Origin of the sequence: Rhizobium sp. H4 (assembly GCF_003013335.1) — a bacterium.
Lineage (GTDB): Bacteria > Pseudomonadota > Alphaproteobacteria > Rhizobiales > Rhizobiaceae > Rhizobium > Rhizobium sophoriradicis.
Genome location: NZ_PSOW01000011.1, coordinates 166958 through 222941 on the forward strand (window position 1 = coordinate 166958; position 55984 = coordinate 222941).

Consider the following 55984-nt stretch of genomic DNA (forward strand, 5'->3'; position numbering starts at 1 on the left):
CTATTACGGCTACCGCTACAGGATCATCGACAGCCAAGGGCCGAACATCGCGGGCGGAGAGTTCAATTATGTGATCAACGGCAACATGATTGCAGGATTTGCCCTTATCGCCTGGCCCATCCGATATGGCGAAACCGGCGTGCACACTTTCGCAGTGAACGCGAACGGTACGGTTTATCAGGCCAATCTCGGCCGGGAGACCGAGAAAATAGCTGCCGGCATCAGGACATTCAACCCGGACGACAACTGGGAGGTGACGGCCGATTGAACACGTTCAGCGTGCTTGGAACCAAGTCCGCTCCACGTCGTTGCCGCTTCGTAGCTGACAATGACGCAAAGGAGGAAATGATGATTTCCGCAGATCAGATCCGAGAACATATGGAAGTGCGGGCTGCAGACGGCACCCATATGGGGACGGTCGATCATCTCGATGGTCCCACCCGCATCAAGCTGACGAAGGCCGACTCGGAAGACGGCAAGCACCACCTGATCCCAATCGATTGGGTCGATCACGTCGACGCGCATGTTCACCTGTCGAAGAACGCCAGGGATGTCCGCAGCCAGTGGGCCACCATCAACTGACGAGCGGTCGGCTGCGGCTTTCGCCGCAGCCTTCTCCCCGCAAGGGAGGCCACAAAGAGGGCGACGAGAGCTGGATACCAGCTTGGGGGCGGCTGATCCCAAGCAAAAGGAGGTTTCGATATGCCAGCCAAGTCCAAGGCTCAGCAGAAGGCGGCAGGCGCCGCACTCTCGGCCAAGCGCGGTGAGACGCCCAAAAAAGAATTGAAGGGCGCTTCAAAACAGATGGTCGAGTCCATGAGTGAAAAGCAGCTGGAGGAATTCGCCTCGACCAAGAGAAAGGGCAAGCCCGAGCACGTCTCCAAATAGGAAGGCTCCGGGGTATCAGGTGGTCGTTGATTGCATCGAGAACCCTGCGACATCAAGGGCGGAAAGCGCTTTCAGAATCGCCCTCGATGACGCCTCGCGGTCGTCTGCCATCCATCTCAGCTCGTACGTCACGCCTGTGCGGCCATCGCTTGTTGGCCCGTATGCAACAAAGAGGGCACGGCATCCCAAGGGGTTCAGCAGCGCCGACAAGTCCGGTACCTCGACTTCGGAGCTATTGATGACCAGCGTTGCCTTGCGTTCGCAGGTCAGCCAGGCATCCAGGCGCTTCATGGGCGACAGGACGATGTAGGCGACAATCGTCGCCGCCGTCCCGGTGACAATCTGGCCGCCGCCGAAGCAGAGGCCGACCACCGTCATGAACCACAGGGTCGCTGCCGTGGTGACGCCGGTCATCATGTCGCCGCGCCTGAGGATCGCTCCACCGCCGAGGAAGCCGACGCCCGTCAGGACGCCCAGGGGAAAGCGCAATACGTCCATCTGCGTGAAGTAGCTGAAGGTCTTTCCGTATGTCGACAGAAGGAGATTGGCCTGGATCATTGCCAGGCAGGCGGCAAGCGCCACCAGAATCGTCGTCCTGAAGCCGGCCGCGTGGCCGCCGCGCTCGCGATCGAGGCCGATAAGGCCGCCGGCGATCACTGTCAGTACGATCCGCGCGGCGATATCCCACCAGCTCGGGGTCAGCGGCATGCTATCCGTCAGGAACGAAGGCATGTTTTGCTCCAGTCCTTGTCGCAGGCATTTCGCCGTTCGCCGGGCATTCGATCCTCCTCGACGCTATGCGGCGATAAACGCTGTGCGCGGCAGGACGTTCCCGAAGTCGTGACCGGGAAAGCCGCTGCCGATGGGGGAGATTGGCGGTTCGCTCGCAGTCGGTATATTGTATGGTGTCGACGAATACAGGGCGCAGTTGCCATCGGTGATTGGCGCGCACTGCGCCGGACATGGAGTTTTGATTGGCCGTTGCCTTCACCAAGGAAGAGAGTTTCGAAACCGCGTCGGAAACCCTATTGCCCGACCGCCCGGTTTCGCCGCATCCGAATCTCGTTACGGAAGCGGGATTGAAGGCTCTCGAACTGCAGTTCCAGCAGGCGCGCGAGGCCTATGATGCGACGAACACCATTGAAGATGTGAATGAACGGCGGCGGCAGGCTGCCAATCCATTGCGTGATCTTCGCTACTTAGCGGCAAGACTTCGCACCGCCCAGTTGATGCCTTACCCAACGTCAGCCAATGTGGTTGCCTTCGGCAACACGGTGACCTTCCGCCGTGACGACGGGCGCGTGCAAACTTATCGGATCGTCGGAGAGGACGAGGCCGATCCCAAGGCCGGCTCGATCTCCTACGTCTCGCCGGTGGCGCGGCTTTTGATGGGCAAGGCTGTCGGCGATGCCGTCGAGGCGGGCGGCCAGGAGCTGGAGATCATCGCCATCGCATAGAGACGATGCTGGAGGGGCCATCGGGGAAGCGGAAATGACCGTGGTGATAAAATGGGTACTATAACGTACCTTATTTATGGAGCCTTTACTACCGGCGGCTTAGAGGTGACATTTCATCATCGAAAGTCATGTTCATGGTCAGCGCAATTTCGAATTCTGCATCCACACTTTTGAGCTCAGCCGCTTCAGCCTCGCCTTCCAGTTCGTCGGACGACCTTGCCTCTCTCGAGGCGCAGCTTGCCGAAAAGCAGTCGGCGCTGTCGCAGACGCAGGACGAGCAAGAGAAGGCGACAATCGAGAAATCGATCGAGACGCTGGAAGCGAAGATCGCCAAGATCGAAGCGACCGAGAGCGGTAAGGGCCAGGCATCAGCCTCGTCGAAGCCCGCTGCCGCAACTCCTGGAGAATTCTCCGGCGAGAGCGAGCGCATCGGCACGAAGAATTTCGATGAAACCAGCGAATTCGGCAGCCGTACGGCTTACGTGTGATCGCGACGTTTTCTCCGGCGCGATCAAAGGCCCGGAGGATCGGTTTTCGATCTGTCTTTCCCGAGATTGCGCCCTGCTACGCTGATGACTTCGCGCGTCAGGTCCGCCAGCCGATCGGCGGCAAAGCGGTTTATCTGCCAGAACAGGGGAACATCGAGGGGGGTGTCCGGCACCAGCTCCACCAGCCGCCCCGACGCCAGATGCTCGCGGGTCAGTTGAGTCGGGTTCATTCCCCATCCCATGCCTGACAGGGTTGCCTCGACGAAGCTTTGCGGCGAGGGGAGCCAATGGGTGGGATAGTCGAGATCGCGTCCGAAGGTTTGGCGGACCCACGTGCTCTGCAGCCTGTCCTTCTGGCTGAAGGTCAGAGCCGGAGCGTTGCGGATCGCCTCGGCGCTCACACCCTGCGGAAAATTACGGGCGACGAAGTCGGGCGTTGCCGTCGCATGATAGCGCAGAACGCCAAGCGCGAAACGCCGGCAGCCCCTTATCGGCTTTTCCAGGCTGGTGACGGCCGCAATCACGCGGCCGCGCTGCAGCCATTCGGCGGTGTGATCCTGATCGTCGACGGCGATATTCAACAGATAGGAGGAGTTTCTAGCGAAGGTCGACATCGCCTCCACGAACCAGGTGCCGAGACTGTCGGCATTGGTGGCAATCTGAAGCGTCACCCTCTGGCGGGGTTCGTCGGGATCAACGAGCGCCGGCAGCTGGCCGAAGAGCTCGGCTTCGAGCATGCCGACATTTTCCATATGACGGCACAACCATTCTCCCTTTTCGGTTGCCGTGCACGGCGTGCCTCGAACGACGAGCACAACGCCGAGACGCTCCTCGAGCTGCTTGACGCGCTGCGAAACTGCCGAAGGGGTGACGTTCAGCACGGTCGCTGCGCGTTCAAAGCTGCCTGTCTGGACAACAGTCGCGACGGCACGGAGGGCGGGGTAGTCAAGCATGGATTAGCGCAGCTTAATTGAGATTAGGCAGATTAACTAGCCTAATTGCCGTCGCCGCGATAGCGAAGTCTGGTCGAAGCGAAAGGCGTTTGCAGAAGCTATGAATTTTTCAATCTATTTTACCGGCCTGGTGATGGGCCTCAGCCTGATTGTCGCGATCGGCGCTCAAAACGCCTTCATTCTCCGCCAGGGCCTGCGCAACCAGCATGTCTTTGCCGTCTGCCTCGCATGCGCACTGTCAGACGCCGTGCTGATCGTGCTCGGCGTCACCAGCCTGCAGCAGATTGCCCGGGTGATGCCCTGGCTCGATCCGGTCATGCGTTACGGAGGAGCCGCGTTTCTTGCCTGGTATGGAGCAAAAAGCCTCTATTCCGCCTTGCGGTCGAACGCCGCTCTCGCGGCGGCCGAGGCCAAAACGGCAAGCTTCAGGCAGACGCTTGCGACCTGCCTTGCACTCACCTGGCTCAATCCGCATGTGTATCTCGACACGGTGGTACTGCTCGGCACAATATCGACGCGTTATCCTGGGCAGCAGGCTTCGTTTGCCGCAGGCGCGGTGACCGGTTCCTTCCTGTTCTTCTTCTCCCTCGGATATGGCGCGACATGGCTGCGGCCGATCTTCTCGAAGCCATCGTCCTGGCGGATGCTGGAAACGCTAGTCGCTGCGACCATGTGGATCATCGCCTTCAAGCTCATGGGCGGAATGTGAGCGCTGTTCGACGGAACGATCATGCGGATCGCGACATCTCGGCACCAGGGTCAGGTGGGTCAATGGGGGTGGCTAGCTTTTGACGGATGGGCGCTTCCGACCACCGTGACCTTGCGCCAAGATCCGAAAAACTTCAGCTGCGCACATTATGCGCGCGATTCCACGATCCTCAGGTGGCGGGTCGGCCGGGCGGCTACGCTCGGCAAAGGCAACTCCTCCCGCTGACAATCGGCCAGCAGGTGCGATGGGAATCGTTTCAATTCGCGCAGGGCATGTTCGTGATTTGCATCTCTGCGCCGGCGCGACTTGAATGCGGAAAGGGTCTGTAGGATATTCCAGGTGCTTGGTTGCGCCATGTCGAGCCTCCTTTGCTGCATCAGTTCCGATACACAGACTATGCGGAGCGATTGACATTCAATCAAACAAAATGATATTGGGTTATAAATCAGAAAAATTGAAAGATGCGACGATGAGCCTACCCTTTCGCCGTCCCATTCCTTTGCTTGACAACGATGTGTTGCGCACTTTCGTCGCCATCGCCGAGACGGGCAATTTTTCCACTGCCGCCGAGGCTGTCTTCCGCACGCCGTCGGCGGTTTCCATGCAGATCAAGAAGCTCGAGGAGCAACTCGGCGCGACGTTGTTTTTGCGCGACGCCCGCTCGGTGACGCTGACACGTCATGGCGAGATGCTACTCTCCTACGCCCGCAACATACTGGCGCTGTCGAACGAGGCGGTGTCGCGCTTCATCATGCCGGAGCTGACCGGCGTCGTCAGGCTCGGCGCCCCGGAGGATATCGGCGAGCGGCTGCTGCCGAGAATCCTGAAGAGCTTTGCCGAAAGCTATCCTGGCATCATGGTCGATGTGACGATCGACATGAGCGTTGGCCTCAAGAAGCGCATGGAGGAGCAGCGGCTCGACCTGGCGCTGATCAACTGCGCCACGCGGCCGTTCCCGACAGGCGGCGAGGTGGTGTTCCGCGAGCGGCTGGTTTGGGCCGGCGCCCGCTGCGGGTCGGCGCATCGCCGCGATCCCCTGCCGATCTCGATCTGGGAGGACGGCTGCATCTGGCGGCAGGAGGCTCTCGCCCAGCTCGAACGCAACAAGCGGCCTTATCGGGTCGCCTATCTCAGCGGCCACACGATGGCGCAGCGCGCCGCCGTGCTCTCCGATCTCGCCATCGCGCCGCTGCCGCTCTCCTATGTCAGCGAGGACATGGCGATCCTCGGACTTCAGGAGGGGCTGCCGGAGCTCGGCTCCTTCGATATCCGGCTGCTGACCGCCGCGCAGCTGTCAGGCCCGATCGAGACGGTAGCCGATAGCATCCGCGGCGCTTTTGCCGAAAGAGCGAAGGCGGTCGCCGCCTAAGGATGTCTTTCAGCGGTTGAACCTTTTGTTCCCTTGTGCGTTATCGGCGCGAACGGCATGACAGCCGTTCGGGGTTGATTTCAAACAAGGATATTCGAAATGACGACAACGGCCAAAATTGCCGCAGCCTTCATGGTTCTTCTTGCTCTTTCCTCCTGCGGCAACACGATCCGCGGCATAGGGAAGGACACGGCAAACACAGTGAATGCCACGCAGGATGCCGGCCGCTCGGTTGATCGCGCTGCGAAGAAGTAAGCGGTAGGTAGGTTTGCCGGGCTGATGAGGCTGGCTGACGCCTAAAGCCGGACCATTCTGTCAAACGGCCGGGACCGGGCCGGGGTCCGGACCACTTTAACGAGTGGCCGGGGGATGTGCCCTTTCTAGGCCCCCGGATCGGCCGAGCCCGGTCCGGAAGGCTTGATAGGCGGGGTGCTGGCTGGAGCGGGCCGTTTCCATCAGCCGGATTTGCAATCGGTCCGGCGCCTGGGTTCCGAGCCACAATCCGAGATTTTCGAGCTTCAGCGAGTTCAGGAAAGGCGATCCCGCGGCAAGATCGAGGTGGCGGCGCAGGCCGTCAAGCAGATTGTCGTCCTGGGCGGCATTCTCCATGAGAAGCGTCAGGTAGGATTTATCGGGCTCCGACAGCGCGGCGAGCTTCTCCGCAACGGTATCGCGGTCGGGAAAGGGAACGCTGGCTGTCATTCGAATCGTCCGGTCGTTGATCGTCTCCCGCGGTTATAAGCTCGCCTTGATCTTCTCGGCTATATCGGCCGGCACCCATTTCGACCAAAGATTCTCGTAATTGCGCAGGAAGTGGATCGCGGCATCCTCGTTGCTTTCGCGGTTTTCGTCCTGCCAGGCGAGCACTTGGTTGATCGTCGCGTTGTCCCATTTGCGAGCCTTGAGATAGGCCGTGACAGGCCCGGAGCGGGTGGCGAAGGATCTGGTCATAAGCGTGAAAGCGCGCGAGACCGGGTAGGAATTGAGCTGCGGCCTGGTGCAGCCGGCAACGGCGGTGCAGCCGTCCCATTCGCTTTTGTTATGGCCGACGCCGAAGCTCAGACGCGTCATGTCGTATTTGCCGAGGATGGCGGTCGGCGCCCAGCAATAGCCGAGCCAGCCGACCTTGTTCTCGAAGGCGCGGGCGATCGACGCGTCGAGCCGTTCCGGACTGCCGGTCTCGACGAGCTCGAAGCCCTTCTTGTCCGCGGCAAGCGCCCTGAAAAGGTTGGTGGTCGATATGTGGCAGCTCCAGTCGGCCGGGCAATTGTAGATTGCACCCTTGGATGTATCGTCTTCGGCCGGAAAAAGCTCAGGATGTCTTAGCGCGTCCTCGACAGAGCGGATGTCGGGATTGGCGTCGGCAATGAATTTCGGGATGAACCAGCCCTCGACGGCGCCGTCGGCGAGGATCTCGGCGCCTTGCACCAGCCGGCCGGTTTTGACGGCCTGATCGAGCAAGGCCCTGACGGAATTGATCCAGTATTCCGAGGCGATGTCGGGCGTGCCTTTTTCATTCATCGAGGCGAAGGTCGGCAATGTGTCGCCGGCGACGATGGTGACGGAGCAGCCATAGCCCCTTTCCAGAATGATCTTATCGAAATTTGCCGCAATGCCGGCCGAGGCCCATTTCATCTCGGCGATGGACACCTGGCCGCAATCTTCGGCGGCAGCCGGCGCAGCAATGGAAAAAGCCGCGGTAAAGACGGCCGATATCAGAAGCGTCTTCATCGTCATTCCCCGAATTTACTTTGCTGGGACGCGCCGCTGGGTCCCAAAAAAATTATCTGCAAAGCTTTGGTGCGCCCGAAAGGGAGGATGCCTGCCGGCGATGCCGCAACAGGCCATCCTGTTCACGGACGCCGTTCATCCTTGCGGCTTCGGCGGCGGATCGCAGGTCATGTTCAACAATGGCGCATTTTGATCAAGCCTACGCGTTCGCCCGCAGAAATCAACCGCATTTTGCTCATGGTTGCGAGACTAAATGATTGAATTCGAAGAATTTATGTCAAATGGGCCGAAAATGGCGCCGCCGATGGACTCGCGACCGCAGATGGGTTTTCAGAAGAAAATTCGCCGGCACTGCTGAAAAAAGTCAAAATTAACATTTGCGTAAGTCTTCAATAACTCTCCGGTAAGAATGTGCCGCTATCAGTGAGGTCGTAGCGGCAACGACCGCTGCTTCTCCGGTTCAGGTAGTGCGTACCGGAGAAAGCGAGCTTCGCCGTGTAGGGGCGAAGACGCCTGAGTTTTCGGCAAGCCGCGCAGAGCCAAGGCCATGCGCGGTTTTCGCGTTTTGCCTGGGCAGATCACGCCTTGACCCAGGATCGGCCGCCATTGTAGGCCTCGCCGCAACGAAAGGCGATGGCCATGGCAAGAGCGATCATGCTGCAGGGAACCGGCTCGGATGTCGGAAAGACGGTGCTGGTCGCGGGTCTCTGTCGGCTGGCGGCCAATCGCGGACTGGCGGTCCGGCCGTTCAAGCCTCAGAACATGTCGAACAATGCGGCGGTTGCCGACGACGGCGGCGAGATCGGCCGAGCGCAATGGCTGCAGTCATTGGCCGCCCGCACGCCGTCCTCGGTGCATATGAATCCGGTGCTGCTCAAGCCGCAATCGGAAAACGGCAGCCAGATCATCGTGCAGGGCAGCGTGTTCGGACAGGCGAAGGGGCGGGATTATCAGCGGTTGAAGCCGCGCCTGCTCGGCGCCGTGCTCGAGAGCTTCGAAACAGTGGCTGCCGGAGCCGACCTCGTCGTCATCGAGGGCGCCGGCTCGCCGGCCGAAATCAATCTCAGAGCCGGCGATATCGCCAATATGGGCTTTGCGACCAAGGCGGGCGTGCCCGTCGTGCTCGTCGGCGATATCGACCGCGGTGGCGTCATCGCCTCGCTGGTCGGCACGCACGCGATTCTCGATGGCCGCGATCGAGCGATGATCGCCGGCTATATCATCAACAAGTTTCGCGGCGACGTCTCGTTGTTTACCGATGGCATCCACGCCATCCGGGGCTTCACCGGCTGGCCCTGCTTCGGCATCGTGCCGTGGCTGCCGGATGCCGCGCGCCTGCCGGCCGAAGATTCGGTCGTGCTCGAACGGCTGGTGAGGAGCGGGACGGGCGCGCTGAAAATCGCCGTGCCGATGCTGCCGCGCATTGCCAATTTCGACGATCTCGATCCGTTGAGAGCGGAGCCGGATGTCGAACTGGTCTTCGTGCGATCAGGCGAGCGGCTACCTGTCGATGCGAGCCTGATCATTCTTCCCGGCTCGAAATCGACGATTTCGGATCTCGCCGATCTCAGGGTTCAAGGCTGGGACCGCGATCTTGCGGCGCATGTCCGGCGCGGTGGCCGGGTGATCGGCATTTGCGGCGGTTACCAGATGCTCGGTCGCACGGTACGCGATCCGCTCGGCATCGAAGGCGGGACGAGCGAGGCGGCGGGGCTTGCGCTGCTCGACGTCGAGACCGAGATGGCGCCTGAGAAGACGGTGCGCAACAGCCAGGCCCGTTCGACCGAATACGACGTACCGCTCGCCGGCTACCAGATCCATCTCGGCGTCACCCGCGGCCCGGATTGCGTTCGGCCCTCGGCGATCGTCGACGGCGCGCCCGATGGAGCGCTGTCGACCGACGGGCGGATCATGGGCACCTATCTGCATGGGCTCTTCGGCAGCGACGCCTATCGCGCCCGGCTGCTTCAGAGCTTCGGCCTATCCGGCGAGCGGCGGAATTACCGTGACAGCGTCGAGCAGGCGCTCGACGAGATCGCCTTGGCATTGGAGCGTCACCTCGATCCGCACTGGCTGGCGGGGCTGCTCGGTTAGCCGCAGCGGTGCGGCCGAATTGCGCATCACTTTCACTCGACCGGGAGTAGCATCGCGACATCAAGCAGGCTAATGAATAAGAAGCGCGATTTCGCTCTTTCATCGTCTGTCCGGCGAGTTAGGCGCAGCAGGCCCGACGGCGGAAAGATTCCTTCACTTTGTCGCCCTCATTCGGAGATGCAAAAAATTAACGATCATATTCAGTGGCTTATCGAGCAGGGAATCACCTGTGAGCATATTGGCGATCTCGTCGCCGGTTTATGCGACCGGCTGATTGCAGACGGCGTTCCGATCTGGCGTGCGAGCATCAGAATGCCTTCCCTCCATCCCATGTATCGTGGCGTCGCCGCCAATTTCGAGCGGGGCGGTGCAATCGTTCTCGAGAATGCCGAGCATGGCAGTGAGACGGAACGCAGCTTCGAGAAGACGCCGATCTTTCACCTTTTGAGCCGCGACGAAAAAACCGGGCGATGGAACCTGGCGAAAGGCGAGGGGCTTGAGTATGCCGAGCTTCACGAATTCGCGCTTGCCGGCGGCACGGATCACGTCATTAGCATTTTCGAATTCCCGAAGGAGGTCGCGTTACGCGGACTGGGCTTTTCGCTCACCAGCGATGCGCCCGGCGGATTTTCCGACGACCAGCTGGCGATCATCCAGGAGCTGTTGCCGGCTCTGGGGCTGGCGGCCTACCGTGTCGCGGTGTCGAAGACCGCAACCGAAATCCTTGCGGTCTATACCGGCGCCAGAACGAGCGCGCGTATCCTTGCGGGGGAAACCCGCAGGGGAATGGGCGGCTCCATCGATGCAGCGATCCTGATTGCCGACCTGCGCAATTTCACCGCGCTGACCGAGGTATTCCAGCCCGCAGAGATCGTCGGGTTTCTCAACGAGCATTTCGAGCTGATCGACCGGCATGTCGAGGAAAATTCCGGCGAGATCCTCAAATTCATGGGCGACAGCGTGCTGGCGATCTTTCCAACAGAGGCCGAGGACCCGCAAAAGGCCTGCAAGGCGGCGCTAGCTTCGGCTCAGAATCTGCTGAAGGCAAACGAAGAGCTCAATCGGGAGCGCACGCGCCACGGCGGCCCGGATATCGGCATCGATGTCGTCTTGCATCTCGGGGAAGTTTTCTACGGAAATGTCGGCGCTCACGGCAGGCTGGACTTCACGGTGATCGGCAGAGCGGTAAACGAGGCTTCGCGGCTGGAAAAGCTGTGCGGGATGCTTGAGCAGCCCCTGCTGCTGTCAGCGAGCTTCGCGACGACCTGTGCCGTGCCCTGTGACTATCTCGGATCTTTCGAGCTGCGCGGCGTGTCGAAGGCGGCCGACGTTTTCAGGCTTGCCGGCGCCGCCTCATAAGGCACCTAAATCTCGCCCGATACTTCGCGGCGGCGGCGATCGAGTTCTTCGCTGTAACGGCGCAGCGTGTGGCTTTCGCTAAGCTGGCCGACCACCTTGCGCTCGATCAGATTGTTGACGACGGCGAGCGCTTCGCTTTCGCTCTTGTCGAAGATCGCCGCCGCCTGCCTGGCATTCATCTGCGGCTGCAGGAAGTCATTGCGGTAGCGGACGAAATCGGCAAGCGTCTGGCTCTCGTCCTGAACATCGGTCGGGTTGGCGTAGATCTCCGGCACCAGCACGAGCCCGGCATATTTGTCGTTTTCCTCGACGAGAATGACACGCTGGGTCGAGCCGATGGGGAAGGCCTTCTTGAACTCCTCCAAGGAGATGCCCGCCTTTGCGGTCTTGACGTCGGCGCGCATCAGCTTGTCCACCGTCAGGTTGCGGATCCAGCCGACGTCATGGGCGCTGCGGATGCTTTCGCCGCGCAGATGGAAGCGCCATGTGGCGAAGGAATAACCGAAGGTCGAGCGCACGACGAGCGAGGAGGTGATGACGGCGGCAAGCACCAGCGCCGTGATCGGAAAATCGCCGGTGATCTCGAGCGCCAGGAAGGTCATCGTCAGCGGTCCGCCGATGACAGCGACGGCGAGCGAACTCATCCCGACCACGGCGTAGATGACCGGCGTCAGCGTCGCATCGGCGAAATAGGGACCGCAATAGGCAAAGAGCTTGCCGAGCAGGGCGCCCATGAACAGCGAGGCGAAAAACAGGCCGCCCCTGAAGCCGGAACCGATCGAAATTGCCGAGGCCAGCGATTTCAGCAGAAAGAGGCTGATCAGCGACGGCATCGTCACGTCGCGGGAAAGGTTGAGGTGCAGTGCGCCGTGACCGGCCGATAGCACCTGCGGCGAGATCATCGCGAGAAGTCCGACGATGATGCCGCCGAGCGCCGGGCGAAAGGGCGGGGCGATCGAGCTTTTGCGCGCAAGCTCCTCGACGAAGGCCACGCCCTGCATGAGAAGAATGCCAACGCCGGCGCAGAAGACGCCGAGCAGCAGCGCCGGGACATAATCGGCCGGCACGACCGAGCCGAAGCTGCCGATATCGATGGTGAAATCGCCTTCGGCAAGCAATCTCGCGATGAGGGTGGAAACGAGGGCGGAGACGACGACCGGGGTCAGCGAGACGATCGTGTAGGTGCCGATAATCAGTTCGAAGGCGTAGAAGGCGCCGGTCAGCGGCGCGTTGAACGCGGCGGCGATGGCGCCGGCTGCGCCGCAGCCGACGAGAATGCGCAGATCCGAGCGGCGCAGCTGCAGCTTCAGGCCAAACTTGGAGGCAATGCCGGCGGCAAGCTGGGTATAGCCGGCCTCCAGGCCGACTGAGGCGCCGAAGCCGTTGGAGATCAGGTTCTGGACGGCGACGATGATGCTGTCGGTCAGGGAGAGACGGCCGCCATGCAGCGCATTGGCCTCGATGGGGTCGACCATCGGCTTCTTGCGCCGTTTTGCCAGCACGAAAAGAAGCAAGCCGAGCAGGACACCGCCGATCACGGGGGCAGTCAGCAGCAGCATCTTGTCGTCGATCACCGACGAACTCAATCTTTCGCTGTCGGCGATGCCGAAAACCAGCTGGTGCAGTTCGTTGGAGACGAAGCTCATGCCGGTGACGGCGAGCCCGGAGGCGATGCCGACGACGGCGCCCGCCAGCGACAGGCCGACTTCGCTGCGGCGGGTCAGCGCACGCACCCGGCCCGGATCGAAGAAAACACGCAGCGCGCGCAGGCGGCGCCGATCCAATTTCATAAGCATGGCTAGACAACTAGGCGGGGAGAGGCCCGGTCAAGGGCGGCGGTGCCGTCCGCTTGCAACGCAATTGCGGCGAAAAGCCGGCGCGCGGGATAAATTTTTATGACGTAAGTCTCTGATATAAGACGACTTTTTATCTAGGATAAGTCGTTTTTATGCGAGATCCTCCTCCGACCGGCCATCGTCGCCGTCACACCAAGGCCGTTGACTCCATCCCCTGGCTTGCCTAACCATCCCTCAACGGATGGTCGTTTTGCCATCCCGACATAACGGATGGTTCCGGATCGGCAGTTGCCTTTCCGGATGAAAAGGGAATGTGACGGGGCGGACCCAAGCCGGGCGCCTTCATCACAGCCGACCCCGCGACTGTAGAGCGGTCAGGGTCTTCCATCCGGCATCGAGCTCTTTCGGCCGGCAGCCTGCAATGGTGCAGGCGGGCGGAAGGAGCGCATGCCGGAAAAGCCACTGGAAATGCATGGTGATCAACCGGGGTCGGACGCCTCCATCTCTACGAATCGTCCACCTTTTCACCGATGCAGCCGGGAAGGCGAGGCGGATCCGCTGGCACGATCAGGGGCGACCGGTTTTCCGGTCCGCCCCGATCGCGGCCGATAACCGCGAGCCAGGAGACCTGCCTTCCGTGCCGGGCGAAAAGCCCACCCTGGGCAAGTGGCCCGCTGCCAGCACGGAGGTTGTTTTGGCTGAACGAATGAATTCGGCGCTGCCTGGTGCGGCGCGATCAACTGGTGCCGTTTCGAGGCTTGCTGACGCTAGGCTCTTGCAAGGCGCTTACCTCTCCTCCCTCATTCCTGTGCTTGTCCCAGGAATCCAGCGTGCCCAAGTCTTTGGGCACAGGAGAATTATTACGTCAAATAGAGTCATTCACGGCGCCGACGCGCCGTTGCTGGATTCCTGTGACAAGCACAGGAATGAGGGCAGAAGGTGGGATGCCGCCTCCAGCAAAGGGACCGTTTGCTCATGACGACTGCCCCATTCACCACCGTCTTCATCCTCGGCGGCGCCCGCTCAGGCAAATCGCAATTCGCCGAATCCCTCGTCGTTTCGACCGGCCTTGATCGCCACTATCTCGCGACCGGCCGGGCGTGGGACGAGGAGATGCGGGCGCGCATTGCCCACCACAAGGCCGACCGCGGCCCGTCTTGGACCACGCATGAGGAGCCGCTCGATCTTGTCGGCAAGCTCGCCGCCATCGACGGCGAGGACCGTGTGGTGCTCATCGACTGCCTAACGCTCTGGGTCACCAACCTGATGATGGAAGAGCGGGACATGGCAGCGGAGTTTGCCGCGCTTGGGGATTTCGTGGCGCGAGCAAAGGCGCGGCTGGTCTTCGTCTCCAACGAGGTCGGCCTCGGCATCGTGCCGGACAATCGCATGGCGCGGGATTTTCGCGATCATGCCGGCCGATTGCACCAGTTGATCGCGGCGAAAGCCGCCGAAGTTTATTTCATCGCGGCAGGCCTGCCGCTGAAAATGAAGGGTTGAAGTTTCATGAACCAGAAGATTCCCGCAACCGTCATCACCGGCTTTCTTGGTGCCGGCAAGACGACGATGATCCGCAACCTGCTCACCAATGCCGGCGGCAAAAAAATCGCGCTCATCATCAACGAGTTCGGCGATCTCGGCGTCGATGGCGACGTGCTGAAGGGCTGCGGGGCCGAAAACTGCAGCGAGGACGATATCATCGAGCTGACCAATGGCTGCATCTGCTGCACCGTTGCCGACGATTTCATTCCGACGATGACAAAGCTGCTCGAGCGTGAACAGCGGCCCGACCATATCGTCATCGAAACCTCGGGCCTCGCCTTGCCGCAGCCGCTGGTCGCCGCCTTCAACTGGCCTGACATCCGCACCCAGGTGACCGTCGACGGCGTCATCACGGTGGTCGACAGCGCTGCTGTTGCTGCCGGCCGTTTCGCCGACGACCACGATGCCGTCGAGGCGGCCCGCAGCGAGGACGAATCGCTCGATCACGAGAGTCCGATCGAGGAGCTGTTCGAGGATCAGCTGACCTGCGCCGATCTGATCGTGCTCAACAAGACCGACCTGATCGATGTGGCGGGCCTCGGCCGCGTGCGCGACGAGGTCGCGTCCCGCACCCAGCGCAGGCCCGTGATGATCGAGGCGAGAAACGGCGAGGTGCCGGCCGGCATCCTGCTCGGCCTCGGCATCGGCACGGAGAATGATCTGGCCAACCGCAAGTCGCACCACGAGTTGGAGCATGAGGACGGCGCGCCGCACGATCACGATGAATTCGACAGCTTCGTCGTCGAGCTTGGCCCGATCGCCGATGTTGCCGGCTTCGTTGAACAGTTGAAGGCGATCATATCAGCCCATGACGTGCTGCGCCTCAAGGGCTTTGTCGACGTTTCCGGGAAGCCGATGCGCCTGCAGCTTCAGGCGGTCGGCAGCCGCATCGATCACTATTTCGATCGTACCTGGGCAGCCGATGAAAGGCGCGCCACGCGCCTCGTCGTCATCGGCCTGCACGAGATGGATGAGGACGCCGTGAGGACGGCGATCGAGGCGCTGGCGTAATCGATGCATCTGCTTCTGGCCCAGCAGGGAACGATCAGCGACGGCGAGGAGGCGATCGACCTCGGGCAGACCCCGGGCGAGATCCTGTTCCTGTCGGCGGCCGACAGCGAGCTGGCGGCGATCGCGGCCGCCCATCGCGCCTGCGGTGGGCCGCATTCGCTGCGGCTCGCCAGCCTGATGAGCCTCAAGCATCCGATGTCGGTCGATACCTATGTCGAGCGCACGGCGCGGCACGCCAAGCTCATCATCGTGCGCGCGCTGGGCGGCGCCAGCTATTTCCACTATGCGCTGGAGGCGCTGCATGCTTGTGCGGCCCGCAGCGGCGCGCTGGTTGCAGTGCTGCCGGGTGACGCCAGGCCGGATGCGGGGCTGACTCCGTTTTCCAACATCGGGCTCGATGATCTCAATGCCCTCTGGACCTATCTGATCGAGGGCGGCGATGCCAATGCACGCGCCTTTCTCGATTATGCCGGTGCGATGCTGTCGGGCGCGCAGAAGCCGGCGCCGGCGGTGCCTTTGATGAAGGCCGGCATCTGGTGGCCGGGACGGGGGCTGATCGGGGTGGAGGAATGGCGGCGGGTTGCCGGTTCGCATGTTGCGCCACCTTCGGCCGCCGAGCGTGGGACGGAGAAGGTGGAACTCGAACCCACAACATCCCCCGTCGTCGCCATCAGCTTCTACCGCGCGCTTGTGCAGAGCGGCGAAACCAAACCAGTAGAAGCGCTGATCGAAGCCTTGCGGGCACTTGGTCTTCGGCCGCTGCCGGTATTTGCCTACAGCCTCAAGGATCCTGTCTCCACAGGCATTCTCGAAAGCGTATTTTCGGCGCTGAAACCCGAGGTCGTGATCAACACGACCGGTTTTGCGGTCTCGGCACCCGGCGCCGATCGGCAGCCGACGGTGCTGGAGGCGAATGGCGCGGTCGTGCTGCAGGCGATCCTGTCGGCCTCGTCGCGGGACGCATGGGCGGCCTCCTCGCAAGGCCTGTCTGCGCGCGATCTCGGCATGAACGTGGCGCTGCCCGAGGTCGACGGTCGGGTGCTGGCGCGGGCGGTCTCCTTCAAGACGGCGGCGCGTTACGATGCGGCGGTCGAGACCAACATCGTCGCCAGCGAACCGGACGCCGGTCGGGTGCGCTATACGGCGGAACTCGCCGCCAATTGGGCGCGGCTGCGCGCCACACCGGCGCGTGACCGGCGCATCGCCCTTGTCATGGCGAATTATCCGAATCGCGACGGCCGGCTCGGCAACGGGGTTGGTCTGGATACGCCGGCCGGCAGCATTGAGGTGCTGCGGGCGATGAAAGCAGCGGGTTATTCAGCCGCCGATATTCCGGCCGACGGCGACGCGCTGATCAGGCATCTGATGCAGGGGCCGACCAATTCAGGGCATGACGGCCGAGTGATCCGCGAGACGTTATCCCTGAGTCGTTACAACAGCTTCCTGGCGTCTCTTCCCAATCAGATTCAGGATGAGGTGAGGGCTCGCTGGGGCGATCCCGAGAAAGATCCGTATTTTCGCGAGGGCGTCTTCGCTCTGCCTTTCGCCCGCTTCGGCGGCGTCCTCGTCGGCATTCAGCCGGCGCGCGGCTATAACATCGATCCGAAGGAAAGCTACCATTCGCCGGACCTCGTGCCGCCGCACGGTTATCTTGCCTTCTACGCTTTCCTGCGCCGCGAATTTGGCGCCGACGCCGTCATCCACATGGGCAAACACGGCAATCTCGAATGGCTGCCGGGCAAGGCGCTGGCGCTGTCGGAGAACTGTTATCCCGAGGCCATCCTCGGACCGCTGCCGCATCTTTATCCCTTCATCGTCAACGATCCGGGCGAGGGCACACAGGCCAAACGGCGGGCTACCGCCGTTATCATCGATCACCTGACGCCGCCTTTGACGCGCGCCGAGAGCTATGGGCCGCTGAAAGATCTGGAAGCGCTTGTCGACGAATATTACGAGGCCTCCGGCGGCGATCCCCGCCGCATCCGCCTGCTCAGCCGGCAGATCCTCGATCTTGTCACCGATATCGGCCTCGACCGGGATGCCGGCATAATCAGCGGCGAAAACGAAGGCGAGGCGCTGAAGAAGCTCGACGCTTATCTCTGCGACCTCAAGGAAATGCAGATCCGCGACGGGCTGCATGTGTTCGGGGTGTCGCCGGAAGGGCGGCTGCTGACGGATCTGACCGTGGCACTGGCACGAGTGCCGCGCGGGCTGGGCGAGGGTGGGGATGCGAGTTTGCAGCGGGCGATTGCTGGGGATGTGCTTCAAAACCCCGCCCCAACCCCTCCCCACAAGGGGGAGGGGCTTGCTGGGCGCGCCGTCCCACCATCAGCTTTGGTCGGAGAGGTTGCCGCAAGTGCGACGGTAAGCCCCTCCCACCTGTGGGGAGGGGTTGGGGAGGGGTCTTCTTTTGACCCACTCGACTGCGACATGGCCGCTTCCTGGACCGGCCCACGCCCTCAGATTCTCGCCGACATTATGGATGCCCCCTGGCGGACCAGCGGAGACACCGTCGAGCGCATCGAACTGCTGGCGGCCAAGCTCGTCTCCGGCGAGATTGCCTGTCCTGCGGAATGGACGGCGACGCAGGCGGTGCTCTCCGAGGTCGAGACCCGTCTCAAGCCCTCGATCCTTGCCTGCGGCCCGGCGGAGATCTCAGGCCTGCTTGCCGGCCTCGACGGCCATTTCGTGGCCCCCGGTCCCTCCGGCGCGCCGACACGCGGGCGGCCCGATGTGCTGCCGACTGGCCGCAATTTTTACTCGGTCGACAGCCGCGCCGTGCCGACGCCGGCGGCTTATGAACTCGGCAGGAAATCGGCAGAACTGCTAATCCGCCGCTATGTGCAGGATCATGGAGAATGGCCCGTTTCCTTCGGTCTGACGGCCTGGGGCACGTCGAACATGCGCACCGGCGGCGACGATATCGCCCAGGCGCTGGCGCTGATCGGCGTCAAGCCGCTCTGGGATATGAGCTCGCGGCGGGTCTCCGGCTATGAGATCGTCCCGCAGGCGGTGCTTGGGCGGCCTCGCGTTGACGTGACGCTGAGAATTTCCGGCTTCTTTCGCGACGCGTTTCCCGAGCAGATCGCCTTGTTCGACAAGGCGGTTCGCGCCGTCGGCGCGCTGGAAGAGGACGATGCCGACAATCCGGTCGCAGCGCGCATGCGCGGCGAAGCGGCAAGGCTTGCGGCCGCCGGTCTCGACGCCGCCTCGGCGAAACGGCGGGCGGGTTATCGGGTTTTCGGCTCGAAACCCGGCGCTTACGGCGCCGGGTTGCAGGCGCTGATCGACGAAAAGGGCTGGGAGCGGCGTGCCGATCTTGCCGAAGCCTATCTCGTCTGGGGCAGCTATGCCTACGGCGCCGGCGAGGAGGGCAAGGCCGAACGCGGCTTGTTCGAGGAGCGGCTACGATCTGTGCAAGCCGTCATTCAGAACCAGGACAACCGCGAGCATGACCTGCTCGACAGCGACGACTATTACCAGTTCGAGGGTGGTATGGCGGCTGCGGCCGAGTCGCTTAGCGGCGCGCGTCCCGCAATCTATCATAATGATCATTCGAGACCCGAGCGGCCGGTGATCCGTTCGCTGGAGGAAGAGATCGGCCGGGTGGTGCGCGGGCGCGTGGTCAATCCGAAATGGATATCAGGCGTCATGCGCCACGGCTACAAGGGAGCGGCCGAAATCGCCGCCACTGTCGACTATCTCTTCGCCTTCGCGGCGACGACGGGGGCGGTCGGCGCACATCACTTCGAAGCGGTCTATCAGGCTTACGTCGCCGATCCCGCCGTGCGTGATTTCATGGTCGAGAAGAACCCTGCGGCATTCGACGAGATGAAGGAGCGGCTGCGCGAGGCGATCGACCGCGAGTTCTGGACGCCGCGCAGCAATTCGGCCCGGTTCGACTTAGCCGCCACGCAACTGAATGAGGTGCACCGATGAACGACGAAACTCCGGAAAACGAAGCGGCCAAGGATGATGCACGCCACGCCGAGAAGATGGCGAAGAAAAAGGCTGCACGCGACAAGATCATGGCGACAAAGACGGACGGCAAGGGGCTGATCATCGTCCATACCGGCAAGGGCAAGGGGAAGTCGTCGGCCGCCTTCGGCATGATCTTCCGCCATATCGCCCACGGCAAGCCATCGGCCGTTGTCCAGTTCATCAAGGGGGCGATGTGGACCGGCGAACGCGATCTGATCGAGAAGCATTTCTCCGATCTCTGCCAGTTTCACACGATGGGCGAGGGCTTTACCTGGGAAACGCAGGACCGCGCCCGCGACGTTGCAGCCGCCTCGGCCGCCTGGGAAAAGGCCAAGGAGCTGATCCGCGACGAGCGCAATTCGATGGTGCTGCTCGACGAGATCAACATCGCGCTCCGCTACGACTATCTCGACATCAACGAAGTCGTTGCCTTTCTGAAAAGCGAGAAGCCGGCCATGACGCATGTCGTGCTGACAGGCCGCAACGCCAAGGACGAACTAATCGAGATCGCCGATCTTGTAACCGAAATGGAACTCGTCAAACATCCATTCCGCTCCGGCATTAAAGGCCAGGCGGGCGTAGAATTCTGAGGCGCCTGGGGATGGCTCTGCGGTTAGACGCCGAGCCAGACGCGCAGCGGGTTCGCGGGATCTGCAAGCAGCTTTACCGCGAGAGCGACGCAGACGATGACGAGCAGCGGCTTGATGAGCTTTGCGCCGATACGCATGGCGAGCCGTGAGCCGAGTTGGGCGCCGAGGAACTGGCAAACACCCATCAGCAGGCCGATTTTCCAGAGGATCGCGCCGAAGCTCGCAAAGACGATCAGCGCGCCGAGGTTCGAGCCGAAATTGAGAAGCTTGGTGTGGGCGGTGGCCTTCAGCACGCCGAAGCCGGCGAGGGTGACGAAGGCGAGCATGAAGAAGGAACCGGTGCCGGGACCGAAGACGCCGTCATAAAAGCCGATGGCCGGCACCAAGGTCAGGCCGAAGACGAAAGGCGTGATGATCCGGTGTTTGTCGAGATCGTTGAGGTTCGGTTTGACGGCAAAGAATATCGCGATCGCCACGAGCAGCACCGGCATGATCGCCTGCAGCACCTGTCCGGGCACGATGGTGGCAAGGGCAGCCCCGATCGCCCCACCCATCACGGCCATCAGCGCCATCGGCAGCTGTTCGTGCAACTGCACATGGCCGTTGCGGGCATAGGCGAGTGTTGCCGAGGCGGAGCCGAAGATCGACTGCACCTTGTTGGTGCCGAGCGTCTGTAGCGGCGGAATGCCGGCAATCAGCATGGCGGGGACGGTGATGAGGCCGCCGCCGCCGGCGATGGCATCGACGAAACCGGCAAAGAAGGCAGCCGCGCAGAGCAGCAGCAGCAGATGGAGGGCGATGTCAGGCAAGGGGCTATTCCAGAAGAGCGTTCAGCCGATCTTGTTGCATTTCCCCCGCCGAGCTGCAATGGCTGCGAGGACACAGCGGCGGTGCATTCGACGGCTTCCATGAGTGATATTTCTTTCGATAGGGCGAGGCGATATGTGCTCGGGCTCGGCTGCGAGCGCGGCACGCCATCTGCGGAAGTGCTGGCGCTTGCCGGCGAGGCGCTGATAGCGGCCGGCATCGGCGGGACGGAGCTTGCTGCCATCGCTTCCATCGACAGCCGCGGGCAAGAAGCGGCGATCCTTGCCGTTGCGGCGCATTTTGGCGTCCCTGCCGTGTTCTTCGATGCACTGCGGCTGGAGGAGGAAACGCCGCGGCTCAAAAATCCCTCCGCCATCGTCTTTGCCCGCGTCGGCTGCCATGGCGTGGCGGAATCGGCCGCACTTGCGGCGATCGGCGCGGATGCCGAACTGGTGCTCGGCAAGATCAAATCCGCGCATGCGACAGCGGCGATTGCCCGCATCGGGTTGCAGAAACCCTGACGGTCGTTATGTTGGCGGCAACTCGCGGCGCCAACCGGCAGCTCAGCGATTCATATCTAGAGGACAATCATGCACAAGGTCATTTATGACACTGACCCGGGCGTTGACGACGCCATGGCGCTTCTTTTCCTGCACCGCCATCCCGAGATCGATGTGATCGGCATCACCACCGTTTTCGGCAATGCCTCGGTCGAGACGACGACGCGCAATGCGCTTTTCCTCAAGCGCGAGTGGGATATTCAGGCACCCGTCGCCAAGGGCGCGAGCGTGACCATCGATGCGGCGCGCGCCGAGCGGGAATGGCCGGCCATGGTGCATGGCGATAACGGCCTCGGCAATATCGAGGTGCCGCACACGATCGACCTGCCGCTCGATCCCCGGCCGGCGCACCGCTTCATCATCGACACGGTACGGGCCAATCCCGGCGAGGTCAGGCTGGTGGCCGTCGGCCGGATGACCAATCTGGCGATGGCGCTGAAGGAAGACCCCGAGATCGCCGGCCTGGTGAAGGACGTTGTCATCATGGGCGGCAATTTCTATGTGCCGGGCAATGTCTCGCCGGTCGCCGAAGCCAATATTCACGGCGATCCGGAGGCGGCAGACATCGTCATGACGGCGCCGTGGAAGGTGGTCGTCATCGGCCTCGACGTCACCTCGATCACCACGATGAGACGCAGCTATCTCGGCGCAATGGCGGCCAAGGGCGACGCGGCGGTGAAGCTGCTCGACGGGCTGTCGCAGCATTACATCGATTTTTACAGCCATGCGGTCGATGACGGCATGATGGTGCATGACAGCTGCGCTGCCGTTTACCTCGTGGCGCCTGAGCTTTTCACCACCATCACCGGTGCAGTTCGCGTCGTCTGCGGCGGCATTGCCGATGGCCAGACGGTGATCAAACCGGACGGCCGCCGTTTCCCGCCGGGCGACTGGGACGGCCTGCCGAGCCAGATCGTCGCTACGGGAATCGAGTCTGAAAAGGTGATCGATCTGATCCGCGATACGTTGCTTCGGGCTTGATACGGTAGAAGGTCGGTTACAGCCTGCTGACAAGGGCCGCCAACGCCTCTTTCGTCATGCTCGGGCCTGTCCGGAGCATCTGCTTCCGGTCGATAGGGCAGCAGATCCTCGGCACAAGGCCGAGGATGACGACGCGCGGGAGGTGAGCGTTATTCATTATAACATTCATAGCCTTGTCCGGATTTCCCGAGAATTCGAATCCGCCTCCTCGCAAAGTGAATCATCGTCAACTCAGCAACTTCAAGTGAGGTGGCGCGGGCGGCGTTGACCTTGATCCTTGGTGGGCCTAGATCAACAAAATGATGAACAGCGCATTCTCACATTTGCCGGCGCTGGAGCCGGGCAGTGTCTGGCTCGTCGGCGCCGGTCCCGGCGATCCCGGGCTGTTGACGCTGCTTGCCGCCAAGGGATTGGCGGAGGCGGATGTGGTCGTGCACGACGCGCTGGTCAACGAGGACTGTCTGAAGCTCGCACGGCCAGGGGCGGAACTGGAATATGCCGGAAAACGCGGCGGCAAGCCGTCTGCCAAGCAGCGGGATATTTCGCTCCGGCTGGTGGAGCTGGCGCGCGCCGGCAAGCGGGTGCTGCGGCTGAAGGGCGGCGATCCCTTCGTCTTCGGGCGGGGCGGGGAAGAGGCGCTGACGCTGGTCGAGCACAACATCCCCTTCCGCATCGTACCGGGCATTACCGCCGGTATCGGCGGGCTTGCCTATGCCGGCATTCCGGTGACGCATCGGGAGATCAATCATGCCGTGACCTTTCTCACCGGCCATGATTCCTCCGGGATCGTGCCCGATGCGATCAATTGGGAAGCGATCGGCAAGGGTTCTCCCGTCATCGTCATGTATATGGCGATGAAGCATATCGCCCAGATCAGCGCCAATCTGATGGCGTCGGGCCGCCCGGCGTCCGAGCCGGTGGCTTTCGTCTGCAACGCGGCGACCGGCGCGCAACAGGTGCTGGAGACGACGCTCGGCGAAGCGACCGATGCAGCTGAAGCCTCCGGGCTCGAGCCGCCGGCGATCGTCGTGGTCGGTGAAGTGGTGCGGCTGCGGGCTTCGCTCGACTGGCTCGGCGCCCTTGCAGGCAGCCGGCTGCAGCCCGATCCTTTTGGGCGCTCCGGCAAGGTGACGGCATGAGCGGCCTCCTGATCGCAGCCCCTTCCTCCGGCGCCGGCAAGACGACGGTAACGCTTGGGCTGCTGAGGGCGCTTCGCCGGCGCGGCGTCGCGGTCGCGCCGGGAAAGGCCGGGCCCGACTACATCGATCCCGCCTTCCATGCGGCGGCAAACGGCACGCCCTGCCTGAATTTCGATCCCTGGGCGATGCGCCCGGAGCTGATCTCTGCCAATGCCACGCTGCACCGTTCCGGTGACCGCATTCTCGTCGTCGAGGCGATGATGGGGCTGTTCGACGGGGCGGCTGACGGGAAGGGGACCGCGGCCGATCTTGCCGCCCAGCTCGGTCTTTCCGTCGTGCTCGTCGTCGATGCCTCGCGCATGTCGCAGTCCGTGGCGCCGCTGGTATCAGGTTTTGCCGGTTTCCGCGCCGATGTGCGCGTTGCCGGCGTCATCCTCAACAAGGTCGGCAGCGAGCGGCACGAGGCGATGCTGCGTCAGGCGCTCGAAGCGATTCGCATGCCTGTTATCGCGGTGATCGGCAGCGACAAGGCGCTGGCCTTGCCGGAACGTCATCTCGGCCTCGTCCAGGCCGGCGAACATGCCACCCTCAAGAATTTCATCGACCATGCGGCGGACGCCGTTTCCGAGGAGTGCAATTTCGAATTTCTGCTGCGCATCGCAAGGCAGGGCCTCAACCGGCCGTCGGCGGCCAATATCGACCGACTGATGCCGATCGGCGCCCGGGTTGCCGTGGCGCGCGATGTCGCCTTCGCCTTTTCCTATGAGCATATGCTGCTTGGCTGGCGGCGGCGCGGGGCGGATATCTCCTTTTTCTCGCCGCTTGCCGACGAGGCGCCGGCCGCTGATGCCGATGCGATCTATCTTCCGGGCGGTTATCCCGAGCTGCATGCCGGGCGGCTTTCCCAAGCGCAGAATTTCCGCGCCGGCATGCTCGATGCGGCGTCGCGCGGCATCCGGATCTATGGTGAGTGTGGCGGCTACATGGTGCTGGGCGATGGGCTGATCGATGCGGAGGGCAGGCGCCACGAAATGCTCGGCCTGCTGCCTGTTGTCACCAGCTATGCCAAGCGCCGGCGCCATCTCGGCTATCGCCGTGTGACCCCGCTTGACGGCGCCTTCTTCGCGCGGACCATGACGGCGCATGAATTCCACTATTCAACAGTCGTCTCCGAGGGGGAGGGAAAGCGGCTGTTTACAGCGCAAGATGCGCTCGGCACTGATCTCGGTGCTGTCGGGCTCCGGCGCGGCCAGGTGGCGGGCTCCTACATGCATCTGATCGACCTTGCGAGAGCGGCCGGGTGAGCGCGCCGATCGCCCATGGCGGCGGCATCACCGCCGCAGCCGCCGCTTTTGGCGGCAGGCCAGAGAACTGGCTCGACCTTTCCACCGGCATCAATCCATGCCCGCTCGCCCTGCCGGAGATCCCGACAAGGGCCTGGCACCGTCTGCCGGACAGCTATCTGGTCGACGAGGCAAGGCGGGCGGCGCGGCATTACTATGGCAGCGGCGAGATACTGCCGCTGCCGGTGCCGGGCACGCAATCGGTGATTCAGCTTCTGCCGCGCCTGCTTCGACGGGGACGCCAGTTCGCTGTGACGGATGATAGGGTCGCCGTGACGGACGACAAAGTCGCCGTGACGGACGATAAAATCGCCGTGACGGACAATAGGATTGCCGTGGTGTCGCCGACTTATGGCGAATATGCGCGCGCCTTCGCCTCGGCCGGTTTTGCCGTCGACGCGGTCGACGATATCGCTGCGATCGGCGGCCAATATCGGCTTGCCGTTGTCGTCAATCCGAACAATCCCGACGGGCGGGTATGGCCGGCCGAAGCGTTGGCAGCTCTGCACGACAGGATGAAATCGGCAAACGGACTGCTTGTTGTCGACGAGGCTTTCGGGGATGCCGATCCGGCGCTGAGCCTCGCAGCCCGCGCGCAAGACCTTCCCAACCTGATAATCTTCCGTTCGTTCGGCAAGTTCTTCGGGCTTGCCGGCCTGCGGCTCGGTTTTGCAATCGCGCGCGAGGATATTCTCGCGCGGTTCGAGGACTGGCTTGGCCCCTGGGCGGTCTCCGGCCCGGCGCTGTCGCTTGCCGCCTCGCTGCTTGGTTCGGATGTGGCTGCGATCCGCCGCTCTCTCGATGAACGCAGCGGCGCGCTGCAGGCGGCACTAAGCGCTGCCGGGTTGCGGAGCAGGGGGGGAACGGCGTTGTTCACGCTTGTCGCCGATCCCAGGGCGAGCGACATTTACACGCATCTTTGCCGGCATCATATTCTCGTCCGCAAGTTCGATTATGCGCCGGATTGGCTGCGTTTCGGGTTGACGCCCGATGCGGCGGCGGACAGACGGCTTGGCGCAGCCCTTCAAGGATTTGAGCGATGATGATCGACGAAAACCTCCTCGTGCTGCTTCTGGCGCTGCTGCTCGACCGGATCGTCGGCGATCCGCAATGGCTGTGGTCGCGGGTGCCGCATCCCGTCGTCATCTTCGGCGCGGCGATCTCTTACGCCGATCAGCAGCTCAATCCCTCAAGCCTCACGGGCTCTCAGCGCCGGATGAACGGCGTTGCGGCGATCCTGGCGCTGCTTGTGTTGTCGATCGCTGCAGGCTTCGTGTTCGACCGGTTTTTCGCGCTCTTCGGCCTTGCCGGCCTCGTGCTGGAGGCCGGGCTGGTGGCGATCTTCTTGGCGCAAAAGAGCCTGGCCGATCATGTCGCGGCCGTCGCTACGGCCTTGCGCGGCGAGGGGCTTGCCGGCGGCCGGAACGCCGTCTCCCGCATCGTCGGGCGCGATCCGGAGACACTCGACGAGCCGGCCGTCTGCCGCGCGGCGATCGAAAGCCTTGCAGAAAATTTCTCCGACGGCGTCGTGGCGCCGGCCCTTTGGTATGCCGTCCTCGGGTTGCCGGGCCTGCTCGCTTACAAGATGCTGAACACGGCGGATTCGATGATCGGCCACAGGTCGGAAAAATACATCGATTTCGGCTGGGCCGCGGCTCGGCTGGACGATATCGCCAACTGGCCGGCCGCCCGGCTCTCCGTCCTATTGATCGCCGCCGGCGCCTGGATCCGGCGCGGCATGAGCCCCTGCCGCGAGGCGATCCGGGTGGCGATGCGCGACGGTGGCCTGCACCGCTCGCCGAATTCCGGCCGGCCGGAGGCGGCAATGGCCGGTGCTCTCAACGTCCAGCTCGCCGGTCCGCGCATCTATGGCGGTGTCATCGTGACTGAGCCGATGATCAACAACGCCGGCCGGGACGTTGCCACCGCCGGCGATATCGAGGACGGTGTGTCGGTGTTCTATGCCAGCTGCATGGTGCTTACCGGTCTGATCTTCGGATTGTTTTTATGTTTCTTGTAGGATGTGCCGTGAGGCACCGCAGTGGACACTCCCGCCGCAAAGGTTTATTCGAAGCGCCTCCTATCTCCATCAAACCGGAAAAGAGCAATGACAGTCCAGGTTGAATTGCCGTGCCCGAAGTGCAAGAGCACCAAGATGAAATTCGAGCGCCCCGAGATCCGGGAGACCGACATCATCAGCTGCGCGGCGTGCGGCCATAATCTCGGGACGATGGCCTCGATCCGCGAGAAGATGAACAAGGCCTATCAGCAGCTCAAGCGGCCGTCGGCGGCGCGTAAGCTTCAGTGAACAAGCGCCGCCCCCTTGCGGCGTCTCGGTCACGCTTTCGCTCGTTAGAATTGTGATTACCATTCGGGTTAAAGCTATATAATAAGTATCGTCGTAGTCTCTCTGTCGTGAGGGCGCAATCAAACGCGCGGGTGCGAAGAGGGGTTATCATGAAGACGATTTTTGCGGCCGCGGCCGCAAGTTTATTGCTGCAGTTTTCTCCGGTTGTGGCTGAGGCAGCAACGCTGGTTGCCAATATCAGCATCGGCAAGCAGACGATGACCGTCACCGAGAACGGTTTCGTCAAGTATCGCTGGAAGGTTTCGACCGCGCGCAACGGTTATGTCACGCCGACCGGCTCGTGGAGCGCCAAATGGCTGTCACGCGATCACCGCTCCCGCAAATACGACAACGCGCCGATGCCTTACGCCGTATTTTTCAACGGTGGTTACGCCGTTCACGCCACCTTCGATCTGAAGCGTCTCGGCAGGCCGGCCTCGCATGGCTGCGTTCGCCTGCATCCCGACAATGCGGCGGAGTTCTTTTCGCTGGCGCGGCAGGCAGGTCTCGCCAATACCCGGGTGGTCATCACGCGCTGATCTGAACCTGAATTCGGCGTCCGATCTCGTTACGCGCCGATCCCGGATCAGCGCCTGAACCCGAATTCGGCGTCTGATCGCCTTACGCGCTGATCTTCTCCAGCTCATCCATATCCGGAACGACGATATGTCTGGAGTTCTCGATCAGGATGACACCCCGCTTGCGCAGTCTGGTCATCTGCCGGCTCACGGTTTCGATCGTCAGCCCGAGAAAATCGGCGATTTCGGCGCGCGACAGCGGCAGGTCGAAGGCGGCGCTGATGGCGGTCTGCGGCTCGGCATGGGTGGCGATGAGATGGAGCAGACTTGCGACCTTCTCCTCCGCCGTGCGGCGGCCGAGCGTCAGCATCCATTCGCGCGCCGCATCCAGCTCGTTGAGCGCCTGATCGTGCAGGCTGCGCTGCAGCTCCGGCGTCTCCGCTATCATGCGGTCGAGCAGGTTGCGCGGGAAGACACAGATTTCGGCATCGGTGGCCGCTTCGGCCGACAGCGTGCTTTCACGCACGAAGGGCCTGCCGACGAAATCGGGAGCGAACTGCAGGCCGACGATCTGCTGGCGCCCATCCGGCATCATCTTGCAGAGCTTGACCACGCCGCGCATGATGTTCGAGTAGAATGAGCTCTCCGAGCCTTGGGCAATGATCTCCGACCCGGCTTCGACCTTGCGGCGCAGGGAGTGGCGGTTTAGCTCCTTCACCTGGGCGTTCGACAAGGCGCCGCAGACGACGCCGTGCCGCGCCTGGCAGGAGCGGCACGCGATGGGCGTGCCGGCCTCGAAAACCTCACTGCGTGCGATGTCCATGTCCTGATCCCTTCGAAAATCCGGCGCATGGCGAGACATGCCCGGACCGCGATCTCCATTTCTTCCAGCGCGGTTTGATGATTATCAAATGACCGGCGTCGCGATTTGATCCAGATCAAACTCAGATGCGGATGTTGGTCGCATCGAGCGCGTCACCTATTTGATTCGGACAGCCTCCCATCTCGCGCCGGGAGGGCCCTGCATCGCCTTTCGGGATTCGCGCAACACGCTGGAGCGTCCGGCACTCCATTGCTGTTTAGGCAACACCCGATTGCCAAATTGCCGCAACGCCCGGACGAAAGCATTGGCTTTTGAAATGGATTTGCCTATGAGGGGGTTTAAATCGTCATTTCATGAGGTACAGCGCGTGACCGATACATTCGATAAAGTTGCCGACATTATTGCAGAAACCAGCGAGATCGATCGTGCCACGATCACGCCGGAGAGCCATACGATCGACGACCTCGGTATCGACAGCCTCGATTTCCTCGACATCGTCTTTGCGATCGACAAGGAATTCGGCATCAAGATCCCGCTCGAAAAGTGGACGCAGGAAGTCAACGAAGGCAAGGTTTCCACCGAAGAATATTTCGTGCTGAAGAACCTCTGTGCCAAGATTGACGAGCTCAAAGCAGCCAAGGCCTGAGCACATATCAGTCTTTTTTGAACGCCCTGCCGCCCTTGATATGGCGGCCGGGCGGTTTCGTTCCTAAGTAGGCGTCACCGGCGGGCGGATTTTGCCCGTCGGGCCGGAGGATCCGAATGCTGCTGGAATATTTCCAGATGATTGACCGCGTCGAAGCGGTGGACCTGAAGAAGGGCACGCTTGCGGCGCGATCCGTCGTGCCGGCCAAAAGCCCCGTTTTCGACGGCCATTTTCCCGGCATGCCGCTCGTTCCCGGCGTGCTTTTGATCGAGACCATGGCGCAGGCCTCCGGCATGCTGGTGCTTGCAGCCACCAATTTCGCCGCCATGCCCTTCCTGATGTCGGTTGACGGCGCCAAGATGCGCACCTTCGTCGAGCCGGAAGCCGTGCTCGATATCGAGGCGGTGCTGGAGCACGACGGTTCCGGTTTCGCGGTCACCAAGGCCAAGATTACCAGCGGCGGCAAGAAGGTCTGCGATGCGCAGCTGAAACTGCGCACTATGCCCTTCAGCGAGGTGCCGCTCGGCGATATCGTGAAAAAACGCGCCGGCGAAGTCGGGCTTCTCGAAGCGATCGCAGCGCAGGGAGTGATTGGATGAGCAAGGCTGCAAACGACGTCGTTATTTCGGGCGTCGGCATCGTTACCTGTCAGGGCGTCGGCAAGGAGGCGCATATCGCGCTGCTTTCGGCCGAAGGCGCGCCGAACACGGTGGTCGAGACCGAGAAGTTCAAACCCTATCCGGTGCATCCGCTGCCCGAGATCGACTGGTCGCAGCAGATCGCCAAGCGCGGCGATCAGCGCCAGATGGAAAACTGGCAGCGCATCGGCGTCTTCGCCGCAGGGCTTGCGCTCGACGATGCCGGCTTCAAGGACAATATCGAGGCCTGCGGCACGATGGACATGATCGTGGCGGCCGGCGGCGGCGAGCGCGACATCAATGTCGATACGCTGATCGTCGACGAGGGCCTGAAGCGCAACGACCGCGAGCTGCTGCTCAACGAGAAGCTGACGACGGAGCTCAGGCCGACGCTGTTCCTGGCGCAGCTTTCCAACCTGCTGGCTGGCAATATCTCCATCGTTCACAAGGTGACCGGCTCCTCGCGCACCTTCATGGGCGAGGAAGCTTCAGGCGTTTCCGCCGTCGAGACGGCCTTCTGGCGCGTCCGGTCCGGTGAATCCACCCACGCACTCGTCGGCGGCGCCTTTGCTGCCGAACGTCCCGACATGATCCTGCTCACTGAAGCGATCGGCGCGCATACGCGCGACGAATGGGCGCCGCTCTGGTCGCGCTCCGGCCTCGAAGGCGGCGGTATGATCACTGGTTCGGCCGGTGCCTTCCTGGTGCTGGAATCGCGCAAGCATGCGGAAGAGCGCGGCGCGCATATCTATGCGACGATCAGCGCTGTCGAAGGCGACCGCGGCAGCCGTAGCGGCGGCAATTTCGAAGTGCGCATGGAGCGGCTGCTGAAGCCTGCCGCCGAGCTGCCGCCAGAGGCGACGGCGATCTTCTCCGGCTCGACCGGCATGCATGAAATCGCCGCCCGGGAAAAAGCGGTGCTGGAACATCAGCTTCCCGGCGCTGCAATCCGCGGCTTCGGCGGCGTGTCCGGTCACACGATCGAGGCGCATTTCCCGCTGGGACTGGCGCTCGCAGCCCTTGCCATCGATACCAAGGCCAAGGTTCCGCCCTTCGACGCTGCTCATGAAGCGCCGATGAAGGCGGGCACGAAAGCCGCCGTCGTAACGACAGTCGGACACCAGCGCGGCGAGGGCGTCGCCGTTCTTTCCGCAGAGGCGTGAGGAGAGAGATATGACAGCTTCCGCTTACAAGGATCATCTCGGCCGGCCGATCGTCGCAGTGACGGGCATGGGCATCATCACGTCGCTGGGCCAGGGCCTGAAGGACAACTGGGCGGCCCTTTCTTCCGGCACCTCGGGTATCCACGCGATCAACCGCTTTCCGACCGAAGGCCTGTCGACACGGATCGCCGGCACGGTCGATTTCATAGAAATTCCGGTGCCGAACGCCGTCGAGCGCTCCTATGCCTTTGCGCGCGAGACGACCATCGAGGCGCTGGCCGATGCCGGTATTTCAGGCGATTTCAACGGCCCGCTGTTTCTTGCCGCGCCGCCGATCGAGCCCGAATGGAGCGCCCGTTTCGAACTTGCCGACCGTTCGCCGGCTGCCGACCATCCCGGTGATGCCTATGAGCGCTTCCTGACGGCGCTGCGCCAGCGGCCCGACCCGGCGTTCCACGAGGCGGCCCTGTTCGGCGCGATTTCCGAACGCCTTGCCGACCGGTTCGGCACGCGCGGACTGCCTGTGACCCTGTCGACGGCCTGTGCTTCCGGCGTGACCGCGATCCAGCTCGGCATCGAGGCGATCCGCCAGGGCCGCACCGACCGCGCATTGACTGTTGCGACGGATGGGTCGCTGAGCGCCGAAGCGCTGATCCGCTTCTCGCTGCTGTCGGCCCTCTCGACGCAAAACGATCCGCCGACCAAGGCTTCCAAGCCGTTCAGCAAGGATCGCGACGGCTTCGTCATCGCCGAAGGCGCTGCGACGCTGGTGCTGGAATCGCTGGAATCGGCGGTCGCTCGCGGCGCCAAGGTGCTCGGAATCATGAAGGGTGCCGGCGACAAGGCCGACAGCTTCCACCGTACCCGGTCTTCGCCCGACGGCGGCCCGGCGATTGCGACGATCCGCGCGGCCCTTGCCGATGCGGGTATCGACGAGAGCGGCATCGGCTACATCAACGCGCACGGCACCTCGACGCCTGAAAACGACAAGATGGAATATGGCGCCATGTCCGCCGTCTTCGGCGAACGGCTGGTCGGCATTCCGGTTTCGTCGAACAAGTCGATGATCGGCCATACGCTGACGGCGGCTGGCGCGGTCGAGGCGGTGTTCTCGCTGCAGACGATGCTGACGGGCACGCTGCCGCCGACGATCAACTACAACAATCCCGACCCGTCGATCGTGCTCGATGTCGTGCCGAACAAGAAGAGGGAAGCCCAGGTTTCGGCCGTGCTTTCCAACTCCTTCGGCTTCGGCGGGCAGAATGCCAGCCTTGTCATGGCGCTCGAACCGGCTTAAGCGGTTCCCGACAATTTTCGAGATGAGATGACGCCTTCGAGGCGAGGGGTTTTGCCATGCGCGCTTTGCAACTGATCGACGACCGCAAGCTGGAGATCACCGACCTGCCGGAACCGGAGGCGCCGGCCGCCGGCGAGGTGACGCTGCGCGTCAAGGCGGTGGCGCTCAACCATATCGACGTCTGGGGCTGGCGCGGCATGGCCTTCGCTAAGCGCAAGATGCCGCTCGTCATCGGCGCGGAAGCCTCCGGCGTCGTCGAAGCGATCGGGCCGGGTGTCGCCAACGTGTTGCCGGGTCAACTGGTCTCGATTTACGGCGCGCGTACCTGCGGGCTCTGCCGCCCGTGCCGCGAAGGCCGCGACAATCTCTGCGAACACGTTTCCGGCGTGCATGGTTTCCATCTCGACGGTTTCGCGCAGGAGAAGGTCAATCTGCCGGCGCGCCTGCTCGTTCCGGCTCCTCCCGGCGTTGACGCTATCGGCGCGGCGCTTGCGCCGGTCACCTTCGGCACGGTCGAGCACATGCTGTTCGACAATGCCAAGCTCGAGCCCAGCGAAACGATCCTCGTCCATGCCGGCGGCTCCGGCATCGGCACGGCGGCGATCCAGCTTGCCAAGAAGATCGGCTGCACCGTCATCACCACTGTCGGCTCCGACGACAAGATCGAGAAGGCCAAGGCACTCGGCGCCGATCACGTCATCAACTACCGCACCGACCGCTTCGAAGGCGTCGTGCGCAAGCTCACCAAGAAGAAGGGCGTCGACGTCGTCTTCGAACATGTGGGCAAGGATACCTGGGCCGGTTCGATGCTCTGCATGAAGCGCGGCGGGCGTCTCGTCACCTGCGGCTCGACTTCAGGCGTTTCGACCGAAATGAACCTCATGATGCTGTTCCAGCAGCAATTGAAGCTTCTCGGCTCCTTCGGCTGCCGCATGGAAAACATGGCGGATGCGATGCAGAAGATGGGCCGCGGGCTCGTCCATCCCGTCATCGATACCGAAGTCGGCTTCGACGATATCGATCGGGCTCTGGAGCGGATGGAATCGCGCCAGATCTTCGGCAAGATCATCCTGAAGATGGATTGAGCGCTCGTGAAGCTGATCATCACCCGAATCGTGCTGGCGCTAAGGAATTTCCAGCAGTGGCTGGTGGCACAGGCGATGTTCGGCTTCCTGAACCTGCTGAAGCTGTTTCCGGCCGATGGCGCGATCCGCTTTGCCGATAAGGTGATGCGCCGCCTCGGCCGGCGGACCCGCCGCCATAAGCTGATGCTGACCAATCTGCGCAACGCCTTTCCCGAGAAGAGCGAGGCCGAGATCGAGGAGATCGCGCTCGCCAGCTGGGGCAATATGGGAAGGCTTGCGGCCGAATATGTCTTCCTCGACCAGCTGTTCGACTATGATCCTGAAAAATCGGAGCCGGGCAGGGTGGAGGTCTCGGGCATTCCGATCTTCCTCGACCTGCGCGACAATCCGCGCCCCTTCATCGTCTTCACCGGCCATACCGCCAATTTCGAGCTGCTGCCAGTGGCGGGTGCTGCCTTCGGGCTGACGGTAACCGTGCTGTTCCGGCCGCCGAACAACCCTTACGTCGCCAAGAAGGTTTTCGACTTCCGCAGCGCCCGCATGGGCAAGCTGGTGCCCTCTCATGCCGGTTCCTCCTTCGCGCTCGCGCGTCAGCTGGAAGCGGGCCAGGGGGTGGGCGTGCTTGTCGACCAGAAATTCGGCAAGGGGCTGAAGGGCACCTTCTTCGGGCGCGAGGTCAAGACCAATCCGCTGTTGCCGAAACTGGTGCGCCAGTTCGATTGCGAGGTCTATCCGGCGCGCTGCATTCGCCTGCCGGGAAACCGCTACCGCCTGGAAATCGAACCGCGTCTCGATATGCCGCGCGACCAGAAAGGCAATCTCGACCTGCCGGCAGCCGCCCAGCTGCTCAACGACAAGGTGGAGAGTTGGGTGCGGGAATATCCGGAGCAGTGGCTCTGGTATCACGACCGCTGGCAGATCAAGAAGACGCTCGCGTAAGAAGGTCCACCCCCATTTGTCAGCGGTGAAAAGCGGCAGGTGCTCTCGGATTGAAACCGAGTACACTTCATGTTACCCGTCACCACCAGGGCGCGAGTAAAGTCTACCGTAAGGCGCAGTTGCAGTCATATCGATTATGGACACGCCGCTTGGGACAATGGGAGTGGGAGGCGTCTTGCTGGAGCTTTTTCGAGCCTTTTCCTTGCGCTACGCGCAAATAGAGGAAGCCATACGCCTCGGCGACGATCAGCGCGTCATGTCGCTCGACCGGCATGTCGAGCCGCTGGTCGAGGCGATCCTGGCATGCCGGGCAACCAATCTGCTGGAAGTGTATATGCAATTGCAGTTCGTCAGCCATCTCATCGCCCGGGATGCCGACGACAGTGCCAGCGTCCGAGAACATACGACGGTGCTTTCCTACCTGCTCGACCGCTATTTCGGCACTCATGGGCCGGGCTGGCGGGTGCCTTCGCCGCAGGATGTGCGCATTGAACCGCCGGCAGCCTATGAACCCGACACCGACAATGGCCAGTTTCTCAATGCAGCGATCCTCGAGAGCCTGCCGGATCGGGTAGCGGTGCTGACCAGGGACTATCGCTATCTCTATTCCAATGCGGCCAACAGCGCCCATCTCAACAGGAAGCCGATGGAACTCATTGGCCGGCACATTTCCGAATTCATCGGCGAAGAACGCTTTGCCGGATGCGCCAAACATAAGCTGGACGCCTGCTTTGCCGGCAAGCAGATCGACTACACTTATGAGCGGGCGGCCGGCGGCCGCGCGTCGCGGCAGGTGCGCTGTCGCATGTCGCCGCTGCGCGACGGCGGCGGCACCGTGATCGGTGCTCTGATCGTGATGGGCCAGTAATCAGATCAGGCAGTCGCCCAGACGGCGAGCTCATAACCGTCTCTATCAAGGAAATGGAAGCGGCGGCCGCCGGGAAAATCCGTGATCGGCCGGCAGATCGTGCCGCCGGCTCTTTCGACCGACGTCAGCACCTCCTCCAGATCATTGGCGTAGACGACAACAAGCGGACCGCCCGGCCGGACGGGTCCAAAATCGGTGAAGCCGCCCTTGAGACGGCCATCGTCGAATTCGCAGTAGTTCGGACCGTAATCGGTGAAACGCCAGCCGAAGGCCGAGCCGTAAAAGGCTTTGGCGGCGGCAATGTCGGCGACGTTGAACTCGACATAATCGATGCGGCGGTCGTGGTTTTCTGACTTATCGGCCATTTATCTCTCCATCAGGGCTTTCAGCATGGCGAGGTCCTTCTCGACATGGGCGGCGTCGGCGGAAAACTGCGCGTCGGTCATGCCGGGCAGACGCAGCAGCGTAAACATGATCTCGCAACCATCGCCGTTCGGCACGATGCGCAATGCATTATAGACCCTGAGACCGGATTCGATCGTCACCGTATGGTCGATCACGCCGAATTCATTGGCGGGCACGAAGCTCACCTTGACAGTGCCGAGAGCCCCATGGGCGATCCAGTCGGCGCCATTTGGCTCAAGGCCGCTTGCGAGGCCGGAGGCCCAGAGCGGCATATTCTCCGGCTTGCCGGCGAACTCATAGACGTCGCGCCAGTCACGCTCAATCGATTGGTGGATGATTTTGGCAGGCATTGTCGACATGGCTTGCAGATCCTTGATCTTGATCGAGCGAGAGTAACAACCCACCCGACCCATGATAACACGAGACAGGGCATTAGAGATGCGCTAAGGGCAGGTCACACCACATTGCTGCTGGCCGATCAGAGGCAGGTTGTCGGACAAGCCGGTATTGAAAGCTTCATTTCATTGGCTTTTGCGAACCGATTAGACCCTTGGCAGACTTGCCGTTTGAGCGAGACAGTGCCACAACACCGGTCCAAATGACACATCGGAGGTTTGTCGTGGAAAAGGCAGAAATCGGACTGATCGGCCTTGCGGTCATGGGCTCCAACCTGGCGCTCAACATCGCGGAGAAAGGCAATAAAATTGCGGTGTTCAACCGCACGCCTGAGAAAACCGACGAATTCTACGAAAGCGCCGGCGATCTGAAAAAGCAGATCATTCCCTGCAAGACCATCGAAGAATTCGTCGAGGCGATCCGGCCGCCGCGGCCGATCATCATTATGATCAAGGCGGGTGACGCCGTCGACCAGCAGATGGAGGCGCTGCGCCCGCATCTGTCCAAGGGCGATATCATGATCGATGCCGGCAACGCCAATTTCCGCGACACCGTCGCCCGCTTCGACCGCCTCAAGGATACCGATCTCACCTTTATCGGCATGGGTGTATCCGGCGGCGAGGAAGGTGCGCGCCACGGCCCGTCGATCATGGTCGGCGGCACCGAAGAGTCCTGGAAGCGCGTCGAAAAGGTGCTGACCTCGATTGCCGCCCGCTACAATGACGAGCCCTGCGTCGCCTGGCTCGGCAATGACGGCGCCGGCCATTTCGTCAAGACCATTCATAACGGCATCGAATATGCCGACATGCAGATGATCGCTGAAATCTACGGCATCCTGCGCGACGGCCTCGGCAAGAGCGCCTACGACATCTCCGGCATCTTCGGCGAATGGAACAAGGGCCGGCTGAACTCCTACCTGATCGAGATTTCCGAGAAGGTGCTGGCGGCAACCGATCCGGTTTCCGGCGGCCCGATGGTCGACATGATCCTCGACAAGGCCGGCCAGAAGGGTACCGGCAAATGGTCGGCGATCGAGGCGCAGAACATGGGTATTCCGGCAACGGCGATCGAAGCCGCGGTTGCCGCCCGCAGCCTTTCCTCGATGAAATCGCAGCGCGAAGCCGCCGAAAAGATTTTCGGCACGCAGGCCGCTTCTTTCCCGATTGCCTACGGTCCCGAGCTCAACAAGGATCTGGAACTGGCGCTCTTTGCCGCCAAGATCGGCGCCTACGCCCAGGGTTTTGCCGTGATGGCGGAAGCCTCGCGCGAGTTCAACTGGTCGCTGCCGATGCCGACAATCGCCAGAATCTGGCGCGCCGGCTGCATCATCCGTTCGCAGTTCCTTGACGAGATCACCTCGGCCTTCACCAAGGCGCCGGATGCTGCGAACCTGATAGTCACACCGGCTTTCTCGGAAATGGTCAAGGAATCGATCCCGGCGCTGCGCCGCGTCGTCGCTGCCGCCATCTCGGCCGGCCTGCCAGTGCCGGCGCTGACCTCGGCGCTCACCTATTTCGACGCCTACCGCCAGGGCAGAGGAACTGCGAACCTCATCCAGGCCCAGCGCGATTTCTTCGGCGCCCACGGCTTCGACCGCCTTGATGGCAAGGATTTCCACCACGGCCCCTGGGGCAGCGGCGCGGCGACCTTCTGAGGTTTTCTGGAAAGAGATCGAGAAGCCCGGCCACCGCGCCGGGCTTTTTCGTGGTTATGCGTACCACTGCGCCGGTGCAAAACAGCGCGCAAGCGAGGAAAAGTGTAGGACTTAATCTGGTGCACCCGAGGAATGGATGGAGATGCTAATCCGATACGAGACGCCGGCGGATATCGACGCGATCCATGATCTGACGTCGATCGCCTTCGCGCCTATGCCTTACAGCGACGGTACGGAGGCGGAGATCATCCGGAGGCTTCGCGCGAGCGGCGACCTGACGATTTCGCTGGTCGCCGAAGAGGAAGGCGAGATCCTGGGGCATGTGGCGTTTTCGCCGGTGAGGATCGACGGCGTGCATGGCGGCTGGTTCGGGCTGGGTCCGATATCGGTCAGGCCGGAGAGGCAGCGGCAGGGCATCGGCAAGGCGCTGATCGCAAAGGGGCTCGCATTGCTGGAGGAGATAGGCGCCAGCGGATGCGCGCTGATCGGTAATCCCGAGGTCTATCGCGGCGCGGGCTTCTCCAGCGACGGGAGACTCAGCTATCACGATCTCGATACGCGGTTCGTGCAGCACATTGTTCTCCACGGGCCGGCGCCGAGCGGCATGCTTCGGTTCGCTCCGGCGTTCGAAAGCTAGCAGAAAGGCGATGACATGCCCGGAACCGGCGCGATCACTCTTCGAACCGAGCGGCTGTTTCTCCGCAAGCCTGAGATCAACGATTTCGAAGCCTATGCGGGGCTGATGGCTTCGCCGCGGTCCGCCGGAATGGGCGGACCGTTCGATCTGCGGGCGGCTTGGGGGATGTTTTGTCACGACGTGGCGCTCTGGCAGCTTTTCGGGCATGGAGCTCTGATGATCGAGCTAGCCGAGAAAGGCGAGTGCGTCGGCCAGGTGGGGATCAATCATGGGCCGCTCTTTCCTGAGAAGGAGTTGGGGTGGTTCGTCTATGATGGCCATGAAGGCCGTGGTTATGCGACCGAGGCAGCCCTGGCGCTGCGGGACTGGGCCTTTTCAGCGCTCAAGCTCCCATCGCTCGTCAGCTATATCGCTCCCGGCAATACCGCATCCGTTGCCGTTGCCGAACGGCTGGGGGCACGTCTCGACCCCACGGCGCCCCGAACCGATCCTGCCGATCTCGTCTATCGTCACTCGGCTTCGTGAGATCATGCCCGCAGGCGTAACGCGGTTGACGGACGTCTCAATGCTTACATCTTGATGGGTAAGAATCGGGCTCTGCAAGAGATGGAGTGCCGGATGACGGACGCGAAACGGGAACACTGGGACGAGGTCTATCGCACGAAAGCGGCCGATAGCGTCAGCTGGTATCAGCCGACGCCCGGGCCTTCGTTACATGTGCTCGACGAGCTGCAACTGCCGGCCACGGCTTCGCTGATCGATGTGGGTGGCGGGGCATCGAGCCTTGTCGACCGTCTCGTCGAGCGCGGCTGGTCGGATCTCACTGTGCTCGATATCGCCGGGCCGGCGCTCGACGTCGCCAAGGCGCGGCTCGGGGGCGAGGCTGTTCGAATCACCTGGTTGGTTGCCGACGTCACCGTATGGAGACCTGACCGCCGGTACGATGTGTGGCACGACCGGGCCGTTTTTCACTTCCTCACCGATCCCGGGCAGCGGCTGGCCTATCGCCATGCGCTCGAAACCGCTACGGCACCGGGAAGCATCATGATCATCGCGACCTTCGCGCCGGACGGGCCGGAGCGGTGCAGTGGCTTGCCAGTGGAGCGTTACGACGCGGCAGTGCTTGCGACCGAGTTTTCCCCCGCCTTCGCGCTCGAACGCGACTGGCGCCAGGAGCACACGACACCCCGCGGCGGGCGTCAGTCCTTTCAATGGTGTGTCTTTCGCAGACAGTGAGGTTTACCTCGCCGATATCCTTTTCCGACATTGCCTCAGGCAGTCCGGCCGGCGCGCGCTATGCCATGTTCCACCAGCCGGTCGATGACTTCGGCATAGCTGACGCCGCTTGCCGCCATCGCCTTGGAATACATGCTGATATCGGTAAAGCCGGGGATGGTGTTGAGCTCATTGATGACGAAGCGCATGTCGGGGGTCAGGAAGAAATCGACGCGTGCCATGCCGTCGCAGCCAACGGCCCGGAAGGCTTCTGCCGCCGCGTCGCGCATCGCGGCCTCGACCTCGGGCGGCAGCTCGGCCGGCACCTTCAGCGCAGCGCCTGTCTCGTCGATGTATTTCGCGTCGTAACTGTAGAAGCCGTGGCTTTCCGCCGGGACGATCTCGCCGGGGCGTGAAACGAAAAGCTTTCCAGCCGCATCCTCCAGCACGCTGAATTCGATCTCGCGGCCGGCAATAAATTCCTCGGCAAGCAGGGTGCGATCGTGGCGGAAGGCTTCGGCAAGAGCGGCTGCGAATTCCTGGCTGGCATGGACCTTGGCGACGCCGACCGACGATCCCTGGCGCGCCGGTTTGATGAACAGCGGCAGGCCGAGTTCGCCTTCGAGCGCTGCGAGTGACGGGGTCGTCCCTTCATGGATCGTTACGGCGCGGGCGACCGGCAGGCCGGCCGCCCTGAGCAGCCGCTTGGCGATCTCTTTATCGAGCGCTGCGGCCGAACCAAGGATGCCGCAACCTGCCAGCGGCACACGCGCCACCTGCGCCACACCCTGTACCGACCCGTCTTCGCCATGCAAGCCGTGCAGCACGGGAAACAGCATGTCGATCGTCGCCAACTCATGCGGTGCGCCATTCGCGGGGATCGCCATCACCCGGCCGCAGCCGCCCGGCACGAGGCAGATTTCCGTGCCCGATGATGGTGTCGCCAAGGCGCCGTCCAGGAAGGCGCTCGTGAGCCACCGACCCTCGCGAGTGATGAAAATCGGAAAGGCGTCATACTTTTCGGGCTTGAGCGCACCCATGACGTTGGTTGCCGAAAGGATGGAAACCTCGTGCTCGGCCGAGCGGCCGCCGAAAAGCACGGCGATGCGCAGCCTGTTGGGGGAAGGGTTCATGCAAGCCTCCGGAAGGATCAGGTGTTGAAAGGGTCAGGCGTCGACCGATATGCCGCGATTGGCGAAGAAGCGGTCGAAGACGGCAAGCGGCAGCGTCACGTCGGCCTGGCTCGCCTTGTCATGGCCGGATGGATTGTGGAAGCGGATCGTTTGCTGCGAGGCTGCCGTCACCAGCACCAGATGTCCGCCCTTCGACGGCGGTTTGCGCTGCGGCCAGCGAATGGCCGAATGCACCGAAGCGATGAAGAACCGGCGCTTCGACAGAAGGTCAGGAATGGCCGATGTCTCGACGCCGGTCATCGTCTCGGCGCCGAGCCCGAAATGCTCGGCTGCGAAGCGCACGAAGGGCGCATAGATCAGTCCCTTGATCGAGGCATCGATCTCGTTGACGACATAACCGCCATAGGCGGTGCAAACGCGGGCAAGCTCGAGCGTCGGATGGATTTCGCCACGGGCGGCGAGGATCATCTTCAGACAGGCCATGCCGCAGACATTAACCGCCCAGCGCGCATATTCCTCAACCGTGCCGGCTCCGGATTGGCGCCAGAGCGGATCGCTGAGCAGAGCTTGCCATCCCTCGGCAAGCACCGGCAGCGTCATGCCGGGTGTTTCCCATTGGCTGAAATAGGGCACGCCGCTCTCTTGCATTATGTCGAATCCCCGTGGCTGGGCTTGAGATGGCGGGCAATCTTGGCTTTTTTCGAGCCGATGGCTGCTGGCGAATTCGAGGGTAGGGCTCGTTTTTCGTCAGGAGATCGGTGCCGACCAATGTTCGAGGCCGGCGTGCTTGCGTTCGATGTATGCAAGGAGCAACGCTGCGCATCTCACCCCACCGTCCCGCCTACCGGCTGCTCTCCGGCCAGACGGGCTGGCTGATGCTCTGCAGCAGTTCCGGCTCGACGCCGTCGATGCGGGCGATGACGGCTTTGGCCATTTCGCGGCCGGCTTGGCGCACGTCCTCCTGGGCGGTGATGATCTCGGGACGGATCCAGTTCAGGATCGGCACCGACTGCTTTGAAACCATGTCGAGATCGCGCCCCAGCGCCTTGCCGGCGGCCTCGATGCCGGCATTGACGGCAATCGCCGCGCTGCCGGCGGAACAGACGATGCCGTCAGGCGCGTTCGCCGAACGCATCATCACCTCGACGACGTCGCGAATGTCGGCGAGCGGCGCATCGGTGTTGATGCGCAGCGGCACTTCCTCCGCGCCGTACTCGTGCAAACCGGTCTGGAAGCCGATGCGGATATGGGCGTAATAAGTGAGCTTGCTCGGCGGCTGGAGCAGGGCGATGCGCCGGCGGCCGCGCTGGACGAGCTTTTCGACGGCCTGATGGGCGAAGGCTTCGTTGTCGAAGTCGTGGAAGGGGTGCGTGAGACCCGCATCGGTGCGCCCATGCGTGGCGAAGGGCATGCCGCGCTCGGTCAGCAACCGTACGCGCGGATCGTCCGGCTCGATGCGCGAGATGATGACACCGTCGGCCGAGCCGGTCTCGAGAATATAGCGCACCGGCAGCATCGGGTCCTTGCTATGGGAATGCGGCGTGACGACGATATGATAGGGCGTGCCGGACAGGACCTCCGAGATGCCGAAGACCATCTGGCTCGAGAAGCCCATGATCTCTTCGTCGATGCTGAGGACGAGGGCGATGACATTGGTCTTGCCGGTGCGCAGGCGCACACCCGCCCTGTTCGGCTGGTAACCGAGTTGACGGGCGACCATGCGCACCCGCTCCTTGGTTTCGGCGCCGATATCCGGCGCATCCTTCAGCGCGCGCGACACCGTCGTTACGCCCAGTCCGGTCATGAAGGCGATCGTCTTCAATGTCGGGCGTTCGCGTGCCGCCTGCACCGATGCTGCTTTCTCGAAATTACCCTTGCTTTCCATGCCTGTAGGCCTGCCCCGCGCGAATTGGTGTCGCTTATAGAGGCTTTTTCAAGCGCCGTAAGCCCGTCGCCTGCCAAAATCGCGCCTCCCTGAGGGACGCAATCTGTAACGATACAGTAGAAATGTCGAGGGCTTTTTCTTATGTGCATTGCGGCATTGTTCCCGGTGGTTGAATCTGTCATTTGTGCCCGGTTTTACCGCAGCAGCGAAGAAGGTAAAGCGAGCGGTAGCTCTTGATGCCAGAATTGATCCTTATATTACATGTATATAAGTTGATTGTGCATATGCGGTATTGCTTAATAATGCGGCGATATGATGAGAGCATCGGCGCAGCCTGTAACAGCCAGAAGTAGCAATTCCGGCATTCGGCAAAAAATTTGGGGGCGGCCAGTTGCGTGTGGAAATCGATTGATCTAAGTTTTTCCGGCAACGTTTCAGTGAGGGAGGAGAACTCATGAAAATTCGTATGATGGCGGCTGTGCTTGCCGCTTCCGCCGCGCTTCCGATCAGCGCGAACGCGACCGATCTCGAAGTCACGCATTGGTGGACGTCAGGCGGCGAATCCGCGGCCGTCGCCGAGCTGGCCAAGGCATTCGACGCCACCGGCAACCATTGGGTCGACGGCGCCATTGCCGGTTCAGGCGGCACCGCCCGTCCGATCATGATCAGCCGCATCACCGGCGGCGACCCGATGGGTGCGACCCAGTTTAACCACGGCCGCCAGGCCGAGGAGCTCGTCCAGGCCGGCCTGATGCGCGATCTGACCGATGTCGCCACTGCCGAGAAGTGGAAGGACATCATCCGTCCGTCGAGCCTGCTCGACTCCTGCACCATCGACGGCAAGATCTATTGCGCTCCCGTCAACATCCATTCCTGGCAGTGGCTGTGGCTTTCCAATGCTGCCTTCAAGAAGGCCGGAGTCGAAGTTCCGAAAAACTGGGACGAGTTCGTCGCCGCTGCTCCGGCTCTTGAAAAGGCCGGCATCATCCCGCTCGCCGTCGGCGGTCAGCCGTGGCAGGCCGCAGGCGCCTTCGACGTGCTGATGGTCGCGATCGCCGGCAAGGATACGTTCAACAAGGTCTTCAAGGACAAGGATGCCGAAGCTGCAGCCGGTCCAGAGATTGCCAAGGTCTTCAAGGCCGCCGACGATGCCCGCCGCATGTCCAAGGGCAGCAATGTCCAGGATTGGAACCAGGCGACCAACCTCGTCATCACGGGCAAGGCCGGCGGCCAGATCATGGGTGACTGGGCGCAGGGCGAATTCGCACTCGCCGGCCAGAAGGCCGGTACGGACTATACCTGCCTGCCGGGCCTCGGCGTCAACGAGATCATCTCGACCGGCGGTGACGCCTTCTACTTCCCGCTGCTGAAGGATGAGGAAAAGTCCAAGGCGCAGGCGGTACTTGCCAAGACTCTGCTCGATCCCAAGACTCAGGTTGCCTTCAACCTGAAGAAGGGCTCGTTGCCGGTGCGCGGCGACGTCGATCTCGCCGCCGCCAATGATTGCATGAAGAAGGGCCTCGATATCCTGGCGAAGGGCAACGTGATCCAGGGTACCGATCAGCTGCTTTCGGCCGACAGCCAGAAGCAGAAGGAAGACCTCTTCTCCGAATTCTTCGCCAACCCGTCGATGACGCCGGAAGACGCTCAGAAGCGTTTCGCCGAAATCATTTCTTCGGCCGACTGACCGGCAGATTTGCTGTCCTTGCGATCCGGCTCCTCGGAGCCGGATCCCCCGGATGGTCTCGCCGGTACTCCCGGCAGGTCGCAGGGTGGGGATGAAAGAAGGCGGTCATCGGCCGCAGCTGCCATTTGAGGAGAAGAGCTCATGACGGGTCAAGCGCAAGCAGGCCGGCCAAGCAAGTTATTACGCAATCTGAACGCCAAGATTGCGTCCATCCCGATGATCCTGACAGCGCTGGTAATTTTTGTCGGCGGCACGCTCTGGACGGTGTTTTATTCCTTCACCAATTCGAAGCTCCTTCCGCGGTTGAGCTTCGTCGGTTTCGATCAATACGAGCGGCTCTGGGCCGCGCCGCGCTGGGTGACAGCGATCGAGAACCTCGCCCTCTACGGTATTCTCTCGCTGATTTTCAGCCTGGTTATCGGCTTCCTGCTGGCTGCGCTGATGGACCAGAAGATCCGGTTTGAAAATACCTTCCGTACCATTTTTCTTTATCCTTTCGCGCTGTCCTTCATCGTGACGGGCCTCGTGTGGCAATGGGTTCTGAACCCGGACTTCGGCATCCAGTCGGTCGTGCGCTCGCTCGGCTGGACGAGCTTCACCTTCAATCCGCTCTACACTCCCGAGATCGTCATCTACGGCATTCTGATTGCGGCGCTGTGGCAGGGCACGGGGCTGGTCATGTGCCTGATGCTTGCCGGCCTGCGCGGTATCGATGAGGATATTTGGAAAGCGGCGCGTGTCGACGGCATTCCGATGTGGAAGACCTATCTCCTCATCGTCATACCGATGATGCGGCCGGTCTTCATCACGACGATCGTCATCATCGCCTCCGGCATCGTCAAGGTTTACGATCTCGTCGTGGCGCAAACATCGGGCGGCCCGGGTATCTCCTCGGAAGTGCCCGCCAAATACGTCTACGACTACATGTTCCAGGCGCAGAATCTGGGGCAGGGCTTCGCCGCATCGACCATGATGCTGGTCACGGTCGCGATCATCATCGTTCCGTGGGCCTATCTGGAATTCGGAGGAGGGCGCAAGCGTGGCTAATATTGGAACTCTCAACACCACGGCGGCTGGCATCGACGCCGTCTCAGGGAGGCTCGGCGACGGACCGACCGGTCCAAAGCCGCGCCCGGCATTGTCGCCGCGTAACATCATGCTCTACGGCACGCTGACCATCGCGGCGCTTTATTATCTGCTGCCGCTCTACGTGATGGTCGTCACCTCCCTGAAAGGCATGCCGGAAATCCGTCTTGGCAATATCTTTTCGCCGCCGATGGAAATCACATTTCAACCCTGGGTGAAGGCCTGGGCGGAGGCCTGCACGGGCTTGAACTGCGATGGCCTGTCACGCGGTTTCTGGAACTCCGTGCGCATCACGGTGCCGTCTGTGATCATCTCGATCGCGATCGCCTCGGTGAACGGCTATGCGCTGGCGAACTGGCGGTTCAAAGGGTCTGAGCTCTTCTTCTCGATCCTGATCATCGGAGCTTTCATTCCCTATCAGGTGATGATCTATCCGATCGTCATCATCCTGCGCGAAATTGGCATCTACGGCACGCTGACAGGTCTCGTCATCGTGCATTCGATCTTCGGCATGCCGATCCTGACACTGCTGTTCCGCAACTATTTCGTGTCGCTGCCGGAGGAGCTGTTCAAGGCGGCGCGTGTCGACGGCGCGGGTTTCTGGCAGGTTTTCCTGAAGATCATGCTGCCGATGTCACTGCCGATCTTCGTCGTGGCGATGATCCTGCAGGTGACCGGCATCTGGAACGACTTCCTGTTCGGCGTGGTCTTTACCCGGCCCGATACCTATCCGATGACCGTGCAGCTCAACAACATCGTCAATTCCGTCCAGGGCGTGAAGGAATACAACGTCAACATGGCGGCGACGATCCTGACCGGCCTGGTGCCGCTGATCGTCTATTTCGTCTCGGGACGGCTTTTCGTTCGCGGCATCGCCGCCGGCGCAGTGAAGGGGTGATCACATGAACATGAATTCTACTGTCTCCAATTCGAGCGTCTCGATCAGGGATCTGTCGCTGAACTTCGGATCAGTCAGCGTGCTGAAGGATCTCAACCTCGACATCAATGACGGCGAATTCCTTGTGCTGCTCGGCTCATCCGGCTGCGGCAAGTCGACCTTGCTGAACTGCATTGCCGGCTTGCTCGATGCTTCGGAAGGCCAGATATTCATCAAGGGCAAGAACGTCACCTGGGAGGAGCCAAAGGACCGCGGCATCGGGATGGTCTTCCAGTCCTACGCGCTCTATCCGCAGATGACGGTCGAGAAAAACCTCTCTTTCGGCCTTCGCGTTGCCAAGGTGCCGCAGGCCGAGATCGACAAGCGCGTGGCGCGCGCTGCAGAGATCCTGCAGATCCAGCCGCTCCTGAAGCGAAAACCGGCCGAGCTTTCCGGCGGTCAGCGCCAGCGTGTGGCAATCGGACGGGCGCTGGTGCGCGATGTCGACGTCTTCCTGTTTGACGAGCCGCTCTCCAACCTCGATGCCAAGCTGCGCTCGGAGCTGCGCGTCGAGATCAAGCGCCTGCACCAGTCGCTGCAGAATACGATGATCTACGTCACGCACGACCAGATCGAGGCGCTGACGCTGGCCGACCGCATCGCCATCATGAAGAGCGGCATCATCCAGCAGCTCGATGATCCGACGACGATCTATAACCGGCCGCGCAACCTCTTCGTCGCCGGCTTCATCGGCTCGCCGTCAATGAATTTCCTGCGCGGTGAACTGGTCAAATCAGGCGACGGCATCGCCTTTACGGCCAACGGCGTCAACTTCTCGCTGGCCGCTTACGATGCCAACGAAGCGCTGCAGCCCGGCCGCAAAGTGGTGCTCGGCGTTCGTCCCGAGCACATCAAGGTCAACGAGAACGCCGGCGGCGAAGAACATGACGCGACCGTCGATATCGAGGAGCCAATGGGTGCGGACAATCTTCTGTGGCTGAAACATGCCGGTCACACGATGTCGGTCCGCGTCAATGGTGCCCGCCGCTTCAACGTCGGAGCCAAGGTGAAGCTCAGTTTCGACATGGCGCTGGCGTCGCTGTTCGATGCGGAGAGCGAGCTGCGGCTTTAGAAGGTTCTGTGGGTTGAGGCCACTAGCCGGGGCGAGTTTGACGAAAAGGCCAACCCCGCCCTCCGTCATCCTCGGGCTTGACCTGAGGATCCATGCCCGCTGCTGCAGGTGGATGCGGTGTAGATCCTCGGGTCAAGCCCATGGATGACGGAGAGCGGAGTGCCGATCAGGAGAAAAAGCACACGTTTCTGACGACGACTAGGTGACGGCCACCGAACAGTGACATTTGCCCTTCCTTCAAGACCACAATCCTTTTCGAAATCGGAATTGAAATCGTGACGCAGCAATCAACCAACACCAGCATCGGCCTTTCCGGTTCGTGGCAGCTGACCTCTGTTGATGGTGAGATCCGGACAGCGATCACGCTGCCGGGCGACGTGCATACGGCGCTTCACCGGGCCGGGCTGATTCCCGATCCCTATTTCGGCCGCAACGAGGAGAAGGTGCAGTGGGTCGCTGAGCGTGAATGGGCGGTCGAACGCAGCTTCACGCTGCAGGAGGCCGAGGGCGACTGGTATCTCGATATCGACTATCTCGATACGGTTGCCTCCGTTTACGTCAACGGCTTCCTGGCGCTCGAAGCCGACAACAGCTTCCGGCGCTACCGGCCTGATGTCTCGAGCGTGCTGAAATCCGGCGACAACGTCATCCGCATCGTCTTCGCCTCCAACGCCGCCGTTGGCGCCGAGCGGCAGAAGCAGCAGCCCTTCTACATTCCCTACAGCACCGGCAATTCGCCGATTCCGGACGGCAATATGCTGCGCAAGCCGCAATGCCATTTCGGCTGGGACTGGAATATCGCCATTGCGCCTTTCGGCCTCTACGGCACGATCGCGCTGAAGAAGCTAGAGACGGCACGCATCGAACATATCGTCACCCGCCAGACGCATAACAGTGACGGTTCCGTTGACCTGACGGTGACGGCGAGCCTCTACGCGAAGCAGACCGGCGTCGCCCAGGTCTATTTCGATCTCGACGGCGAGCGCGTGCGCCTCGATGTCGGGGTCAAGGGCGAGACTGATGTCAACCATCTCTTTCACATCGACACGCCGCGCCTCTGGTGGCCGTCCGGCAGCGGCGAGCAGGCGCTTTATACGCTTTCGGTCGAGCTATCCGACGAGGCGGTAACGAGGCAGATTGGTCTTCGCACCATCGAGCTGATCACCACCCCGGATGCGTCAGGCGCCCGTTTTGCCTTCAAGGCTAACGGCCGCGAGATCTTCTGCCGCGGCGCCAATTGGATTCCCGCCGACGCGCTCTATTCGCTCTCCTCACCAGAGAAGACGGAAGACCTGCTGCAATCGGCGAAAGCCGCCAACATGAATATGATCCGTGTCTGGGGCGGCGGCTTCTACGAGCAGGATCATTTCTACGATCTCTGCGACCGGCTGGGTCTCATGGTTTGGCAGGACTTCATGTTCGCCTGCAACCTCTATCCCTCGACAGAAGACTTCCTTGAGAATGTGGCGATCGAGGTGGATTACCAGGTGCGCCGGCTTTCCTCGCACCCTTCGATCGCGCTCTGGTGCGGCGACAACGAACTAGTCGGCGCGCTGACCTGGTTCGAGGAATCGAGGAAGGATCGCGACCGCTATCTCGTCTCCTATGACCGGCTCAACCGAACGATCGAGCAGGCGGTGAAGAAGGCATTGCCCGGCGCGCTCTGGTGGCCGTCCAGCCCGGCTTCCGGCTATCTCGATTTCGGCGATGCGTGGCATGCCGATGGCTCCGGCGACATGCATTACTGGTCGGTCTGGCACGAGAACAAGTCGTTCGACAATTACCGCTCGGTGCGGCCGCGCTTCTGCTCGGAATTCGGCTTCCAGTCCTATACCTCGCTGCCGGTCATCAGGACCTATGCCGAGGAGAAGGACATGAACATCGCTTCTCCCGTCATGGAACTGCACCAGAAGAACGCCGGCGGCAACGAGCGCATCGCCGGCACGATGTTCCGCTATTTCCGCTTCCCCAAGGATTTTCCGAACTTCGTCTATCTCTCCCAGATCCAGCAGGGCCTGGCGATCAAGACGGCGGTGGAATATTGGCGTTCGCTGAAACCCCATTGCATGGGCACGATCTACTGGCAGCTTAACGACACCTGGCCGGTGGCCTCCTGGTCTAGCCTTGATTATGGCGGGCGCTGGAAGGCGATGCATTATCTCGTCAAGCGCTTCTTCCAGCCGGTGGCGGTCGCCGCCATTCCTTCCGAGGACGGCAAGACGATCCGCTTCTCGCTGGTCAACGACATGCTTGCCGATGTCAGCGTCGATCTTTCGATCTCTCTGCTGACGATGAAAGGGGAGCGGAAGCATCTGAAAGACGTGCAGGCGGTCTGCTCGCCGGATGCGGCGGTGACGGCCGCGACGATTGACGTCGCCGAAATCGGCGAGGGGACGCTGCTTGCCTGGCGTTTCACTGCCTCGAACGGCATGGGCGGCGAGGGCCATTATGTCAACGGCACCTACAAAGCGCTGGAGCTCGAGCCTGCGGTGCTGACGGTTACGCATGAATATGTCGAGGCCAGCGGCGCGGTCGATATCAACGTCACTGCCAAGGGACTTGCGCTTTTCGTGATGATCGAGAGCGAGACGGACGGCAAATATTCCGACAACGCTTTCGATCTTGCGGCCGGCGAGAGCCGCCGCATTACCTTCACCCCGGCACTGCCGCTCGAACGCGGCAGGCTGCCGGACTTCCGGTTTTACGACCTGCATTCCTGCCAATCGGCGGATTGATCCTTCCCAAGCGTGGGCACGAGGCCCAAGGAGAATATGATGACGAAACTTAGCTACCAGCTCTACAGCGCGCGCAACTTCCAGCCCTATTCGGCAATCTTCGAAAAGCTCGGCAAGGCCGGCTATGCGGAAGTCGAGGGCTTCGGCGGCATCTATGCCGATCTCGACGATGCCGGCCTGAAGAGCCTTCGCGCCAAGCTCGACAAGAACGGCCTGATCATGGCGAGCGGCCATTTCAGTCCCGATTTCCTGGAGAAGGAAGTTCAGAAGTCGCTCAATATTGCCAGGATTCTCGGCATGGATTCGATCTATGCGCCGCATCTGGCAGCTGACCAGCGCCCTTCCGACGCCGCCGGCTGGACCGCCTTCGGCAAGCGCCTGCAGGAGATGAGCAAGCCTTACAAGGACGCCGGCTATGAATTCGGCTGGCACAACCACGAGTTCGAATTCGTCAAGCTGGCCGACGGCTCGCTGCCGATCGAGCGCATCTTCGAAGGCGCTCCCGACATTTCCTGGGAAGCCGATATCGCATGGGTCATCCGCGGCGACGCCGATCCCTTCGCCTGGATCGAGAAGCTCGGGCCGCGCATCACCGCCGTCCACGTCAAGGACATTGCGCCGGCAGGCGAAGCGACGGACGAGGACGGCTGGGCCGATGTCGGCCATGGCAAGGTCGAGTGGGCAAAGCTGATTGCGGCGCTTCGCGGCACCAAGGCCAAGCATTTCGTCGTCGAACATGACAATCCCAATGACATCGACCGCAACATTAGCCGCTCGATCGCATCCTTCCAGACTTATTGAGGCACATCATGACCAGGGAACTTGGCGTCGGCATCATCGGATGCGGCAACATCTCCACCACCTACTTCTCGCTCGCACCGCTCTTCAAGGGGCTGAAGGTGCTGGCCTGCGCCGATATCAACGTGCAGGCCGCAGAGGCCCGCGCCAAGGAATATGGCGTGAAGGCACAGACGATCGACGCGCTTCTCGCCAATGACGAGATCGACGTCGTCGTCAACCTGACCATTCCGGATGCGCATTTTCCAGTGTCGAAGGCGATCCTCGAAGCGGGAAAACACGTCTATTCGGAAAAGCCGCTGGTGCTTTCGCTGGAGCAGGGCGAAGAGCTTCGCCGCATCGCCAAGGCGAAGAATCTCGCCGTCGGCTGCGCGCCGGACACCTTCCTCGGCGGCGCCCATCAGCTTGCCCGCAAGTTCATCGACGATGGCGGCATCGGCCGGGTGACCTCGGGGGCCTGCTATGTGATGAGCCCCGGGATGGAGATGTGGCACCCGAACCCGGATTTCTTCTTCCTGCCGGGCGGCGGACCGATCCTCGACCTCGGCCCTTACTACATCGCCAACCTGATCAATCTGATCGGTCCGGTTAAACGCGTTGGCGCCATGACCTCGATGGCATCGGAGACCCGCACGATCACTAGCCAGCCGCGCCATGGCGAGATCATCCCGGTCAAAACGCCGACGACGATCCAGGCGCTGCTCGAATTCGTCAACGGCGCCACCGTTACGCTTTCGGCAAGCTGGGATGTCTGGTCGCATCGCCATGCCAACATGGAGCTCTACGGCACCGACGGCTCGCTCTACGTGCCGGACCCGAACTTCTTCGGCGGCATCGTCGAGGCAAGTGGCCGCGACAAGGACATCAAGCCGCTTAAAGACTGGGAACATCCCTTCGGCAAGATCAACCAGGAAAACCCGAACGGAGCGCGCGCCAACTACCGCACGGCCGGCCTTGCCGACATGGCGATGGCGTTGATCGAAGGCCGCGACGCACGCTGCTCGCTCGACCGCACGCTCCACGGGGTCGACGTCATGACCTCGATCCTCAAGTCGGGCGAGGAGGGGCGCTTCATCGACCTTAGCACGACCTGCACCCAGCCGGCCGCGCTCGGCATAGAAGAGGCACAGGCGTTGTTGAAGTGATAGAGCATTCGCGCCTGCGCTTGCCGTATCGGCGCGGTTGCTCCAATAGTTCCGTCATGTCAGACCATGCCGCCGTCGTCCATTTCATGCCGATGGCTGCCCCTCACCCTAACCCTCTCCCCGTAAATCGGGCGAGGGGACGTGCCATGCGAGAGCTGCATGGGGAACGGAGGGGCTGCGGCAATTCCCCTTCTCCCCGCTTGCGGGGAGAAGGTGCCGGCAGGCGGATGAGGGGCAGGTGTCGGCATTCTCGTTAGCCGAGGATGTCGCATGACGATGACACGGATATTGTACGAAGGAGACTTTCATATGAGCAGCTGGCAGCCGGCCGAAGACCGCTATTCAAAGATGAAGTATAACCGCGTCGGGCGTTCCGGCCTGAAGCTGCCGGCCGTTTCTCTCGGCCTCTGGCACAATTTCGGCGGCGACACCTCGCATGACCGCAAGATCGACATGTGCCGCACGGCCTTCGACCTCGGCATCACTCATTTCGACCTCGCCAACAATTACGGCCCGCCCCCCGGCAGTGCCGAGACCGCCTTCGGCGAGATCCTGCGCACTGAATTTTCCGGGCTTCGCGACGAGCTGATCATCTCCTCAAAGGCCGGCTACGATATGTGGCCAGGCCCTTACGGCGAGTGGGGCAGCCGCAAGTACCTGATCGCCTCCTGCGACCAGAGCCTGAAGCGCATGGGCCTCGACTATGTCGATATCTTCTATTCGCACCGTTTCGATCCGGACACGCCACTGGAAGAGACCTGCGGTGCGCTCGACCATATCGTCCGCTCCGGCCGGGCGCTCTATGTCGGCATCTCCTCCTATAATTCGCAGCGCACCCGCGAAGCCGCTGCAATCCTCAGGGAACTCGGCACGCCGTGCCTGATCCACCAGCCGAGCTATTCCATGCTCAACCGCTGGGTCGAGGACGACAGGCTGCTCGATGCGCTCGACGAGGTCGGCATGGGTTCGATCGTTTTCTCGCCGCTTGCCCAGGGTATGCTGACCAAGAAGTATCTCGGCGGCATTCCTGATGACAGCCGCGCAGCCCAGAACCATTTCCTGAAGCGCGACTTCATTCGCCCTTCGATCATCGACAATATCCGGAAGCTCAACGAGATCGCCGAGCGCCGGGGCCAGACGCTGGCGCAGATGGCGATCGCATGGGTGCTGCGCGGCGGACGCGTGACTTCGGCGCTGATCGGCGCCAGCCGTTCCTCGCAGATCGTCGATTGCGTCAAGGCGCTGGATAATCTCGAATTCACGGCCGAGGAGCTGAAGCAGATCGATGTCTACGCCAAGGAAGCGGATATCAACCTGTGGGCCAAGTCCGCAGAGCTGGAGTAGGATGGACAGTGGGAGTTTGTGGCAGCATGTCGTCTCAGACTCCCTCATTCCTGTGGCCTCAGGCCTTGCCCGAGGATGTCACAGGAATCCAGCCGCCGCGCGTCTGCACGGCGAGAAGAGTTCTTTCAGCCCAAGGAATTGGGCTGGCTGGATCTCTGTGACATCCCTCGGGTCAAGCCCCGAGGAAGAGATGAGGGAGGAGAGGTTTTTTCCGCCCTCGTCTGACGTACGTACCGCAATTTCCTTCTGAAGGAGCCGCGCCCATGATCCGCAATCCCATCCTGCCGGGGTTCAACCCCGATCCGTCGATCTGCCGCGTCGGCGCGGATTATTATATCGCCACTTCCACCTTCGAGTGGTATCCCGGCGTGCAGATCCATCATTCGCGCGACCTGGTGAACTGGACGCTGGTGCGCCGGCCTCTGGAGCGCGCCTCGCAACTCGACATGCGGGGGAACCCGGACAGCTGCGGCATCTGGGCGCCGTGCCTTTCCTATGCCGACGGGCAGTTCTGGCTTGTTTATACCGACGTCAAGCGCTTCGACGGCAATTTTAAGGATGCGCCGAACTACATCGTCAACGCGCCCTCGATCGAGGCCGAATGGTCCGATCCGGTCTATGTCAACTCCTCCGGTTTCGATCCCTCGCTCTTCCATGACGATGACGGCCGCAAGTGGTTCGTCAACATGCAGTGGAACCACCGCACCGAAAGCTTTGGCGGCTCGCCGAAATCGCCTGCCTTCGACGGCATCCTGCTGCAGGAATGGGACCCGGTAGCGAAGGCGCTGAAGGGGCCGATCAAGAACATCTTTGCCGGCAGTCAGCTTGGCCTCGTCGAAGGCCCGCATCTCTTCAAGAAGAACGGCTGGTATTATCTGACGACCGCCGAGGGGGGCACCGGTTACGACCACGCGGTCACGATGGCGCGCTCGCGCCGCATCGAAGGGCCATATGAGATGCATCCGAACAGGCATCTCATTACCTCCAAGGATCACCCGGGTGCGGTGCTGCAGCGGGCCGGGCACGGCCAATATGTCGAGACGCCGGAGGGCGAGGCGTACCACACCCATCTCTGCGGCCGACCGCTGCCGCCGAAGCGGCGTTGCACGCTGGGGCGAGAGACGAGCCTGCAGAAATGCGTCTGGCGCGACGATGACTGGCTCTATCTCGAAAACGGCACCACAGTGCCTGATGTCGATGTGCCGGGTCTCTTTGGTGCTGCGCCGGTGGAAAAGCCGATGCGCAGTGAATACAGCTTCGATGGCACGGCACTGCCTGCTGACTTCCAGTGGCTGCGCACGCCCGAGCCGCAGCGTATCTTCAACCTGACGGATCGTCCCGGCCATCTCCGCCTGATCGGGCGGGAAAGTATCGGTTCCTGGTTCGAACAGGCATTGGTCGCCCGCCGGCAGGAGCATCACAGCTTCCGCGCCGAGACGGTGATCGAGTTCTCACCCGACACCTACCAGCAGGTTGCCGGACTGACGCATTATTATAACCGCCACAAGTTCCACGCGCTCGCTGTCACGCTGCATGAAACACTCGGCCGCTGCGTCACCATCCTTTCCTGCAATGGCGACTATCCGAACGGGCGCCTGAGCTTTCCGGCTGAAAGCGGGGTGGCGATCGCCGCCGATGGCCGCGTCCAGCTCGCGATGGAAATTCGCGAGAACGACCTGCAGTTCTTCTGGCAGACCGAAGGCAAGGGCGCCTGGCAGGCAATCGGCCCGGTGCTCGACGCCGGGATGATCTCCGACGAGGGTGGTCGCGGCGAACACGGCTCCTTCACCGGCGCTTTCGCCGGCCTGTTTGCTTTCGATACGTCGGGGCGAGGGAAGGTCGCGGATTTTGACTGGTTTAATTACGAGGAGTGGTGAAAGCGGCCTACTCGGAACCGATAAAAAGGAAGCCGGCCTGGGGCCGGCTGAGACGAACGCGGCTGGACAGGGGATACTCGCCGGTTCCAAACACTTCGTGATTGAACAATAACTTTCATTACAAGCCGAGGCAGCGGTAAAAGGCGCAACGAGAACGCCAGAGGACGGCTCCGCAAAGGGATGGGCGGCGGGGCGGATGCCGGTGCTTGCCTCGGCACCCTTATCGGGCATGAAGATCACCGGATGATGACATTCCAAACCGGCCATTACCTTTCTTTTCGCGGGCATGGTGTTGCCCACGATAGCTGAAAAGCCGGCGCCTTGGTCATGTCGCCATGGGGTGACTTCGTCGTTGGTGACGGTGTTGGTGCTGCGTGAATGCAGTGTTCACGTTCCCGAAGGATGTCAAACCGTCACAGACAGCTTATATAGCGGGCCGAAATACTTTCCGAATCCGCAAGAGTCCTGCATGGCCCCCATCATCTCCGTTCAGAACCTCACAAAGACCTATGCCAATGGCTTCGAGGCCCTGAAAGGCATCAATCTTACTGTTGAAAAGGGCGAAATCCTGGCGCTGCTCGGGCCAAATGGCGCTGGCAAGACGACGCTGATCTCGATCATCTGCGGTATCGCCAATCCGAGCGGCGGGCAGGTGCTGGTCGCCGGCCATGACGTTGTGAAGGATTTCCGCGCCACCCGCTCGATGATCGGGCTGGTGCCCCAGGAATTGACCACGGACCAGTTCGAAACGGTGTTCAACACGGTGAGCTTTTCGCGCGGGCTGCACGGCAAGAAAGCCGATCCCGCCCATATCGAGAAGGTGCTTCGCGCCCTTTCGCTCTGGGACAAGAAGGAC

56 protein-coding genes and 1 riboswitch (2 of these 57 cut by a window edge) are annotated in these 55984 nt (G+C 62.0%); of the genes, 43 read left to right on the plus strand and 13 right to left on the minus strand.

From position 1 onward, the window contains the following. The 3 genes from C4N04_RS18615 to C4N04_RS18625 form a co-directional block, all read left to right on the plus strand. On the plus strand, nt 1–268 hold the end of the coding sequence (locus C4N04_RS18615; protein ID WP_077989335.1) for a DUF2950 domain-containing protein. Its footprint begins 689 nt before the window's first position; only the last 268 of its 957 coding nucleotides appear in the window; the start codon falls outside the window, past its left edge; the stop codon is at nt 266–268. Nucleotides 269–348: 80 nt separating this feature from the next. After that, on the plus strand, nt 349–582 hold the full coding sequence (locus tag C4N04_RS18620) for a DUF2171 domain-containing protein (protein WP_038689522.1): 234 nt from the start codon (nt 349–351) through the stop codon (nt 580–582). 120 nt (nt 583–702) lie between these two features. Continuing rightward, complete coding sequence (locus C4N04_RS18625) at nt 703–888, plus strand: DUF3008 family protein (protein ID WP_038689520.1); 186 nt, start codon at nt 703–705, stop codon at nt 886–888. A 15-nt stretch (nt 889–903) separates the two neighbouring features. Here C4N04_RS18625 and C4N04_RS18630 read toward each other — a convergent pair whose 3' ends face one another. Continuing rightward, entirely contained in the window at nt 904–1620 is a 717-nt protein-coding gene (locus C4N04_RS18630; RefSeq protein WP_077989334.1) for an MgtC/SapB family protein, read from the minus strand. Between the two features lie 242 nt (nt 1621–1862). On the opposite strand from C4N04_RS18630, the gene greA reads away from it, so the two are divergent. Together greA and C4N04_RS18640 are read left to right on the plus strand one after the other, a co-directional pair. Beyond that, nucleotides 1863–2345: a transcription elongation factor GreA gene (gene greA / locus C4N04_RS18635; protein WP_106796702.1), complete on the plus strand. Its 483-nt coding sequence runs from the start codon at nt 1863–1865 to the stop codon at nt 2343–2345. Nucleotides 2346–2473: 128 nt separating this feature from the next. After that, complete coding sequence (locus C4N04_RS18640; protein WP_039620281.1) at nt 2474–2833, plus strand: hypothetical protein; 360 nt, start codon at nt 2474–2476, stop codon at nt 2831–2833. A gap of 23 nt (nt 2834–2856) precedes the next feature. Here C4N04_RS18640 and C4N04_RS18645 read toward each other — a convergent pair whose 3' ends face one another. Then, nucleotides 2857–3786, minus strand: a complete 930-nt coding sequence (locus C4N04_RS18645; RefSeq protein ID WP_096772186.1) for a LysR family transcriptional regulator ArgP — start codon at nt 3784–3786, stop codon at nt 2857–2859. Between the two features lie 100 nt (nt 3787–3886). Here C4N04_RS18645 and C4N04_RS18650 point away from each other — a divergent pair, with 100 nt between their 5' ends. Further along, nucleotides 3887–4495: a LysE/ArgO family amino acid transporter gene (locus tag C4N04_RS18650; protein WP_039620276.1), complete on the plus strand. Its 609-nt coding sequence runs from the start codon at nt 3887–3889 to the stop codon at nt 4493–4495. Nucleotides 4496–4641: 146 nt separating this feature from the next. Here the strand turns inward: C4N04_RS18650 and C4N04_RS32200 are convergent, their stop codons facing one another. Continuing rightward, entirely contained in the window at nt 4642–4851 is a 210-nt protein-coding gene (locus tag C4N04_RS32200) for a hypothetical protein (RefSeq protein ID WP_077989431.1), read from the minus strand. Between the two features lie 71 nt (nt 4852–4922). Between C4N04_RS32200 and C4N04_RS18660 the strand changes: the two genes are divergently transcribed. Both C4N04_RS18660 and C4N04_RS18665 read left to right on the plus strand, forming a co-directional pair. Further along, nucleotides 4923–5864 carry a LysR family transcriptional regulator gene (locus C4N04_RS18660; protein WP_170961533.1) on the plus strand — a complete coding sequence of 314 codons (942 nt, stop codon included), beginning with the start codon at nt 4923–4925 and terminating at the stop codon, nt 5862–5864. Nucleotides 5865–5963: 99 nt separating this feature from the next. Then, on the plus strand, nt 5964–6119 hold the full coding sequence (locus C4N04_RS18665) for a hypothetical protein (protein WP_003560194.1): 156 nt from the start codon (nt 5964–5966) through the stop codon (nt 6117–6119). A 96-nt stretch (nt 6120–6215) separates the two neighbouring features. On the opposite strand, the gene C4N04_RS18670 is transcribed toward C4N04_RS18665, so the two are convergent. Next, entirely contained in the window at nt 6216–6566 is a 351-nt protein-coding gene (locus tag C4N04_RS18670; RefSeq protein ID WP_009994696.1) for a hypothetical protein, read from the minus strand. Between the two features lie 33 nt (nt 6567–6599). After that, nucleotides 6600–7601: a glycine betaine ABC transporter substrate-binding protein gene (locus C4N04_RS18675; protein ID WP_199852481.1), complete on the minus strand. Its 1002-nt coding sequence runs from the start codon at nt 7599–7601 to the stop codon at nt 6600–6602. Between the two features lie 633 nt (nt 7602–8234). Between C4N04_RS18675 and C4N04_RS18680 the strand changes: the two genes are divergently transcribed. Together C4N04_RS18680 and C4N04_RS18685 are read left to right on the plus strand one after the other, a co-directional pair. Further along, nucleotides 8235–9689 (plus strand): cobyric acid synthase, encoded by a 1455-nt coding sequence (locus C4N04_RS18680; RefSeq protein ID WP_106796740.1) that lies wholly within the window; start codon nt 8235–8237, stop codon nt 9687–9689. A 177-nt stretch (nt 9690–9866) separates the two neighbouring features. Continuing rightward, nucleotides 9867–11048, plus strand: a complete 1182-nt coding sequence (locus C4N04_RS18685; protein ID WP_225881460.1) for an adenylate/guanylate cyclase domain-containing protein — start codon at nt 9867–9869, stop codon at nt 11046–11048. Nucleotides 11049–11053: 5 nt separating this feature from the next. On the opposite strand, the gene C4N04_RS18690 is transcribed toward C4N04_RS18685, so the two are convergent. Then, nucleotides 11054–12844, minus strand: a complete 1791-nt coding sequence (locus C4N04_RS18690; protein ID WP_106796704.1) for a chloride channel protein — start codon at nt 12842–12844, stop codon at nt 11054–11056. Between the two features lie 254 nt (nt 12845–13098). Continuing rightward, nucleotides 13099–13495: riboswitch (cobalamin riboswitch) on the plus strand. Nucleotides 13496–13819: 324 nt separating this feature from the next. On the opposite strand from C4N04_RS18690, the gene cobU reads away from it, so the two are divergent. The 4 genes from cobU to cobO are packed head-to-tail and all read left to right on the plus strand — an operon-like array spanning nt 13820 to nt 19968. Next, a complete protein-coding gene (gene cobU / locus C4N04_RS18700; RefSeq protein WP_106796706.1) occupies nt 13820–14344 on the plus strand; it encodes a bifunctional adenosylcobinamide kinase/adenosylcobinamide-phosphate guanylyltransferase in 525 nt (174 codons plus the stop codon). Between the two features lie 6 nt (nt 14345–14350). After that, nucleotides 14351–15397 carry a cobalamin biosynthesis protein CobW gene (gene cobW, locus C4N04_RS18705; RefSeq protein ID WP_106796707.1) on the plus strand — a complete coding sequence of 349 codons (1047 nt, stop codon included), beginning with the start codon at nt 14351–14353 and terminating at the stop codon, nt 15395–15397. A 3-nt stretch (nt 15398–15400) separates the two neighbouring features. Beyond that, nucleotides 15401–19336 (plus strand): cobaltochelatase subunit CobN, encoded by a 3936-nt coding sequence (cobN, locus tag C4N04_RS18710; protein ID WP_106796708.1) that lies wholly within the window; start codon nt 15401–15403, stop codon nt 19334–19336. Then, complete coding sequence (gene cobO, locus C4N04_RS18715) at nt 19333–19968, plus strand: cob(I)yrinic acid a,c-diamide adenosyltransferase (protein ID WP_106796709.1); 636 nt, start codon at nt 19333–19335, stop codon at nt 19966–19968. Before cobN ends, cobO begins: the two co-directional genes overlap by 4 nt. Nucleotides 19969–19991: 23 nt before the next feature. On the opposite strand, the gene C4N04_RS18720 is transcribed toward cobO, so the two are convergent. Then, nucleotides 19992–20777, minus strand: coding sequence for a TSUP family transporter (locus tag C4N04_RS18720; RefSeq protein WP_106796710.1), 786 nt, complete (start codon nt 20775–20777; stop codon nt 19992–19994). A 99-nt stretch (nt 20778–20876) separates the two neighbouring features. Here C4N04_RS18720 and C4N04_RS18725 point away from each other — a divergent pair, with 99 nt between their 5' ends. The 8 genes from C4N04_RS18725 to C4N04_RS18760 all read left to right on the plus strand — a co-directional run bounded on the left by C4N04_RS18725 (nt 20877) and on the right by C4N04_RS18760 (nt 27684). Continuing rightward, nucleotides 20877–21296: a cobalamin biosynthesis protein gene (locus C4N04_RS18725; RefSeq protein WP_106796711.1), complete on the plus strand. Its 420-nt coding sequence runs from the start codon at nt 20877–20879 to the stop codon at nt 21294–21296. 69 nt (nt 21297–21365) lie between these two features. Then, a complete protein-coding gene (locus C4N04_RS18730) occupies nt 21366–22316 on the plus strand; it encodes a nucleoside hydrolase (protein WP_106796712.1) in 951 nt (316 codons plus the stop codon). Nucleotides 22317–22615: 299 nt separating this feature from the next. Then, the gene (gene cobA / locus C4N04_RS18735) at nt 22616–23455 is read left to right on the plus strand and encodes a uroporphyrinogen-III C-methyltransferase (protein WP_106796713.1); all 840 of its coding nucleotides are present in this window, start codon (nt 22616–22618) and stop codon (nt 23453–23455) included. After that, nucleotides 23452–24759, plus strand: a complete 1308-nt coding sequence (locus C4N04_RS18740) for a cobyrinate a,c-diamide synthase (protein ID WP_077989324.1) — start codon at nt 23452–23454, stop codon at nt 24757–24759. The genes cobA and C4N04_RS18740 overlap by 4 nt, the downstream gene beginning before the upstream one ends. Next, complete coding sequence (locus tag C4N04_RS18745; protein WP_097605288.1) at nt 24756–25841, plus strand: threonine-phosphate decarboxylase; 1086 nt, start codon at nt 24756–24758, stop codon at nt 25839–25841. The genes C4N04_RS18740 and C4N04_RS18745 overlap by 4 nt, the downstream gene beginning before the upstream one ends. Continuing rightward, nucleotides 25838–26818, plus strand: a complete 981-nt coding sequence (cbiB, locus tag C4N04_RS18750; protein WP_077989322.1) for an adenosylcobinamide-phosphate synthase CbiB — start codon at nt 25838–25840, stop codon at nt 26816–26818. The genes C4N04_RS18745 and cbiB overlap by 4 nt, the downstream gene beginning before the upstream one ends. Nucleotides 26819–26905: 87 nt before the next feature. After that, nucleotides 26906–27106 carry a hypothetical protein gene (locus tag C4N04_RS18755; RefSeq protein WP_077989321.1) on the plus strand — a complete coding sequence of 67 codons (201 nt, stop codon included), beginning with the start codon at nt 26906–26908 and terminating at the stop codon, nt 27104–27106. Between the two features lie 149 nt (nt 27107–27255). Then, complete coding sequence (locus C4N04_RS18760; protein ID WP_077989320.1) at nt 27256–27684, plus strand: L,D-transpeptidase; 429 nt, start codon at nt 27256–27258, stop codon at nt 27682–27684. A gap of 82 nt (nt 27685–27766) precedes the next feature. Here C4N04_RS18760 and C4N04_RS18765 read toward each other — a convergent pair whose 3' ends face one another. Then, nucleotides 27767–28486 (minus strand): Crp/Fnr family transcriptional regulator, encoded by a 720-nt coding sequence (locus tag C4N04_RS18765; RefSeq protein WP_106796741.1) that lies wholly within the window; start codon nt 28484–28486, stop codon nt 27767–27769. Nucleotides 28487–28853: 367 nt separating this feature from the next. On the opposite strand from C4N04_RS18765, the gene C4N04_RS18770 reads away from it, so the two are divergent. The 7 genes from C4N04_RS18770 (at nt 28854) to C4N04_RS18800 (ending at nt 35122) form a co-directional block, all read left to right on the plus strand. Beyond that, entirely contained in the window at nt 28854–29132 is a 279-nt protein-coding gene (locus tag C4N04_RS18770) for an acyl carrier protein (protein ID WP_199852482.1), read from the plus strand. 116 nt (nt 29133–29248) lie between these two features. Next, a complete protein-coding gene (locus tag C4N04_RS18775; RefSeq protein WP_077989319.1) occupies nt 29249–29731 on the plus strand; it encodes a 3-hydroxyacyl-ACP dehydratase FabZ family protein in 483 nt (160 codons plus the stop codon). After that, entirely contained in the window at nt 29728–30933 is a 1206-nt protein-coding gene (locus C4N04_RS18780) for a beta-ketoacyl-ACP synthase (RefSeq protein ID WP_077989318.1), read from the plus strand. Before C4N04_RS18775 ends, C4N04_RS18780 begins: the two co-directional genes overlap by 4 nt. Before the next feature lie 10 nt (nt 30934–30943). Then, the gene (locus C4N04_RS18785) at nt 30944–32230 is read left to right on the plus strand and encodes a beta-ketoacyl-ACP synthase (protein WP_009993082.1); all 1287 of its coding nucleotides are present in this window, start codon (nt 30944–30946) and stop codon (nt 32228–32230) included. 56 nt (nt 32231–32286) lie between these two features. Next, on the plus strand, nt 32287–33315 hold the full coding sequence (locus C4N04_RS18790) for a zinc-binding dehydrogenase (protein ID WP_106796715.1): 1029 nt from the start codon (nt 32287–32289) through the stop codon (nt 33313–33315). A gap of 6 nt (nt 33316–33321) precedes the next feature. Beyond that, entirely contained in the window at nt 33322–34254 is a 933-nt protein-coding gene (locus tag C4N04_RS18795) for a lipid A biosynthesis lauroyl acyltransferase (RefSeq protein ID WP_009990509.1), read from the plus strand. Between the two features lie 175 nt (nt 34255–34429). Further along, nucleotides 34430–35122, plus strand: coding sequence for a PAS domain-containing protein (locus C4N04_RS18800; RefSeq protein WP_183757606.1), 693 nt, complete (start codon nt 34430–34432; stop codon nt 35120–35122). Between the two features lie 5 nt (nt 35123–35127). On the opposite strand, the gene C4N04_RS18805 is transcribed toward C4N04_RS18800, so the two are convergent. Continuing rightward, nucleotides 35128–35487 (minus strand): VOC family protein, encoded by a 360-nt coding sequence (locus C4N04_RS18805; RefSeq protein WP_004669769.1) that lies wholly within the window; start codon nt 35485–35487, stop codon nt 35128–35130. After that, entirely contained in the window at nt 35488–35886 is a 399-nt protein-coding gene (locus C4N04_RS18810) for a hypothetical protein (protein WP_009994822.1), read from the minus strand. Between the two features lie 239 nt (nt 35887–36125). Between C4N04_RS18810 and gndA the strand changes: the two genes are divergently transcribed. From gndA to C4N04_RS18830, 4 genes are all read left to right on the plus strand, one after another. Next, a complete protein-coding gene (gene gndA / locus C4N04_RS18815) occupies nt 36126–37577 on the plus strand; it encodes an NADP-dependent phosphogluconate dehydrogenase (protein ID WP_199852483.1) in 1452 nt (483 codons plus the stop codon). A gap of 142 nt (nt 37578–37719) precedes the next feature. Beyond that, nucleotides 37720–38214: an N-acetyltransferase gene (locus tag C4N04_RS18820; protein WP_096761976.1), complete on the plus strand. Its 495-nt coding sequence runs from the start codon at nt 37720–37722 to the stop codon at nt 38212–38214. Nucleotides 38215–38229: 15 nt separating this feature from the next. Continuing rightward, complete coding sequence (locus C4N04_RS18825; protein ID WP_096761877.1) at nt 38230–38739, plus strand: GNAT family N-acetyltransferase; 510 nt, start codon at nt 38230–38232, stop codon at nt 38737–38739. A gap of 93 nt (nt 38740–38832) precedes the next feature. Then, nucleotides 38833–39450 carry a class I SAM-dependent methyltransferase gene (locus C4N04_RS18830; RefSeq protein WP_096761876.1) on the plus strand — a complete coding sequence of 206 codons (618 nt, stop codon included), beginning with the start codon at nt 38833–38835 and terminating at the stop codon, nt 39448–39450. Nucleotides 39451–39485: 35 nt separating this feature from the next. Here C4N04_RS18830 and C4N04_RS18835 read toward each other — a convergent pair whose 3' ends face one another. The 3 genes from C4N04_RS18835 to C4N04_RS18845 form a co-directional block, all read right to left on the minus strand. After that, complete coding sequence (locus C4N04_RS18835; protein WP_106796717.1) at nt 39486–40562, minus strand: D-alanine--D-alanine ligase family protein; 1077 nt, start codon at nt 40560–40562, stop codon at nt 39486–39488. A gap of 33 nt (nt 40563–40595) precedes the next feature. Next, nucleotides 40596–41210, minus strand: a complete 615-nt coding sequence (locus tag C4N04_RS18840) for a C39 family peptidase (RefSeq protein ID WP_106796718.1) — start codon at nt 41208–41210, stop codon at nt 40596–40598. A gap of 193 nt (nt 41211–41403) precedes the next feature. Further along, nucleotides 41404–42447, minus strand: a complete 1044-nt coding sequence (locus tag C4N04_RS18845) for a LacI family transcriptional regulator (RefSeq protein WP_038689462.1) — start codon at nt 42445–42447, stop codon at nt 41404–41406. Nucleotides 42448–42901: 454 nt separating this feature from the next. On the opposite strand from C4N04_RS18845, the gene C4N04_RS18850 reads away from it, so the two are divergent. The 10 genes from C4N04_RS18850 to C4N04_RS18895 all read left to right on the plus strand — a co-directional run. Then, entirely contained in the window at nt 42902–44134 is a 1233-nt protein-coding gene (locus C4N04_RS18850) for an ABC transporter substrate-binding protein (protein WP_086156239.1), read from the plus strand. Nucleotides 44135–44275: 141 nt separating this feature from the next. Continuing rightward, on the plus strand, nt 44276–45181 hold the full coding sequence (locus tag C4N04_RS18855) for a sugar ABC transporter permease (RefSeq protein ID WP_038689458.1): 906 nt from the start codon (nt 44276–44278) through the stop codon (nt 45179–45181). Further along, complete coding sequence (locus tag C4N04_RS18860) at nt 45174–46118, plus strand: carbohydrate ABC transporter permease (RefSeq protein WP_106796719.1); 945 nt, start codon at nt 45174–45176, stop codon at nt 46116–46118. The genes C4N04_RS18855 and C4N04_RS18860 overlap by 8 nt, the downstream gene beginning before the upstream one ends. Before the next feature lie 4 nt (nt 46119–46122). Next, on the plus strand, nt 46123–47229 hold the full coding sequence (locus C4N04_RS18865; protein ID WP_106796720.1) for an ABC transporter ATP-binding protein: 1107 nt from the start codon (nt 46123–46125) through the stop codon (nt 47227–47229). 275 nt (nt 47230–47504) lie between these two features. Beyond that, nucleotides 47505–49964, plus strand: coding sequence for a glycoside hydrolase family 2 protein (locus C4N04_RS18870; protein ID WP_106796721.1), 2460 nt, complete (start codon nt 47505–47507; stop codon nt 49962–49964). Nucleotides 49965–50003: 39 nt separating this feature from the next. Further along, a complete protein-coding gene (locus C4N04_RS18875; RefSeq protein ID WP_106796722.1) occupies nt 50004–50765 on the plus strand; it encodes a sugar phosphate isomerase/epimerase in 762 nt (253 codons plus the stop codon). Between the two features lie 8 nt (nt 50766–50773). After that, the gene (locus C4N04_RS18880; RefSeq protein ID WP_106796723.1) at nt 50774–51907 is read left to right on the plus strand and encodes a Gfo/Idh/MocA family oxidoreductase; all 1134 of its coding nucleotides are present in this window, start codon (nt 50774–50776) and stop codon (nt 51905–51907) included. Nucleotides 51908–52216: 309 nt separating this feature from the next. After that, a complete protein-coding gene (mgrA, locus tag C4N04_RS18885; protein ID WP_038689449.1) occupies nt 52217–53251 on the plus strand; it encodes an L-glyceraldehyde 3-phosphate reductase in 1035 nt (344 codons plus the stop codon). A 263-nt stretch (nt 53252–53514) separates the two neighbouring features. Beyond that, nucleotides 53515–55128 carry a glycoside hydrolase family 43 protein gene (locus C4N04_RS18890; protein ID WP_106796724.1) on the plus strand — a complete coding sequence of 538 codons (1614 nt, stop codon included), beginning with the start codon at nt 53515–53517 and terminating at the stop codon, nt 55126–55128. A 469-nt stretch (nt 55129–55597) separates the two neighbouring features. Further along, nucleotides 55598–55984 carry the start of an ABC transporter ATP-binding protein gene (locus C4N04_RS18895; protein ID WP_038689446.1) on the plus strand. It continues 540 nt past the right edge of the window, so only the first 387 of its 927 coding nucleotides appear in the window; it begins with the start codon at nt 55598–55600; its stop codon lies off the right edge, out of view.

What these genes read in the sequence shown, in the direction of transcription:
- C4N04_RS18620 (WP_038689522.1), top strand. Translation starts at nt 349, where the DNA reads ATGATTTCCGCAGATCAGATCCGAGAACATATGGAAGTGCGGGCTGCA.
- C4N04_RS18625 (WP_038689520.1), top strand. Translation starts at nt 703, where the DNA reads ATGCCAGCCAAGTCCAAGGCTCAGCAGAAGGCGGCAGGCGCCGCACTC.
- C4N04_RS18630 (WP_077989334.1), bottom strand. Translation starts at nt 1,620, where the DNA reads ATGCCTTCGTTCCTGACGGATAGCATGCCGCTGACCCCGAGCTGGTGG.
- C4N04_RS18640 (WP_039620281.1), top strand. Translation starts at nt 2,474, where the DNA reads ATGTTCATGGTCAGCGCAATTTCGAATTCTGCATCCACACTTTTGAGC.
- C4N04_RS18645 (WP_096772186.1), bottom strand. Translation starts at nt 3,786, where the DNA reads ATGCTTGACTACCCCGCCCTCCGTGCCGTCGCGACTGTTGTCCAGACA.
- C4N04_RS18650 (WP_039620276.1), top strand. Translation starts at nt 3,887, where the DNA reads ATGAATTTTTCAATCTATTTTACCGGCCTGGTGATGGGCCTCAGCCTG.
- C4N04_RS32200 (WP_077989431.1), bottom strand. Translation starts at nt 4,851, where the DNA reads ATGGCGCAACCAAGCACCTGGAATATCCTACAGACCCTTTCCGCATTC.
- C4N04_RS18660 (WP_170961533.1), top strand. Translation starts at nt 4,923, where the DNA reads ATGATATTGGGTTATAAATCAGAAAAATTGAAAGATGCGACGATGAGC.
- C4N04_RS18665 (WP_003560194.1), top strand. Translation starts at nt 5,964, where the DNA reads ATGACGACAACGGCCAAAATTGCCGCAGCCTTCATGGTTCTTCTTGCT.
- C4N04_RS18670 (WP_009994696.1), bottom strand. Translation starts at nt 6,566, where the DNA reads ATGACAGCCAGCGTTCCCTTTCCCGACCGCGATACCGTTGCGGAGAAG.
- C4N04_RS18675 (WP_199852481.1), bottom strand. Translation starts at nt 7,601, where the DNA reads ATGACGATGAAGACGCTTCTGATATCGGCCGTCTTTACCGCGGCTTTT.
- C4N04_RS18680 (WP_106796740.1), top strand. Translation starts at nt 8,235, where the DNA reads ATGGCAAGAGCGATCATGCTGCAGGGAACCGGCTCGGATGTCGGAAAG.
- C4N04_RS18685 (WP_225881460.1), top strand. Translation starts at nt 9,867, where the DNA reads ATGCAAAAAATTAACGATCATATTCAGTGGCTTATCGAGCAGGGAATC.
- C4N04_RS18690 (WP_106796704.1), bottom strand. Translation starts at nt 12,844, where the DNA reads ATGCTTATGAAATTGGATCGGCGCCGCCTGCGCGCGCTGCGTGTTTTC.
- cobU (WP_106796706.1), top strand. Translation starts at nt 13,820, where the DNA reads ATGACGACTGCCCCATTCACCACCGTCTTCATCCTCGGCGGCGCCCGC.
- cobW (WP_106796707.1), top strand. Translation starts at nt 14,351, where the DNA reads ATGAACCAGAAGATTCCCGCAACCGTCATCACCGGCTTTCTTGGTGCC.
- cobN (WP_106796708.1), top strand. Translation starts at nt 15,401, where the DNA reads ATGCATCTGCTTCTGGCCCAGCAGGGAACGATCAGCGACGGCGAGGAG.
- cobO (WP_106796709.1), top strand. Translation starts at nt 19,333, where the DNA reads ATGAACGACGAAACTCCGGAAAACGAAGCGGCCAAGGATGATGCACGC.
- C4N04_RS18725 (WP_106796711.1), top strand. Translation starts at nt 20,877, where the DNA reads ATGAGTGATATTTCTTTCGATAGGGCGAGGCGATATGTGCTCGGGCTC.
- C4N04_RS18730 (WP_106796712.1), top strand. Translation starts at nt 21,366, where the DNA reads ATGCACAAGGTCATTTATGACACTGACCCGGGCGTTGACGACGCCATG.
- cobA (WP_106796713.1), top strand. Translation starts at nt 22,616, where the DNA reads ATGATGAACAGCGCATTCTCACATTTGCCGGCGCTGGAGCCGGGCAGT.
- C4N04_RS18740 (WP_077989324.1), top strand. Translation starts at nt 23,452, where the DNA reads ATGAGCGGCCTCCTGATCGCAGCCCCTTCCTCCGGCGCCGGCAAGACG.
- cbiB (WP_077989322.1), top strand. Translation starts at nt 25,838, where the DNA reads ATGATGATCGACGAAAACCTCCTCGTGCTGCTTCTGGCGCTGCTGCTC.
- C4N04_RS18755 (WP_077989321.1), top strand. Translation starts at nt 26,906, where the DNA reads ATGACAGTCCAGGTTGAATTGCCGTGCCCGAAGTGCAAGAGCACCAAG.
- C4N04_RS18760 (WP_077989320.1), top strand. Translation starts at nt 27,256, where the DNA reads ATGAAGACGATTTTTGCGGCCGCGGCCGCAAGTTTATTGCTGCAGTTT.
- C4N04_RS18765 (WP_106796741.1), bottom strand. Translation starts at nt 28,486, where the DNA reads ATGGACATCGCACGCAGTGAGGTTTTCGAGGCCGGCACGCCCATCGCG.
- C4N04_RS18775 (WP_077989319.1), top strand. Translation starts at nt 29,249, where the DNA reads ATGCTGCTGGAATATTTCCAGATGATTGACCGCGTCGAAGCGGTGGAC.
- C4N04_RS18780 (WP_077989318.1), top strand. Translation starts at nt 29,728, where the DNA reads ATGAGCAAGGCTGCAAACGACGTCGTTATTTCGGGCGTCGGCATCGTT.
- C4N04_RS18785 (WP_009993082.1), top strand. Translation starts at nt 30,944, where the DNA reads ATGACAGCTTCCGCTTACAAGGATCATCTCGGCCGGCCGATCGTCGCA.
- C4N04_RS18790 (WP_106796715.1), top strand. Translation starts at nt 32,287, where the DNA reads ATGCGCGCTTTGCAACTGATCGACGACCGCAAGCTGGAGATCACCGAC.
- C4N04_RS18805 (WP_004669769.1), bottom strand. Translation starts at nt 35,487, where the DNA reads ATGGCCGATAAGTCAGAAAACCACGACCGCCGCATCGATTATGTCGAG.
- C4N04_RS18810 (WP_009994822.1), bottom strand. Translation starts at nt 35,886, where the DNA reads ATGTCGACAATGCCTGCCAAAATCATCCACCAATCGATTGAGCGTGAC.
- gndA (WP_199852483.1), top strand. Translation starts at nt 36,126, where the DNA reads ATGACACATCGGAGGTTTGTCGTGGAAAAGGCAGAAATCGGACTGATC.
- C4N04_RS18820 (WP_096761976.1), top strand. Translation starts at nt 37,720, where the DNA reads ATGCTAATCCGATACGAGACGCCGGCGGATATCGACGCGATCCATGAT.
- C4N04_RS18825 (WP_096761877.1), top strand. Translation starts at nt 38,230, where the DNA reads ATGCCCGGAACCGGCGCGATCACTCTTCGAACCGAGCGGCTGTTTCTC.
- C4N04_RS18830 (WP_096761876.1), top strand. Translation starts at nt 38,833, where the DNA reads ATGACGGACGCGAAACGGGAACACTGGGACGAGGTCTATCGCACGAAA.
- C4N04_RS18835 (WP_106796717.1), bottom strand. Translation starts at nt 40,562, where the DNA reads ATGAACCCTTCCCCCAACAGGCTGCGCATCGCCGTGCTTTTCGGCGGC.
- C4N04_RS18840 (WP_106796718.1), bottom strand. Translation starts at nt 41,210, where the DNA reads ATGCAAGAGAGCGGCGTGCCCTATTTCAGCCAATGGGAAACACCCGGC.
- C4N04_RS18845 (WP_038689462.1), bottom strand. Translation starts at nt 42,447, where the DNA reads ATGGAAAGCAAGGGTAATTTCGAGAAAGCAGCATCGGTGCAGGCGGCA.
- C4N04_RS18850 (WP_086156239.1), top strand. Translation starts at nt 42,902, where the DNA reads ATGAAAATTCGTATGATGGCGGCTGTGCTTGCCGCTTCCGCCGCGCTT.
- C4N04_RS18855 (WP_038689458.1), top strand. Translation starts at nt 44,276, where the DNA reads ATGACGGGTCAAGCGCAAGCAGGCCGGCCAAGCAAGTTATTACGCAAT.
- C4N04_RS18865 (WP_106796720.1), top strand. Translation starts at nt 46,123, where the DNA reads ATGAACATGAATTCTACTGTCTCCAATTCGAGCGTCTCGATCAGGGAT.
- C4N04_RS18875 (WP_106796722.1), top strand. Translation starts at nt 50,004, where the DNA reads ATGACGAAACTTAGCTACCAGCTCTACAGCGCGCGCAACTTCCAGCCC.
- C4N04_RS18880 (WP_106796723.1), top strand. Translation starts at nt 50,774, where the DNA reads ATGACCAGGGAACTTGGCGTCGGCATCATCGGATGCGGCAACATCTCC.
- mgrA (WP_038689449.1), top strand. Translation starts at nt 52,217, where the DNA reads ATGAGCAGCTGGCAGCCGGCCGAAGACCGCTATTCAAAGATGAAGTAT.
- C4N04_RS18890 (WP_106796724.1), top strand. Translation starts at nt 53,515, where the DNA reads ATGATCCGCAATCCCATCCTGCCGGGGTTCAACCCCGATCCGTCGATC.